The organism is Gardnerella coleohominis (assembly GCF_002896555.1).
GTDB lineage: Bacteria > Actinomycetota > Actinomycetes > Actinomycetales > Bifidobacteriaceae > Bifidobacterium > Bifidobacterium vaginale_F.
In genome coordinates this window covers 57,672-115,342 of record NZ_MNLH01000001.1, presented here as the reverse complement: position 1 = coordinate 115,342, position 57,671 = coordinate 57,672, and the positions used below count along the sequence as shown (strand labels likewise).

Below are 57,671 nucleotides of genomic sequence, written 5' to 3'. Positions count from 1 at the left end.
AAGTTGTTGTTGTGGAATCTTGAGTTATCTTACCAAAATCAGTCATCTGAGAATACGGGTAAGAAGCGGAAGTAGTATATCCATCAACAATCCACTTAACACGTCCATCAACAACAGCAGGATAAACTCTACCGTCCAAAGTTAAGTAAGGAGCAACTTTGGATACGCGTGTTTTAGGATCGCGATCGTACAAAATCTGCGAATCCGGCGTTACGCGGTCAGAGAAAAGAATCTGATCTGACTCAAATCTAACTGCATGTAAAAGCCTAGAGAAGAAGTTACCTACGCTTGGACCACCATTACCCTTGAAAGTAGTTAAAGCACCTTGAGATCCAGTTGGATAATCAAATTCCCATGGAGCAGTACCTTTTGGAGATCCAACAATAGAATATTCAGGAGCATTTGGCGAGAAGTAAATACGTGGCTCATAATTCTGTGACTTAGTAAGCTTTCCTTGAGTAGGAATACCATACTCCATAAATTGAGGCTGGCCATCTGACGTCACTTTATTTCCATAAGCTGCAACAATTCCATAGCCATGCGTATAAACAGTATGATCATTAACCCAGTTTCGATTATCATTGCCAGCTAAATCAAGCTCGCGAGCAGCAATAACCGTATCTTGACTTACACCGTCAATATCGTATTTATCAACTGAAAGCGTATCTGCAAAAGTATAGTATTGCTTAGATTGCTGCAATTGACGGAAAGTTGGAGAAGTAACTTGAGGATCTAGAAGACGAATTTGCGCAGTAGATTCAGCTTCTTTTGCTAAAGCTCCAGATTTTCCTTCAGAAGTAGCGTTATACGATTCTTTCTTTACATTATTTAAACCATAAGCAAATTTAGTGGCCTCAATATTCCTCTGAATATAAGTAGCTTCCAACTCTTGCGCATTAGGTGCAACCTTAAATCGCTGTAAAAGAGCTGGCCAAGCAAAAGATATAACAACCGAGCAAACAATAATAAAAGTTAAAGCAATAACTGGTGTTTTCCATGCCTTAATTGCGGTTTTAAAACGCACTGAAATTGGTGCTTCTACAGATAAAGCATGAGATTTCATAAACCAAAATGCAATAACAGACCCAACTAACACCGTGATCACTGCCATTGCTATGCTTCCAGGAACGCCAGCATTCATATCAGTGTATGAACCGCCTGTAATTCTAGGGCCATCAAGAGTTACTAAAGCGAACATGTCTAAAATCTGTTCAAGTGCCCACGTCAAAATCACAAGCATAAACCATACAGAAATTTGTCTACGTGCTCGTTTTGTAATGCTGAATATGCCTTTACCGTCGATAGGCATACTAAAACGAATTGCTCCCATAAGAACATGGGTAATAATAGAGAAAACAAGAGATATTACCAATAAAAGCACAAATGCGCTTATAAATAACCTTAATCCAGGAAGCACAAATACGTAGAACCCATTGTCAATTCCAAATTGCGGATCTTTAATACCAAAAGGTTGAGCGTTAAACATTAACAAAATTTGCGCCCAATGATTGTAGAATTTAAATCCAAATACTGCGCCTACAATCAATGAAAAAATTCCCGCAACATGCAAAGCAAGCTTTGAACTAATTCCCTGCTTTAAATCGATAACATTGCCTTTAATTCGAATATAAGTTCCATCCGCATTGCTTGGACGCGCTTTTATTGCCAAAGCTGCAGACAAGTATCCAAAAGCAGACATTAATATTGCATAAAGCACCCAAACGCCGATTTTTGCGCCTAACTGAATCCAAATTACGCTCTCGAATCCAAGCTGAGAATACCACATGCAGTCAGTTATAAAGTTTGCAAGACCAAATATTGCAGCTCCAGCAAAACATAGGATTACAACTAAAATTGCAAGAATCCAACGCCACTTTTTAGATATTTCAATAATTTTATTTACTTTAATGGAATCGGTTACCATAAACTTATTGCTCTCCATATTGCTCTCCTTGCTACTTTCGTAGCCTCCATCATTTTCGTAGCTTCCATTGCTTTCGTTATTTTCGTAGTTCATATCGTTATTTTCATAATTCATATCATTTTCTTTATTCTTTAGAAAACTTTTAAATAAATCTTTAACTTCACTGTCACCATTTACAAGATTATTAAAAATGTTCTTATAATTAAAGTTTTTATTTTTAACATTTTTATTATTCTGATTCTTTTTCTTCCCCTTAGATTTGCTCACCAATATAGAGCCAACACCTGTCCACATAATCAGAATAATTATGTCTAAAATAATCTTATCCATAGAACAAGTATACTTTTGATTCAAACATTTAATGCAAAAACACGCATTGAACTAAAAACATATATACTATAGTTCCAGCCGCAATTGAGAGCAGCATATTCTTACGCCAGCAATGAAGTACTCCAACTACGACTAACGCAATTAATTCAGGCAAGCCATGCGATCCCGTTAGAATCGGCGTAGTTTTAAGCGAATACACTAACAAAAGACCGCTCATAGCATATGGCAAAAGGCTTCCAAGGTATTGGACGATTTTAGGAGGCTTTTTGGATTCTGGAAATATCCAAAACGCTGCGAAACGAGTTGATGCAGTACCAATAATTGCAACAATAATAATAACTATGCTTTGATATAGGTTCATACTCATAAAATCACGCCTTCTTGGATTCTAAATCTTCGCTTGATTCAGATGAATTATTGTCATAATTTACATATAACTTTTCAAAGTATTTTCTAAACACTATAAAAATAATCAAAAATGTAACCAAAGAAGGAATCATAAACATTTTTGGACCAAGTATGCCAAGTGCCACAACAGCAACAACAATACCAATAATAAGCACAATATGATGTTTTTGCGCACGCCATTGTTCAATAAAAATCACTAAAAACAGGGCCGTTAAAACAAACTCAATACCCTTCATGTTTATTGGCAAAACACTGCCAACAAACCACCCTATTATTGCTCCAATTATCCAATACCAATGGTTGAGAATAGAAACAAAGAACATGAACCACTGGCGATTCACGCTTTCAGGAATTTTTGCAGACGAATTGATTGCGAAAGTTTCATCCGTCATGTCAAAAATCATAGAGAACTTCTTTATTCCAGCTCCCTTATATGGCTTTAACATTGTAATTCCGTAGAAAATATGTCTCACGTTTACAGCGAGCGCTAAAACAAGCGCGGAAAATGGGTCGAAAGCGCCAAAGAATAAGTCGAGTGTAATAAACTCCATTGTGCCAGAGTAGATTAATATGCTCATGCAAATTGGATACCATATTGAAAAACCTTTGGCATGCATTAACATTCCGTAAGAAATACCAAGGAACATGTATCCAGCGCAAATTGGTATAGTAAACGGTAAGGCAGTATCAAATGCCTTTAAAATCACAGATTTTCTATGTGAATGCTCTTTAGAAGAAGAATCCTGTTTTTTAAACACAGAATTTAACAACTTCATATATGGCACACTTCCTTATCTTTATCTTTATATTTATCTTTAATACAAATATTTAACAAAATACAACTCAAAGGTTTATAAGTATATAGCAAGGTAGGCACGTTATAACAAATTTAGCGCGCTCACAAATTAATGCAGGCGCGCTAGAGAAATCAGATTTTGTTAGAAAATCAAACTGTATTGTTAAGCAATATCTGGATCGTTTTTAGCAATCGTGCCAGTAAGCTTACCAATAACCTTCAGTAAGTGGTACACAACCAACACCACAACGGTTCCAATTGCAATGCCGTTGAACTGAATACCAGAAACTGCAAACTGGAAGTTAGCAATGCCAATAATCATAACGATTGCAGCAATCATAATATTCACTGGCTTGTCGAAGTTCACTTTGTTTTCAACCCAAATTCTTACGCCAATCATGCCAATCATGCCGTAAAGCAAAGTTGTTACGCCACCAAGAACACCAGCTGGAATTGAGTTCACAATTGCACCAAACTTCGGGCAAAGGCTTAAGATGAACGCAAACGCTGCAGCACACCAATAAGCGGCAGTGGAATAAACCTTTGTTGCAGCCATAACGCCAATATTTTCACCGTACGTAGTGGTACCGCAACCGCCAAACAAACCTGCAATAGCTGTACCAAAGCCATCTGCAAATAATGCGGTTCCAATCTTAGAGTCATAGTCGCGACCAGTCATTTGAGATACAGACTTTACGTGACCGACATTTTCTGCAATAAGAACAAGCACTACTGGCAAGAACATGAGCAGAACAGAGAAATCAATTTGTGGAGTGTGGAATTTAGGGAAACCAATCCAAGAAGCTTCCTCAATCTTTTTGAAATCAACTTGCCCATGGAAACACGCGTATGCGTAACCAACAAGAACACCTAAAAGAATATTCAAACGACCAAGAAGACCGCGGAAAACTACAGCAATAAGCATTACAGCAACTAATGTTACAAGCGCTGTATCTGGAGCTTTCTGGAAGTTAGCCCAAACTGCAGGTCCCAAATTAAAACCGATAATTGCAACGATTGCACCGTTTACAACAGGCGGCATAATAATGTCAATCCACTTAGCTCCTGCAAAATGCACAAGCACACCGATAAGAGCAAGAAGCAAACCTGTGCACATAATGCCGAAGCTTGCAACTGCAATACCTTTATGAGCTGTTGTTACAGCCATAACAGGTGCTATAAGACCAAAAGAGCTTCCTAAATAACTAGGAAGCTTATTTGCGTTAATAAGTAAGAACAGTGCCGTAGAAATAGCAGTGAACATTAATGTTGTTGATGGATCAAAGCCTGTAAGAATAGGCACCAAGAACGTAGCGCCAAACATTGCAATAACATGCTGAGCACCAATACCAGCAGTACGAGTCCAAGTTAGACGTTCGTCTGGCTCTACAACTTCACCAGGCCTTAACGTTTTGCCATTACCGTGAAGCTTCCAAGTAAATAAACTCATATTCTCTCCTAGCTCTAAATAGCATCCCTTTTTTGCTTTTAAAAGCCAATAGTCCGAGCGCAATTAAAACAGAACCAAAAATTCCTTTGCGCAACAGCTTTGTAGCCAAATCTTCATTCTAACGTATATAGCTTAAAAATCATAGTGTTGCTTGGACTAACTTGCTTTTCTATCAATTAGGCAGCGATTTGAGTTTTTCGCCCATGCATTTCCCCGATTTTGTTTACTTATGTACCCTCTAAGTAAACAAAACCAAGAATCCTACCCCGATTTTGTTTACCAACACGCACTCTAAGTAAACAAAACCAAGAACCCTACCCCGATTTTGTTTACTTATGTACCCTCTAAGTCCACAAAATTAAGCGCGACGACTTGATTTGCTATTCACAAGACAGAGATTTGAGATTCTGAGTTATTATGTTCGATTATGTGATTTTTACATTCAGCATGTCGCGCATAATTCCAGCAAAAATGCATAATCATTAGCTAAATATTTAATTTTTGTTCGCTTTTGTCCGATTATGAGAGAATAATGAGCTAAATGGTTAATTTCTTTGATACATGGAAAAAGAAAATCTGCACCATCGATATGGCTCTTATCGCTGTATTGACACTTCTAGCTTCCTTTATTGGCAGCTGGCTTAAACAATACCCAGGTTTCAAATTACTTGGTGCTCTTATTATTGCGTTGCTTGTTGGCATGGCTCTGCAGCTGCCATTGCACGCATACAAAAAGAATAATGATTTACGACGAGCAGGCGTTAAAAGCGCTGCTGGTTTGATTGCAAACAAGCTTCTTCGTCTTGGTATTATTCTTCTCGGCTTTAATCTGAATTTGCACGATTTGTTTACCGAGGGCATTAAGTGCTTGCCTATTGCAGCTGTGTTAGTTGCAGTAATGGTCTGCATAACTTATACCATTGCTAAACTTCTGAAAGTAAATCCTCAGCTTGCAATGCTAACTGCAGGCGGCACAAGTATTTGTGGAGCCGCAGCAGTTATGGGTCTTTCCGGATCAATGCCAGTTCTTCCAGAAGAGGAAGACGAGAAAGAGCAGAACGAAGTTATGGCCGTTGCAACAGTTGCAATTATGGGCACTATTTACGCTCTTGCTGAAATCTTCATTCTTCCTCACTTTGGTATGAGCACGCAGCAGCTTTGCATTACAGCTGGAGCATCTCTTCACGAAATCGCACATGCTGTTGCAGCTGGTGGAGCATTCAATAATATCCATGTTGCAACAATTATGAAGCTTGCTAGAGTTCTTATGCTTGTTCCCGCTTCCATCTTTATTGCAATTTGGTGGAATGCGCGTCATAGCAAAGTTGAAAATGGCGGAAAGCATAAGATTAGCTTCCCATGGTTTATGCTTGGCTTTATTGCAGCATCTGTTATTGGAACTTACGTGCCTTTCATAACAGCACACACAACAACTCTTGTAGCAGCAGGATACGTTTTCCTTGGCATGGCAATGGCCGCTCTTGGAATTAACGTTAACTTCAAGGTTATTTTCAAGAAGGGTCGCGCAGCTTTCGCAGCAAGTTTCTTAGCGTCTATTGTGTTGGTAATTCTTGCATGTGCAGCTGCAAAAATCTTCTTTGTATAAATAACTAAGTAAATAACTAAGTAAATACTGATTTATGAAAATAGGGAGCCTTTATAGACCCCCTATTTTTTATATTTCATAAAGGATTATCAAATAATAAATCTTTCTAAATTAACCTAATATTAAACGTTAAATAATTAAGTTAAATAATTAAGTTAAATAATTTTCACATGCGTACCTGGCTTAATGTTATCGAAGAACCACCTAGCATCGGGAACACTCAACCTTATGCAACCATGTGAAGCTTTATGCCCCAATTTACGGCCTTCTTCTTCAATATAATCTCCAAAGTTTTCTCTAGTAGGCACTGAATGGAATAAGTACACATCATCTTTGAAAGAAACTGCATAGTCGCCACCCATTCCACCACCATCATAAGCATTATAAAAATGTTCAGTTCGAGTACCAATCAAAAAATCACCTTTAGGAGTTTCTGATCCTTTAACACCTGTGCTAGCAATCATTTCATAAATCACTTTTTTACCGTGATAAATATATACACGTTGCTTTTTTGTATCAACTTTTACGTGAACATCCGCTACATTTAAATGAGTAATATCCGGATAACGACCACCAGTAGGGTGCTTCCAGACATAATCAGGATCTTTCCTAGCAAAAGCGTTATTATACTTATCTTTTGTCTTTACTTTACTTTTCCCTTTAGGATTATCTTTGACTTTGCCTTTAGGCTTATTTTTAGTTTCGTTCTTAGAATTTGCTTTGCCCTTAGACTTGTCATTTAGCTTAGACTTAGAATTGACTTTATCTTTAGACTTACCCTTAGAGTCAGCAGACTTACCCTTAGAATCCCCATTATTCTTATCTTTAGACTTATTGTTTACATTAGGAACTGGAGCTATACGACTCTTTTTAACTGCATGCTTTTCTTCGTTTTTCTCTTTAACAATCTTATTGCTAATATTAACTACATTGTTTATTGAGTAATCAACAAATCCTAAATAAACAAGCACCATAACCATGGCACCAACAAGACCGACAAATCTACGCCACATAGTCCCGTGAAGCCACAAATCAAAGCCTTTTTTAAGCACATGACCAAAATTCTTCATGTCACTTATCACGGTATGAAACATTTGCATCGTATCTCCATTAACAATAAAAATGCTATACAAACTACATTAGCATTAATAACTAATAAGTAAATCTTCAAACGAACGTAGATTACTTAATTATATAAAAAACGTTGCTAAATAGTAATCAAACTATGAAGCAACGCTTATTCTGTAGATTTCCAAAAAATATCTTCAATAAAAATATCTACAATAAAAATATCTACAAGAAGAAATCAAATAGAATCAAACATTAAACTTGAACTCTACGATATCTCCATCTTGCATAATGTAATCACGGCCTTCAAGACGAAGCTTTCCTTCTTCCTTAATTTTTGCCATAGAACCGTCAGCTGCAACAAAATCATCATAAGATACGATTTCTGCCTTAATAAATCCACGCTCAAAATCAGTGTGAATCACGCCAGCAGCTTGTGGAGCAGTCCAACCTTTATGAATCTGCCAAGCGTGTACTTCCTTAACACCAGCAGTCAAATAAGTTTGAAGACCCAAAATATCAAATCCTACGCGCGCAAGCTGATCCAAACCAGATTCCTTCAAGCCAGCATCTTCAAGCATTTCGCGCGCATCAGCTTCATCAAGTTCAGTAAGTTCTGACTCAAACTGAGCGTTCAAGAAGATTGCTTTTGCAGGAGCTACAGAAGCAGAAAGTTTAGACTTCAAATCTTCATCAGCTAACTCCGAATCATCCACATTGAATACGTAAATAAATGGCTTAGCAGTGAGCAAATGCAAATCGTAGACGTCGTTTTTATTGATCAGCTTTTCATTATGAGCTTGGTCAATAGTTTTTCCAGAAGCAAGAATTTCCTTAGCTTTGTTCACGGCATCAACATATTCTTGAGTGACTTTCTTGCCTCGCAAATCCTTTTCCAACTTTGGAAGAGCATTGTCAATAGTTTGCATATCGGCGAGAATTAGCTCAGTATTAATCGTGTCAATATCGTCAGCAGGATCTACTTTGCCGTTAACATGCACAATATCGTCGTCGTTAAACGCGCGCACAACTTCACAAATAGCATCAGCTTCGCGAATATTAGCAAGGAACTTATTACCTAAGCCTTCACCCTCAGAAGCGCCTTTAACAATGCCTGCAATATCAACAAAAGTAACTGTTGCAGGAACAATTTTTTCAGTATTAACTAATTTAGCTAAAACTGGTAAACGATGATCCGGAAGTGGAACAATACCAGTATTCGGTTCAATAGTTGCAAACGGATAATTTTCCGCCAAAACGTTGTTTCGAGTTAAAGCATTAAACATAGTGGACTTGCCAACATTTGGCAATCCAACAATTCCAATAGTTAAAGACATATTCACCTAGTTTAGACCAGTGTCGGGAAAGCCGACACAAATTGATTTTATTTACTATTTATTTTCAATAGCATCAACTGCAGAAATCACATCTCCCCTAAATCCACGAGATTCTAACTGCGCAACTCCTCGAATAGTTGTTCCTCCAGGAGAGCACACCGCATCCTTCATAATCCCTGGATGAGTGCGAGAATCCATGTATAACGCGCCTACTCCTTCAATCATTTTTGCAGCCAAACGATAAGCACAATCACGTTGCAAACCGTATTTCACACCAGCATCCCCCAACGCTTCCATATACATTGCTGTAAAAGCAGGAGCACAGCTAGAAATGCACATTGCAATATTCATATGCTCAGCGTCCACTCGTTCTACTAAAGAGATTGGCTCAAACAAAGCATTAAACATCGAAAGTTGGCTATCTGTAAGCGAATGATTAGTTTCAGCTAAAGTCACGCCTTGACCTACTGCAATAGGAGTATTAGGAATAATGCACTGCACATGAGCATCCTCGCCAAGTAACTTTTGATAGCGTTCAAGCGTCCAACCTGCAGCCACAGAAATAACAGCAAGACGACGTTCTTTAATAAAGTCAGCAATAGGTTCTAATACTTCAACAACTTGATACGGCTTTACAGCAACAATAATCGCATCGCTTGCTTCACATACTTCTTTAGCAGCATGCATAGCGCGAGCGCCAATTAGCGAAGTATTACGCTCTAGTTTTTCAAAATTATGCGCGCACGCAACAATATTTTCACCTTGCAATACTCCTGCATTCATAGCGCCTTTAGCAATTGCTTGCGCCATATTGCCATAACCTATGAATCCTACAGTACCGAATGTTTTAACGCTCATACATAATCCCCTTTAGCGCATATAAATAAAACACTATCTAAACAACACTATCTAAACAACACTATTTAAAAACAAATAGATGTATAGCATACCAAATAGTGCTCTATTAAACACTAAAACGCAAAACTTATAAGAATCGCATTTGCTTTAGCGCTTATAAATTCCCTCTAAATCACCGCGATTCAAAGATTCATTGAAAAGATGAGCAAATACCACGTCTCCATGCAAACCGTCGTGTTCGAACTCGTTTGTAGTCCAATAATGCGAATTAGCTATGCGAGATAATGTATCTAATTGCAAACCAGAATCAACATACATGTCGTCGAAGTAAACAGCTGATTGCAAAGGAACTTCATTATCAGCTAATTGTTCCTCATCGTAAATCTTGCCAAATTCTGTGTCATTCATCATAGCTTCAACAGCAGGCTTAAACGGCTTTAACGCATTTTCTTGATCAAACATCCAAGGAAATACTGCTTCTCCTGTGAAAAGAAGTGGACGAGCGGAACAAGAAAACTCAGGCATTGACTCGCGCACTTGTTGAGCAGCCCAACAAATAGGATTTTCTAACTCACCATCAGCATAAATAAACTCTTGCAAAGGCCAATAAAGTGGGCTTGAAGAAGTGCTATCCATAACTGAATACAAGAACTCATCGCTTAAAGACCCAGCTAATGCTCCGCCGCTGTGCTTAAACGCTTTAAGAGAACCATCGCCATCAGAAAAAGCTGAATCCAGTAGCCAATGAACACGCTCAAAGCTTGGTTTCATGCCAAAAGAGGATCCCAATGTTTGGAATCTTTCAACAGTAAGTTTTTCGCCATTAGGCAAAACAACATCTCCCTGCGCAATACGATCTGCAATAGCAGCAGCACGAGATACATCTTGTGGGTATCTCTCATAGAATTGCTCAGTTTTACGAGCCATTCGAGGAAAAGTATGCTCATAAACTTCACGAGCATTAGCTGGAACATGAGGAATACCGCCAGTTGTGAAGCTAGCGATTAAACCTTGAGGGAAAAGCGACAAATAAGTAAGAGTCAAGAATCCACCATAGCTTTGACCTAATGAAACCCATGGCTTGGCATCGAATTCAGTAAGTCGCAGATGTTCAAAATCTCTAATAATAGAATCAGCTAAGAAACGCTTCAAATACCAAGCTTGATGCTCTACATTCACGCCATCAGCTTCCATTCGCTTAATAGTTGAAGCATCAACTCTAGAAGAACGACCTACACCTCGTTGATCCGGTAAAACTACGCGAAAATGTTTAATAGCCTCAGCAATCCAACCATCACTAGAAGGTGAAAGTGGACGCGGGCACTGCCCTCCAGGACCACCTTGCAAAAATACTAATAATGGCAAATCATCATGAGCATGTTCAGGAGAAGTAACAACTCTACAGAATAAACGTATAGTCTCCCCTTTAACGCAATCTCCCGGCGTATTCCCATTCCAATCAAGAGGCACATCAATAGCACGTTCTTCTACATACAACCCTGGTACATAATAGTGTGTTAATAATGTCATGACTATTTGCCTTTCTAAGCTACTTTGCATGAAAAATTTTTAGCAAAACCATCAATAACAAAAGTATAGTAGAGAATCGACTATATAGCTTTTATACTAAATTATGTTTCACAAATCATGTTTCTAAATAAATTAAATTATGTTTCTAAATAAGTTAAAATAAGTTTCACAAATCATACTAGAGTTTGATTGTACGATAAAGCACTATGCGCTAGCCTTGTAATTATGAAAGTACCTAATATGTTTCAATGTGTTATACAGCGCTTACGAAAAGAGCTCACATTAAACGACATATTATTGGGTATTATTACACTTATTCTTTTTATACTTTCAACCAATCGATATATTATAAGCAATGTTGACGGATTCTTGACGCAAAGTTCGCTAATTACAGCCTATCTTATAAATATTGTTGTTGCATTACTACTTTCAGTACGAAAACTATGGCCTGAACAAGCGGCTACTATTTTTATTGTTATTTGCATTGTACAAATAATATTTGGCCCTATTCAACTTTTTGCTGATTTCTTTGGTTTCGTACTACTTGTTAATTCTATTGCGCGCGGAAATCCAGAGCATTCAAAAGCTTTTGTTATTGCAGCTTACGTAACAACAGTATTATCTTGCGTAGTAATATCGTGGAATATTGTAATGGGACCAATATATGGCATCAATCATTCAAAAGCTAGTTATGCTTGTAGCTTACGAAATATAAATAGTAGTAACATAAAAAATTGCGTTTCAAATATACTTGATTTTGCAATTCCTTCAATAATTTTTGCGATTATTATTACTACTATTACGGTTATTATCGGCTACTGGCAGCGCACTCACGTGCATACTATTCAACTTTTACAAGATCACAATAATGCTATTCGCGCGTACCGAAAGAAAGCTCAAAATATTGCTATTACTGCAGAGCGCGCAAGAATTGCTAGAGATATGCACGATATTGTTGCCCACACGCTTTCTATTATTATTGTGCAAGCAGATGGTGGTCGTTATGCAGCAACCAAAGATATTTCGCTCGCTAAAAAGACAATGCATATTATTAAAAACGAAGCCGAACGCGCCGTTCACGACATGCGTCGGCTGCTAGAAGCTTTAACTGATGCACCTTCTAACGACACAAATTTGAATCACGTGCCATCACTTATTGAGCAAGCGCGAATTGCTTCACCAAATAATATTTTTTGGCATACTGTTGATGGCATAAATTCTTCTAATAAACTCAACAAAGATGCGCAAACTGTAGCATACCGCGTTGTTCAGGAATCACTTACTAATATTCGAAAGCACGCAGGCGAATGCGTTAAAGTAAACATTCATGAAGAATGGAACACCCAAGGTTTAAAACTAAAAATTACAAATGAAATACACAAAATCGAAGCTAACCAAACGCAAAATAGCAATGCGCAGCATAAAAACGGTTATGGCTTAATTGGCATGAAAGAGCGCATTGAAAATCTTCATGGAACACTTGATTATGGAATACAAAACGATGGAACATTTAGTATTGCTGCTTTTATTCCATATTCTTACAGCACAGACCAATCAAACACTACTGCTTTTGCATTAAATAATATTACTAACGCTACTTATAAGAACATAAAAGTTAATAATCCATTATCAGTGCAAGAAAAGGCAGAAAATACAAGCGATAAAACCTCATCAAAAGTTTTGCCAGAAGCAAATAATTCACAAAATAGGATTGAAAAAGTATCACAATGGTTTGAACAACATTGGCTTATTGGAGACACTATTTATGCATCACCTTGGGTTGTTATGATGCTTTTTACACCAACTTACGATTTTACTGTTGGAACTGGAATTACTTCGCAATATTCAAGCTCGCTTTCATTTCAAATACTTTATAGAATACTTACGCTTACTACTATGATTCCATTTATGTTTCGTAGAAAAGCTCCGACTACGTGTGCAATTGTTGCAGCAGTATTTTCTGCAATACAGCTAATATTCTTGCCTAATATTTTATTCGCTAATTTTTTCATACCAAACATTATTTACGCTGCTGTACTCTACGGCAAAAAGCACACATGGCAATGGGTTAGCGCAGTAGTGCTTGCAGAATCTGCTATTTTTGCATTAAAAATTGGTATTGCTACAAGAGATATTCCACAAAATGCAACTCCAATACAATTCTTTACATCAAATATTGTTACAACCAATTTTTATGACATTATGCAAATGGCGTCCGTAGGATTAGTTTTTGGTTTCATAGTTGCAATAATTTGCTTTACAGTTATTGCGTTTGCTTATTACCGCAGAAATGATGACAATAATTTGCTGATTCTAAAAGCGCGCAGAGAAGAATTAGAGCAAGAGCAAAAACAACTAGAAGTACTTGCAGCAAATGCCGAGCGACAACGACTCAGCTCTAATATTCAGCAAGAAGTTTCTGCTACTTTGCGAAGAGTTATAAATGCTGCAGACACTGGAATTAGCATGTTAAACGGATACCAATCTGAAAACGCTAATAAAGTTGACCCAGCAAAAGTTGATTACTCAAACAGCAGCGATAAAAATACGATCTCAGATAACTCATCTCTTACTATTGAGCAAACAGAATCTATTGCTGAAGCATTCAAGCACATTGGCGAAGAAGGAAGATCAGCCTTAAGATACATGCGTCACTTACTTGGAATTTTGCGAGAAACTGAATCAGTCTCTAATAAGTCTGCAAAAAACAAAAATGCAAATCTTGCTTTAAGACCAGCAGAGTCATTAGATAATCAAATTCGACAGAATAATTCAACACAACAATTCACGTAAAACTTCACACACTGATAGTATTGAATTATGAACGATGGCAGTGTTATTCGAGTAGCTATTGCAGATGACCAAGAGCTTGTTAGAGCAGGCTTCGCAATGGTTATAAATTCACAAAGAGACATGCATGTTGTATCCCAAGCTTCTGATGGATACGAAATAGTCGATATAGCTTCCAAAGAAAATCCTGACATCATTCTAATGGATGTGCGTATGCCAAGAATGGATGGATTAGCGGCAACTAAACAGATAATTCACAATAACTCACGCGCAAACACACGTATCATAATTTTGACAACATTTGATCTTGACGAATACGTTATGGCTGCTATCCACGCTGGAGCTTCAGGATTCCTACTAAAAGATACAGAGCCAGAAACTTTGCTTAATTCCATACGAACTGTGTATCAAGGAAACGCGATTATCGCTCCTACGGCAACAAAGCGTTTGATTGAGAATATGATTCAGCAAAATCACAACTCTTTAAATTCAGATTTTCAATCCAATAACAACAAACAAGACTATCGAAGTGTAAATATTTCAAACACGCATATTAGCGAGCTTACTGATCGTGAACGCGAAGTACTAATTGAAATTGCTCACGGACTTTCAAATCAAGAAATCGCTAACAAACTATTTATTAGCTTGCCTACAGTGAAAACACATGTTGCACATATTTTATCTAAAATTGACGCTCGCGACCGTGTGCAAGCTGTAGTCTTTGCTTACGAAAATGGCTTACTTCAGCCGTAAGCATATACGCTATTTACCAGACATGCATTGCTACCAAGTAGGCAGAGATTTGAGATTTTTCGCACAGAGCGAAAGAGATCTTTAGTACCACTTTCCATCGCGCACGCAGTAACAGCTCAACACTTCGCTGGCGAGGAAGTCCACTGGACTTCCTCTCTGTGCCAGCTCACTCATCGAAGGAGCTTAAAGCGCACTATGCTGCTTTAAGCTCGGTCGATTCGCAGCCCTTCGATGGTGATTCATTGAGCGAAGAAGAAAAATTGAAAAATCTCGGTGATTAACCGAAGATTAAAAGACTAAACATGCCAAGAGCTGTCGGAGTTTCTCTTAGAGCAATGTAAAAATCTTGCGATGAGAGAAACTCCGACAGCTCAGCCCCAATAGAATGGATCTTAAAGCGCAGTCACTATCCAGCTTTAAGCTCGGTCGATTCGCCAGATAGCTTTTAAGCCTTAGGAAGGCGACGATGACGCATAACAGTAACGCCTACTGCAGCAGTTCCTACAACTGCTAGCGTTCCGACGACGCCAATAACCACCTTCCCAAGTACATTTCCTGAAGATTTGTTTTCACTTGTAGCACTAGCTTGAGCTTGTGGCTTCTTGCTTTCAACAGGAGTTTTTTCTTCAACTTCCTCAGTTTCACTGTTATTATCTTCAGGCTTCTTCGAGTTTTCTTCTGAAACCTGTGATTCAGTTGACTTATCTGCTTGCGAAGTATTGTTCGACTGAGCCGCAGCAGCTGTAGTCTGAGCAGCAGCATTAGCAACGGCCGGAGCCTGAGATGCGGCTGCAGAAGAAACCTTTTTAGCTGCTTCAGCAACTGGAGTTACTGCCTTCTGAGTATTTGCAACAGTAGGATTTGCTGCAGGTACTGAAGACACTGAAGGAGCCGAAGGTGCTACAGGAACAGCAGGAGCTGAATTATCTTCAACTTGAACTGCTGGCACTACTGGGTCTGCAGGAGCAACAGATACTGATGGAACAACAGAAGCAGGTGGCATAGCTGGAGCTTTAACAGACGGAGCTGGGATCTTAGCTTCAGGTACTGCAGGAACTGGAGCAGCTACTTTCGGAGCGGATGCTACTGGAGGTGCAGGAATTTGATTAGCATGATCTTGAGATTCGTTAGCTTTTTTAGACTCAGAAGGTGCTGGAACACTAGGAGCAGCTTGCTTTTGGGATTCTTTTGCACCATCATTATTGCCAGCAGAACTGCTGCTATTTTGCTGATTCTTTTGAGCTTTTTCCTGTTCCAATTGAGCTTTGAGAGTAGTAACTTTAATTCTAGCTGCCTCAAGATTCTTTTCTGCTTCCTTTAAAGAATCTTCAGCTTTCATCTTTAAATCACTTTTCTCAGTTCTCTCATGAATCTGATTTTTCTTAGCTGCTTTAGCACCCTCAACACCATTTTTTAAGGAGTTAATTTTTTGGCTTAGCTCATTATCTTTGCCAACTAACTTATAGTTCTCAATAATATTATTAAGAAGCTTTATTTCAGACTCTGCTTTCTTTACTTCAGAATCTTTACTATTAGAAGCTTCAAGCTTATTGGCTACATCTTTCTTAGACTCATCAATTTGATCTTTAATCTTTTTAAGTTCTTCATCTGCTTTTTCAAATTCTTGCTTTGCTGTTTTGAAAAGAGTATCTAATTGTTTCAGAGTTTCTTCTTTAGCAGCAACAGATTTCTTATTTCCTTCAACTTTTTTGCTAAGTGAAGTTTGATCATTAGAGACTTTTCTAAACTGCTCCGCTAGAGAATAAATATTACCGGCATCGTCTGGATCAGCTTTTTCTAACGCAGATTCTAATTCACCGATTTTTGTATCATACTCTTTAACTTGAGCAGAATCACTTGCAATAGATTCCTTAAGAGAATCTACTTCTTTGTGAAGATTTGAAATCTGCGATTCATATTGTTTTATGTTAGCTGCAGCTCTTTCTTTTGTTTCACTTTTTTCTTCTTCGTCATTTTGCAAACCATCAAGAGCTAATTTTGCATTATCATATTGCTTTTTTAAAAGTTCGTATGCTTCTTTTAATCCGGTAAGATCGCTCTCTTTTTCTTTTTTGGATTTTTCAAATTCTGCAACCTTTGCTTTTGCAGCTTCGGAATCCATTTTTAATGCATTCTCAGCTTCTGAAAGTTCTTTCGCTTTATCATTTTCAACGTTTTCAAATGTTTTTTCAGCATCAGAGATTTTATTTAAAAGATCGTCAAATTCTGTAACTTTTTTCTTATACGCTTCAATTTGATCTTCTAATTGCTGAACTTGCTCTTCAGCTTTTTCAATTGCTTCCTCAGTAGACGCTTTAACAGTCGCCTCTGCTGGAGCTTGTGGATCTTGTACATTCTCAACAGCATCTTGCGCCCACGCTGGCATTGGGCTTTGCATTAACAATAAGATTCCTGCAATTGCTGCGGCAGATTTTTTATTGACCGTTACCATATTTTCTACTCCTTGCTCGTAGCGGCCTTCATGTCTAACTTATGTCAGCAGTCATTCTTGAGCATAACAAAGGAATAAATACAAATACAAGATAAAAGATACGGAATATTTCCGATTAATTAACTTATTATGCATATTAAACATAACATATTTGTAAATATGCTATAAATACTTATAAAAAAGAGAATATTTATGCATAATATAGAATGTTATTCGTAAATAAGATTTACTTTTTGTTAACTTATACTTTTTAAAACCCTGCGTGTCGCAAACCCAACAGAAAAAAATAATGCTGACATAAAATTAATCATGCCAGCATTATTTATATACTTTCGACTACTAAAAATCTTTATAAATTATCGAAAATAACTTAATCTTTTTATAGTCGATATACTATATATTTTATTTAATTATTGTATACATTATTCACCTTGTTCATGCATATATACAATTTATCTTAAATTCATATATGTAAGATATGCAATCATAAAGCGAATACTATTCTTCCGCGAGCGCAGCCACTGGAGAAGACTTCACTGCTCTACGAGCTGGAAGCACACTAGAAAGAAGCGCTGCAAGCAAAGCGATTAGAGCAAGAACCGCGTAAATAGTCCAATCAACTACAAACGGAACTTTGCCAATTGTGCTAAATACCATGTAGGATCCAATCCAACCAAACATTGTTCCAACAATCAAGCCAGAAACAGTGCTCGTCAAAGAAATCAACGTTGCTTCCAACGCAAGAGATCTTCTAACCTGTCCTCTTGTCATGCCTATTGCGCGCAAAGTTGCAGATTCTTTGGTTCGCTCAATAACAGACAAGCTTAATGTGTTTGCAACACCTATTAAAGCAATCACAACAGCTACAGCTATTAATCCAACGAACACCATCATAATCGTATTGATAGCACTATCCCACTGCGCTCGCTGGAATATACTTCCAGTAGCCATAACCTCAGCATAATTAGATGTAGTTTTTTGAATGTTTTTAACAATATCTATAAGATTAGCTTTGCTAGAATCTACCGAAATAAGCAGCATATGCGTTGTAGGCTTAAGATAGTTATTGAAGTAGGATTTGCTTACAAAAGCGGTATTATTTGAATACACACCAACATTTCGATACTTCTTAAACTGAACTTGCTTTACGGTAATGCTCTTATCGTTATTACTCGAGTCAGTATTCATACCAGTGAATGGCGTAATATTATCACTGTCTGTTTCACCAGAACTGTACTTTTCTACGTAAGCTTGTAGATTAAGGTTTCCTTTTTTAAGTTCAAAAGGCTCTCCACCCTCACTATTAAACTTAGGCAAAAGCACAGAATCTTTCTTTATTTCAACGCCATCAAGATCAGTATGCATTACATTTCGAAGTTGATCTACATTATCAACTCCAGCTACCATAGCGTACTCAGTTTTGCCCTTAGCATTCTTAAAAGTCATAGGAACTGCAGGAAGCAACTCAGTATGCTTTATTCCACTAATCTTTGAAATATCGGCAGCTAGAGACTCATCAACATTCTTGCCTTGAACAATAATGTCAACACTGTATCTATCATCAACAAAACCTTTAAGAGTTGCTTTACCACAAGTTGCGCCCGTTACCACTGTTGAAACAAGCGTTACGCCAATAAGCAAAGCAGTTCCAGTTGCTGCAACTCTTCTAGGATTTCGCTGAACATTTGCGTTAGCAACTTTAGATGCTGGCCCACAAAGTGCCATAATTGCTCCAGTTGCCTTCATAGCTAGCGGCATCCAGAATATGGCTGTCATAACAATACCAATGAATATAAGTGCACAGCCAAACATTGCTCCAAGCAAAGTCATCCAAGAGTCAGAACCAGCATTAGGCGACTGCCGAGCAAGCATGCTTGCCAAAGAAGTGGCACTTAAAGCCGTAGCTAAAATACCTACAACAATAAACAGAACGCCAAAAACTGCTCGAACAATACTAGCTCGCTTATCTTTAATCAAATCCATTGGTCGTAACGCTTCCATAGGCGTTACTTTTGTAGCAGATCGAGCAGCACCCATAGATGAAAGAACTGTTACTATCATGCCGATTACTATTGGCCACACAACCGCTGGAAGCGAAACAATCAGAGGAATCTTAGATAATACGCCAGAATTAAGATTCACGTTACTAATTGCGCCCATAAATCCGATTGCGCAAAGCACACCAATACCTGCAGAAATAACTCCAAGTATTGCAGCTTCAAGCAAAACTGCAGCATAAAGCTGGTGCGACTGTGCGCCAATTACGCGCAAAAGTGCAAGAGTTCGTCTACGTTGTGCAACTAATACTTGGAATGTATTTGCTATAACAAGCGAAGAAACCAGCAACGCTAGAATACCAAATGACAACAGGAACATAACCACGAAATTAGTGCCGTTGGATGCATTTCGAACAGCTTTTACACCAACTTCGTGCCTAGACATAAGAGAGAATTGATCTGGAAGCAAAGCGTTAATCTTAGGAGATAAATCGTTTATTTTAGATTCATCAATACTCATATATACTTTGCTTTGCACAACTTGATCGTCAAAATTCTTAAGATTGTTGAGTTTTGCACAAAAACCATTCGTTACGCCACCAAGATACGTGCCGCGATTTGAAATTGGTATTTGAGAATGTTCTCCATCGCCTACAAGACCAACCACACGAACATCGTATGATTTTTCTTTATCTCCGCCAGTGTCATCTACTTTAACCAAAGTTATAGTATCGCCAATATTTGCATGTATGGATTTAGCAATACTTTTAATAAGCGTAATTTCGCCTATTTTTTGCGGATCCCTACCTTCTGTTGATTTATACACAGGAAGATTTCCATACAAGCCAGTAGACCAAGCAATACTCGTAACTGATTTATCGCCTTTTTCTACTCTTACAAGCGCGGTAGCATCGTTACTACGAATGCCATTAACACCAGGCATCTTCGATATTTTATCTAAATGAAGGTTTTTATAATGGATTTCACTACTCGGAGAACTGTTAGGATTTTTAAATGAGATTGCATAATTTGCGCTAGTGAATTCTTCCGTTGCGCTGCGAACCATCAAGTCGTCAACACTATTTACAAAAAGCAAAGTACTGCTCATAAACATGCTGCCTATAAGAATTGCAATTCCAGAAGCTATTAGCATGCGTACGCTTTTACGCATAAGTTTTAGTGCGATTTTCCACATTCTAATTTCACCACCTTTTATTGCAATTGAGCAGGCTGAACAAACTGAGAATTACCATTATTAATAGGTAATGCTTCACTTCGATCCATAAGCATCTTGCTCATGCCTTCTGCAGTAGGATTCTGAACATCTTCAACGATTTGACCATCTGCAAACACGATTGCTCGATCCGCATAAGATGCTGCAACAGCGTCGTGAGTAACCATAATCACAGTTTGGCCAAGCTCAGTTACAGACTTTTTCAAGAAGTGCAAAACTTCTGAGCTGGAAGCAGAATCGAGATTACCGGTAGGCTCGTCTGCAAAAACTACTGAAGGCTTAGAAATCAAAGCGCGAGCAATTGCAACCCTTTGACGCTGACCACCGGAAAGCTCAGCTGGCCTATGCTTTAAACGATTTTGCAATCCAAGAGTATTAACCAGGGTGTCAAACCATTGCTTATCTGGCTTTTTGCCTGCCAAAGTAAGAGGCATAAGAATATTTTGCTCAGCGCTAAACATTGGAAGAAGATTAAAACTTTGGAAAATAAAACCAACCATCTCGCGGCGCATAAGAGTAAGCTGCTTGTCATTCATGGTTGTAATATCTAAGCCATCAACCAAAACTTTTCCAGAATTAACGCTGTCAAGACCAGCTAAAACATGCATTAAAGTTGATTTACCTGAACCAGATGGACCCATAATAGCAGTGAACTTACCGCGCTCAAAGCTAACGCTAACGTCTCGCAAAGCGTGAACAATACCAGTTCCTTTTCCAAAATTTTTAACAACATGCAAAGCTGCAACCGCTGTCTCGCCAATCAAATTGGAATTACCATAATTATTCAAATTAAGATTCTGTGAATTAAAGCGAGTGTCATTTTTATCAATTGCATAACCATACGGATCATTTTCGTATAGATTTTGTTCATATTTGTCGTTCACGTTAACTCCTTTAATAAAGTGTTCAAAATGCATAGTTAACCTATTGCTAATATCAAATTTACGATAAAAATCATTGCTGAACATCGTACTAAAGGCGGAAATTCTCACAAAAAAATTAATAGCTCATTCTTAAGGATGACTTATAAATTCACAGAATATATACAAAAAATCGGAGCGCATACAAATACAATATGTGCTCCGAATTAAATGGTAATGGATCTTCAGGAATATTTTTTAATTAATAACTTTTGATTTCACCTTCGCTTTGTTTTCTCTTTTCTTTTAAGCAAGACCTGCTTTACGAACCGCGTCAAATCCTCGCTGCAAATCAGCAAGAATATCGTCAATATGTTCAGTTCCAATAGACAAACGAATAGTGCCTTCATGAATACCCTGATCCTCCAACTCTTCATGAGTTTCCTGAGAATGAGTGGTAGATGCAGGATGAATAACCAACGACTTCACGTCAGCAACATTTGCAAGCAGTGAGAAAAGCTTCAAATTATCAATAAATACGCGAGCAGCATCCCTTCCACCTTTAATATCAAACGTGAAAATAGAGCCTCCACCATTCGGGAAGTAACGCTTATAAAGCTCGTGGTCAGAACGCCCTTCAATAGAAGGATGACTTACAGATTCAACTTCTGGCACAGTTTGCAAATATTGAACAACTTTCAACGCATTCTCAACGTGACGCTCAACACGCAAGCTCAAGGTTTCCGTGCCTTGCAAAAGCAAGAATGCTGCAAATGGGCTAATGCAAGCGCCGGTATCGCGCAAAATAATCGCACGAATACGCGTCACAAAAGCTACAGAGCCAAGAGCTTCATAGAAGTTTAAACCGTGATAGCTAGGGTCAGCTTCAGTAAGAGTTGGGAATTTTCCAGGAACTTTAGCCCAATCAAAATTGCCGCCTTCAACAATAATGCCACCAAGAGTTGTACCATGACCGCCAATAAACTTCGTAGCAGATTCGACTACAATATCTGCACCATGCTCAAGCGGACGGAAAAGATATGGAGTTGCGAAAGTATTATCAACAAAAACAGGAATGTTGTGGCGGTGTGCAATCTCTGAGATAGCCTCAAAATCAGGCAAATCTGCGTTAGGATTACCAAAAGTTTCAAAGTATACAAGCTTTGTATTTGGCTGAATTGCATCCTCGAAGTTTTGAGGATTCTTAGGATCGACAAAAGTAGTTGTTACACCATCTCGAGGAAGAGTGTGACGAAGAAGGTTATAAGTTCCACCATACACATTCTTTGAAGACACGATGTGATCGCCCTGCTGAGTGATGTTACGAATAGCATAATCTACGGCAGCTGCACCAGAAGCAACAGCCAAAGCAGCAGTACCACCTTCAAGAGCCGCAATTCTACGCTCAAAAACATCTTGAGTAGAATTCGTTAAACGACCATAAATGTTTCCAGCATCACGCAAATCAAAACGAGCTGCAGCATGATCAAAATCATGGAATACGTAGCTTGTTGTTTGATAAATAGGAACTGCACGAGAATCAGTTGCAGGATCCGCCTGCTCTTGACCAACATGCAATTGCAATGTTTCAAAATGATATGCACCATCAATATTTTCAGCGTTAATAGCCATAATTTTCCCCTTCATAAAATCTGAAATACAAAAGCTGAAATATGAAATCTGAAATAATAATTCAAAATTCATAATCAAAATTCATACTTCAATTCGTTAAGCCATTACTTAACTTTCACGAAATATCAACAATATTGAGATTAAAACAATAAACGTTATAAAAACAAATTATCAGTTATCACGATTAGCTATAACGCATTATTTACAGATGCAATACTCGCAAAAATTGCATAAAAATTTTTAAAAATAATCTTGATTTTAAGCCCGACACTCCCATAAAGAACTTCTGACCACATAGCTTAAAAAAACTAGCTTTCACCAACTTTCATTGATGAAATAGCATCATGAAAGAAACACATTACACTTATGAACCATATTCAGATTACGCGTTAGAAAACACGAAATATGAATACAGCGAGGAACTTATTAGAAGCAAGATATCTAATCTCGCTGAAGCGCTATGCGAAGAAAAAGATAGTAAGGCAATCGGAGCCTTAGGCGAAACATACGCGTCATTCAAACTTATACAAAAAGGATGGATTTTATTAAATCGAAATTGGCATTCTCGTTTTGGCGAATTAGACATTGTTATGTTAACTCCTGACAAAATACTAGTTTTCATTGAAGTAAAAACCAGAAGAAGCACACGTTGCGGAATACCTTTAGAAGCAATCACTTATAAAAAGCGCTTAAAAACGCGAAAAACTGCAATGAAATGGCTGCAAGAAAACGGATCGCAAGTTAGACATTGTTCAACGAGATTTGACGCAATATCTATAACTATTCCTTCTAAAGCCATTCCTTCTAAAAACACGAATAGCGATACACAGTTTAGCAACGAAGAAAACATACAATTTAAACACATCCAAGGAGCATTCTAATGACTATTGGAAACGCATTATCTGTAGGTCTGATAGGACTAAAAGCATTTACCATACAAATACAATCCTTTATATCTCAAGGGCTTCCAGCTTTTTCTATTATTGGATTGCCAGATACATCTTTAAGCGAAGCTAGAGAACGCGTAAAATCCGCTTACCAATCTTTACATTGCGAATGGCCAGAATCGCGAATAACTGTGAATCTTTCACCTGCATCTATGCCTAAAAGTGGATCTTCATATGATTTAGCAATTGCAGCAAGCATTTTAAGCGCAAGAGGAATAATTCCATTGCAATCTTTAGATAACACGATTATTCTAGGAGAGCTCAACTTAGATGGAACAATTCTTCCAATTAACGGCTTACTTCCTATATCACTATTTGCAAAAGAACTTGGAATAAAAAGGATGATTATTCCTGAAGGAAACCTTAATGAAGCTCATCTAATAAGCGAAATTAATGCAATTGGAATAAAACACATACTTGATTTAGTTGACGAACTTCATGGAGAACTCGATTCTAAAGATAGAAAATATGCAGAATACAACAGAGAACGAGCATTACAAGCCAATAGCAATACGTCATATGAACATATACACGTTAACGAGCGCAATGCTGAAAACTCTAATAATTCAGAAAGCAACAATAGCAATTACGAAAGCGGCGTAGAAAACAGAGAAAACAGAGAAGATAAAGAAAATAGTCATGAGAATAGTAGCGAAAATAATCAAAGCAATATAGAAAAATCTTTAGCGCAAAAATCTGTTTTAGAAGCAGATACGCAACATTCTATTGGAGATATGTCTGAAGTTCTTGGACAAGAACACACAAAATGGGCTTTACAAGTGGCAGCAGCAGGAGGGCACCATGTTATGATGATTGGCCCACCAGGGTCTGGAAAAACTATGCTAGCTTCACGTATGCCTGGAATTATGTGTCCTCTTAATGAGCAAGAACAATTAGAAGTTGCTTCTATACGCTCTTTATGTGGCACGCTACCCTATTACGGAATTAGCGATATACCACCTTTTGAAGCACCTCATCATACTGCTTCATCTGCGTCACTTATAGGCGGAGGAACAGGAATTGCAAAACCTGGTATTATCACTCGCGCTCACTGTGGAGTTCTTTTTATGGATGAAGCACCAGAATTTTCGCCTCGTGTTCTACAAACATTGAGAGAACCTTTGGAATCTGGGTTTATAGCAGTATCTAGATCTAAAGGAACTACTTTTTATCCTGCAAAATTCCAACTTATAATTGCAGCAAACCCGTGTCCTTGTGGATACGCATATGGCAACGGCGAGCGCTGTACATGTAAAGAAAAAGATAGAATACGCTATTTTTCAAGACTTTCAGGACCAATCCTGGATCGTATTGATATTCAAATGGATGTGCCACCAGTTGAACGAATACTAATTCCTCAAAGTGAATCTAATTTGAATAAATCAACTAATGCACAAAACCGAGTAGTAAAAGAATCAAAATCAATTAATAATAGTCAAAATAATAATGAAAGTAATGCAGAAAAATGGCCGAACTACAATAATACGAATCAAAGTAGTAACAGTTCTAACTACCATGGTGAGCATGTATTGACAAGCGCTATTATGCGCAGGAACGTTACAATAGCTAGACATATAGCTCAAAAAAGATTTGCAGCTCAAGGTTGGAATTGCAATGCTCAAGCTTCTGGTACGTGGTTACGCAAATACACTTCTAAACAAGCTCTAATACTTGTGAACAATGCGCTTGAAAGGCATCAGTTAAGTTTACGAGGTGCAGATAGAGCTTTAAGACTCGCATGGACTCTTGCGGATATTGCAGGACACACTTCACCAGACATAACAGATATGGCTCAAGCAATTAGTTTAAGAACAAGAATATGAGAAATGTGTAAATTTGGGAAATTCGATAAATGCAGAAAACATTAGAAATGTGGAAAATGTGGAAGATATGGAAAATATAAATATTAAAGTAAAAAATCAAACTAACAATCAAAACGATAATAGCCTTTTTATTCTTGATGCAGAGACACTATCAAGAGCAATATTGACATTCTGCTTAGATGGTGCCGACGCAATCATGTACACGCTTATTCTTGGAGCGCCAAACGCTTCTTCAATAGTGCAAAAATTACGTATGCTTACAGTGATTTTATGCGAAAAGTACAATGCCATTGGCAAAAACGAAAACATGCAATTGGAATTACTATTAGACGAGAAAAATACAGACGTTGAAAATACAAGCGTTGAAACGGATGTTGAAAATACGTACGTTGAAAATACGAATCACTATGAAAATGAATTGAGCACAAAAGAAAACGAATCTGAAATTATTAAAGACGATGATTATTACAAAAAGCAAACAGCAGAATATCGTCTTATTAAATCGATAGAAGGCAATCCTCATCTAAAGATTTTAGAACAATACTTCCATCAAGGGCTTATATCCTGGGGGTACGCTAATGCGAATAATTCTAAATCGCTAATTACATTACACCGTTCAGTTATACGCTGGTGCATGAGATTAAGTCATTTGCCTTCATGGGATGTACAGAAATTAATTTCATGGTTTACTGTTGGAGGCTCCCAATGGATTATTGCACCGAACAGCAAATACTGGCCAAATCAGCTTCAAGATTTAGCATTACACGGACAATGGGCACCACCTTTATGCTTATGGGGACTCGGAAATCCTGAAGCATTAATTCAATGCAAAAAACCTATAGCTATTGTTGGATCAAGAGGATGCGACGACTACGGTCGCGAAATAGCCGGAAGAATAGCTTATGACAGCTCCTTAAAAGGACATACAGTGATTTCTGGTGGAGCTATGGGAATTGATGCTGCAGCACATTGGGGTTCATTAGACGCTCGAAGTGTTACCGAATCAAACAACACTACTTCAGGTTGCACTGTTGCAGTATTCGCAGGAGGTCTTAACAATAAAGGACCTCACTCAAACGAAACCCTGTTTAAGCAAATAATTAATAATGGTGGCGCTTGCATTAGCGAATTATGCCCAAATACAACTCCTATAGCAAGACGATTTTTGATAAGAAATCGTATTATTGCAGCTTTATCTTCAAAAGTAATAGTCGCTCAAGCTCGAATCAGATCTGGAGCGCTTAACACTGCATTATGGGCATCTAATTTAAATCGTGAATTGTATGCAGTACCTGGAGATATCACAAGTCCTCATAACACTGGATGCAACGAGCTAATTCATGATGGAAAAGCTATTATGATTTGCTCATTTTCAGACATTGAATCTATATATCCAACCAAGCACGCGATGCCAAAACAAACTGATGTCCAAGACAAGAAAGCAGACGAGGAATTAAATAGAAACACATTAGATTCAAACAAGTTATCAGAAAATTCAGAATCAAATTATGAAAATAGCGCAGACTCATCCTCTTATAATTTATTGCAAAAATACATATTAAAAGGTATTGCAATATGTAGAAAACAGCGCATAACAACTACTATGGATGCAGTTTACAACGCAACCGTTGAAATAATAAAAAAGGATTCAAGATTATGCAAAACAAAGAATATTTCAGATAACACATCTAACACAACTAACACATCCAGCACAAATAACACGGCTAACACGAATAACACAGCTAACACAAATAACACGGCTAACACAAATAACACAGCCGGCACAGCATCCGTGTCTTCTATAAATATCCCATCTATAGCTGAATTTTCAGGAATAATCACATTATTAGAAATAAACGGAGTTATTAAAAGGAATAATGAAAGTCTTTTAATAGTAAAGAAATAATATCAACTCACGAAAAGACAAAAATATGCCTAAGCAAATAATATTTTGCTGTATCTAATGAAAGATTGTGAGAAAATAAAAGTATGCATTTACATCCCGATGAACAGAGTACAAGTAACAAACAATCGCAAGCCAATAGCAATAATAATAATATAAAAATAGTTTCATCAAACTATGATGCGGTTATTATCGGAGCAGGCGGAGCGGGTCTTTCAGCAGCTCTAGGACTTGTAAGATCAAATGCATACGAAAAATTGTCACAATCTGGTAAAAAACCATCCATACTTGTTATATCTAAATTACAAGCATTAAGATCGCACACTGGCTCAGCAGAAGGCGGAATAGCAGCAAGCTTAAGCAATAACGAACAAGATCATTGGCAATGGCATTATTACGACACTGTTCACGGAGGAGACTGGCTTAGCGACCAAGACGCGGCAAAGATACTAGCAAAAGAAGCGTCAAAAACCGTAATACAGCTTGAACACGATGGCGTTGCTTTTTCGAGAACCAATGACGGGCATATAGCACAAAGACGTTTTGGAGGACATACAGCTGAATTCGGCCAACAACCGATTCGTAGAGCGGCATACGCTGCGGATAGAATCGGGCATCAAATTTTATATAGTTTATGGCAACAATGCGTATCAAAAGGTATTACTTTTTATGAAGACTGCTATGTAACAGATATCGCAATCAACCATGAACTCAATAAAATTGAAGGACTTGTAGCATACGACGAATCAAACGGGAAGATTCTTGCTATATCGACTAAAAACTTACTTATCGCAACCGGCGGAGCTGGAAGACTTTTTAAAACAACATCAAATTCGTGGGATTTAACAGGCGACGGAATGGCTTTAGCCTTAAAAGCAGGATTACAACTAGAAGATTGCGAATTTATACAATTCCACCCAACGGGATTATCTCACACTGGAATATTACTGTCTGAAGCTGCAAGAGCCGAAGGAGGAATATTACGAAATTCTTCAGGCGAAGCATTTATGAAAAAATATGATCCCATTCATTCAGACTTAGCCCCACGAGACGTAGTGAGTAGAGCTATTATTGCGGAAATTGATGCTGGCAGAGGCGTAGAAGATTTATATAGCGAAAACAAGTCAAAGGACTGCGTATGGCTTGATATGACCAATATAGATAAAAATCGCATGAAAAGCGCATTGCCGCAAGTTCTTGAAACGATTGAAAAATATGGACATTGCGATCCTTCTAACGATTTCGTGCCAATACGACCTACTGCTCACTACACTATGGGCGGAATACCTATTACATTAAACGGAGAAGTTTATAAATGGGACGGGAATAATAAAAATATAATAAATGGTTTATACGCTGCAGGAGAATGCTCATGCGTTGGAGTACATGGAGCAAATAGGCTTGGAGGCAATTCCCTACTAGACGCATGTCTTTTTGGTACAAGAGCTGGAATAGCTATAGCAGATTCGATTGCAAAAATTGCAAAAGAAAATACATCAGAGACAAATGCCTTAGAATTTGATGCACACGAAGCTGATAAATACGAATCTGATACTTTAGAATCTAATACATACGAAACTAATACTTTAGAATCAGAATCTGATACATCTAAAGCTGATGAATCCAAACAATTCGACAGTTCGATTCTTAAAAATGCTGCTCAAAATCGTGCAAACGTAATTAATATGCTAATAAGCAACGCACAAACGAACCCAATAGCACAGACTAACCAAACAGCACAAACCATCAATGAAGATAACGCTTATACATTGTTTGGAGAATTAGGCGAGATAATGGAAAGCGCTATTGCAGTTAGATGTGATAAATCCTCGATTCTAAAAGCCTTGGAAAAAATCGAAAAGATTAGCAAAAAAGCTTCATTATTGAAATCTCATAATAATTCTCTTGTATTCAACCAAGAAATAACAGCAATATGCGAATTAAATAATATGCTTACTCTTTCTAAAGCAATACTTTTCGCTTCTATGAACAGACACGAATCAAGAGGATCATTTACTCGCCTCGACTACCCTAATCACGACGATTCTAATCTTCCTCAGCATTCGTTTATTGACAATCAAAACAATCTATATAACAAGCCAGTTAATATAATTGATTTTCAACCAAATAAAGCTGTAGATAAATTTATTTCATTAAATATTAAATAAATTTGCAACACGCCGAAGCAAAGATTTGGAAAAGGTGTTATAGTTCTATCTGTTGCCTAAAAACAACGTCCGGGTGGCGGAATGGTAGACGCGCTAGCTTGAGGTGCTAGTGCCTATTTGTACAGGCGTGCGGGTTCAAGTCCCGCTCCGGACACCATGTAAATCTCAGCGAATATGGATTATATCCGCTGAGATTTTTTTATTTTCCATCACATGTCTCAGCGCATATGTCACCATATCCGCTGAAACTTTTTATTTTTGCAAGCACTGTTTTTTATGCGCTATATGCTCTCCAAGACTTGCCAACAAAATAGCACCAAAGATTAAAGTGAATCCAATAAGAGCCATATATGTTACGCGCTCACTATAAAGAACACTGGAGAATAGAAGAGTAAACAAGCTTTCAGTGCACATAATTACAGAAGCATTGGCTGTAGAAAGGTAAATCAAACTATAATTTTGCATGATTTGCGCAACTACAGTTACAACCACAATAAGATAGAACATATTTGCAAAAGTGGACCAATTATTATCTGAACTGAAATTAGGCAATGGTTCACTTATTGCAGCTCCAGATAAGAACAGTACGCCAGAAACTACAAACTGACCAAAAGTTAATGTAATTGGATTATACTTGCGAGAATAATATGCCAAGAATGTCAAATTAAAAGCAAACACTGCAGCACAAATCAGAGTCAAAGTATCTCCATGAGAAAGCGTAAGAACAAGCATTCCAGGCTTCAAAGCAACAAATCCAACACCTGCCACGCAAGTAACTGCAGCTAATAATCCCAACAAAGTAGGCTTTCTCTTAATAATAAGCCATGCTGAAAATGGCGCAATCACGCAATACGCAGCTGTAAGAAAAGCGCTTCTACCTGGATCAATCCAACGCAAACCCTCAGTTTGCAATACAAGAGTAGCGTAATATGTAATACCCGTCAGAATCGAAGGTACAATAAGTTTTTTAGTAAAATTCTTACGAATCGTCTTAAAGAAAATAATACCCATAATTACGCACGCTCCAACCATGCGCAATCCCATAAGCCACTGAGGCGGGAACACCCTAAGCGCATATTTCGATGAAACATAGCTGCCGCCCCAAATTGCAGCACAAGTTAGTAACATGATTTGAGCCGAATGAACGCCAAGGCGTTTTGACTTTACAGATAATGACTTCGTTAAGTTGTTTTGCAAAAACATGTCACTCCCCTCCCTACTTACAGCAGTAACACAAACGTGCATTAAAATTTTCTTTTATAAGACGGTAAAGCCTTATAAATTTAAAAGGATAGATACAAAAACAAGAAAAGTACAGTGCAATACTATTATTTAGTAAAATTTCCGAGATTTATATATTGTTAACAGTATATTTGCGCCTTCAAAGTTTATATATTTCAGAATCAGTGATTAATATCACATCGATTAATAAATTTCTCTCTAAATTCATTAACCAAATCTTGTAATAATTATTTAAAAACAACGATAAAAAGCCAAAAAATGATGTTAAATCGCTTATATAATGCAATTAATTTAATTCAACTCGAGCAATAAAACTACTAACTATGTCAAAAAAAACTTATAGAATTAATTAAAGGAGTTATAAAATCTCAACAAAATAAAGATTATAAAGAAAGGAAATATTATGGCATCACTTACAGCTGATATGAAAGAATTTATTGCTAATAATTTGGCTTGGATTGCAACAGTAAGCAAGGATGGCGAGCTTGATCTTGGACCAAAAATGTCTATGTTCGTGCTCGACGACAATCACCTTGCCTATCACGAGCGCACTGCAGGCCAGCATTATAAGAACTTGCAAGACGGCAGCCAGCTGGTTGTAGCAGTTGCTAATTTGGCAGAAAAGAAGGGCTATCGCTTCCGCGGAACCGTAACTCTTCACACTGATGACGCAATTTACGAAGAGCAGGTTCGCATAGCTGAAGAAAAAGGCACGAAGAAGCCAGCTGCAGTTCCAGTTATGGAAATCACTGAGATTCAGGATTTGACTTCCGGAGCTACTGCCGGCAAAACTATTGCAAAAGATTAATCGCAAAGGATTAATTCAGATTAATCCATAGTTTGAAGCAAAACGCCGAATTAGTACGTTTATAGTAGGCGTCATAAAATATCGAGTGGCGTTCGTCCTCAACGGCGAAGATGAACACCACTCAATTTTTATTTAATTATTTATTTAATTATTTAGTTGTCACTAATTTACTTGCTTTCTTTACGCAATTCGCGCAATCTAGAGTTCATTTCTTCCGCTTTCTTCTTCTCGAAGTAATAGATTATTCCAGCAATTGCAATCGGGAAAATAACAGTGAATGCAATCCATCCGCAAATAACCGCTGGCTCATCTTTGAATGAAATCCATCCAACAATCACAGACACAATAAATTGAATAGCAATTGGTGGAACTAGCGCAAAAACAAACTTTGCAAGATTTGACATACGTTCATTCGACCAAAAAATAGCGAACACTCCATAGCCTATGCCTATAACAAACGCTGCTACAGCATAAGATGCGATTCTGTTTCCAACCGCGCTATGCGCTAACAGGCTTGAAATAAAAGACATTACTGTAAAAATAGTGCATCCTATGCCAATGCCATTAACAATGTTTTTTACCATTGTTTTACCTAAAGTTGCAACTTGCTTTTCCATAATAATCGCTTCCTTTTTAAGTATTAAAATCTAGTAATAAATAATTAGTATTAAAATTTTGATAGTTTTATATTTAACTACGCTTAAAATTACATTCCTAAGCGCTTTTTGAACCCAGCTAAGCATCTACGACTAATCCACTCAACGCTTCCGTCGTCCATTTTTACGCTCATACTTCCGCCGAATCCTGGATCGACTCGAACAATGCGATTCAAGTTCACGATTGCGGATTTAGATATGCGCACAAACGACGCGAATTGCGGATTGTCGAAATCCATTAAGCGCTTGTAAGACACGCACTCGCCTTTATCACTGTGAATGATTACGCGCGAATTTTCCACGCAAATCATAATCACATCTGGCTCGTGCATAACAATAATCGAATCGTTAATATAACCATATATGAATGAATTATTGTTGCTATTTGCCGCATTCACAGTATTATTTTCAGCAATCTCAGCATTATTTTCAGCATTGCTTGCTTCTGCATTTTTAGAATCAACGCTTTGCAACTGAGATATAAGACGCTTAATATCATCGTCAATATTGTGAATTGACAACTGCGCGGACTGCTCCTCTTCTGGCGGAACAATAGCAATCGTTACTTTCATAAAGCCTCCTTTCCGTAATGCTACCGTTAGCGTTTGCTAGCTATTACTAGCGTTTGCTAGCTTTTTGTTTTGTAATTTTGACTATACGGCACTGTAAATAGTCTGTCTTCACAAAATCGCTAAACGGTAGCTTTCGAGGATTAAGCGGAAAAAATAAGATTCACGCAGTACCCCAAATGCGAATAAGACGCTGGCTTGTAGGGTCGGCTGCAGGACCTTGATCGTAAGCATCCAAACGCCAATGGATTGAACCATCCACGTTAAGACTTGGAATTAAGCGCGCCCAACGTCCGTTTCCCATTCCGCCAATCGTCTTATAAGAAGGATCTACTTTATCTAATCCAAGTAGCTTATGAACAGTTTGTGAAAGACAAGATCCATGAGAGAATACCAGCAAATCACGGTCCGATCCAGTTTTACGCGTCCAATCCTCAATAGCGGCAGCTGCACGCTCACCTACTTCTTGCTTAGTCTCTGCACCGTGATTGAGCTCCCCACCTTTGCCATCAACCCATGACTTAAAATCTTCAGGCCACTTTTCACTAATCTGCTGGCGATTAAGACCTTCCCACTCGCCAAAGAAACGTTCGCGCACGCCATTTTCAACATGAACGTTAAGACCAATCTTATCTGCAAAAGCATGCGCAGTTTGCTGAGCACGAATAAGCGGAGAAACAATCGCAACAAAACTATTATCTGCTTCTTCTGGCGTAATACGCACATGTTCTTCACTGTTAGGATTCTTTGGATCTTCTAAATCGGAAGCTCCAAAAAGAACGCGCAAAGCTTTACCAGATCGAGTAACTTGATCTATTCCTGAATCATCCAAAGCAATATCAATCATGCCTTGAAGACGAAATTGCGCATTATAAGGCGTTTGACCATGGCGAATAAGCATAACAGATCGAGCAATTCCTTCATGCGCACTATTAATGGAATTATTTACGTTACTCGAAACATTTTCTACGAAATCAACCATGGTTTGTACCGTACTTTCTTCTTATTATTCAGCTTTACTAGAATCTTCAGCTTTACTAGAATCTTCAGTCTCACTAGAATCTTCAGTCTCACTAGAATCTTCAGTCTCGCTAGCATGCTCTGGAAGTTGCAAATCTATAGACGGGCAATCATTCCACAAGCGTTCCAAACGATAAAATGCGCGCGCTTCTTCGTGCATAACATGCACAACAAAATCACCAAAATCAAGCAAAATCCACTGCGCTAATTCCAAACCTTCGCGAGACAAAGCCTTGCGCTTGTTGTCTTTTAAGTACAAATCCTTTTCTATTTCTTCAGCAACAGCTAATACTTGACGTTCATTCGACGCAGAAACCACAAGCATGGCATCAGTAATACCAAGCAAATTACTAACATCAAAAGCTTGTTGATTGGTAGCTTTTAACCTATCTGCTGCAGCAGCAGCAATCCTAATCGCGTTAACAGAGCTTTCTAAAGCTGCCATATGTTTCTCCTTAACTATCGCTCCCAAGCTGGCTTCCAGCCCTCAACAACATGCTGAGTATTTTCCGAATACACCATCGAATCCGCTGGAACATCGTGACGCACAACAGAGCCTGCACCAGTTGTAACTCCATCTCCAACAGTAACCGGTGCTACAAACAGATTTCCTGCACCAACGTGAGCATTAGAGCCAATAGTCGTATGATTCTTATGTACGCCATCATAGTTTGCAGTAATAGTACCACCGCCAATATTCGTATGCTCACCTAAATCAGCATCGCCCATATAGCTTAAATGCGGAACCTTAGTGCCATTCCCAATATGAGCTTTCTTCATCTCCACAAACGCTCCAGCCTTACTTTCCTCGCCAAGAACATTTCCTGGTCGCAAATAAGTCCACGGACCAATATTGGCAGCTCTGCAAATATGCGATTCCTGCACGCGAGAACGCTCAACAACTGCATCTTCATCTACCTGAGCATCAATAAGAGTTGTATAAGGACCAACTACAGCACCGCTTGCAACCTTAGTGCATCCCTGAAGGAAGCAACCTGGAAGAACTGTAACATCTTGAGAAAGAACAACACCATCTTCAATCCACGTTGTTTCAGGGTCAAGAATAGTCACGCCTTCAAGCATCCACTTTTCACAAACGCGTTTATTATGAGCTTTTGCCAACTCTGCTAATTGCACACGCGTATTTACGCCTTCAACACTCAAAGGATCCGGCGCAGCCATAGCACCAACACGACCAAGAGTATGTGCATGCTCAAGCGCATCAGTCAAATAAAACTCTTGTTGAGCATTCTTAGAATTCAAGTTAGCTATTGCATCTGAAAGAACTTCAGCATCAAACACATAAACAGAAGTATTAACTTCATGTATAGCTAATTCATTTGCGTTAGCGTCCTTGTGCTCTACGATTCGAAGCACATCACCATTTGCTTCTCGCACAATACGGCCATAGCCAGTAGCATCTTTTAAAACCGCTGTTAAAACAGTTGCAACATTCCCATGATTTTTATGGAAGTCAATTAAAGATTGCAAAGTTTCAGTATCTAGAAGAGGCATATCGCTTGCTGCTATTAAAACAGCACCAGTAAGATTAGTGCCATTTTTTTCTTGACAAGACGCGTTCAAATCTCTCATTGCACACTGAACTGCTCGCCCTGTTCCAGGTTTATCGTCTTGATTTACAATTCGTACTTCTTTGTTATAACTAAGCGCAGCAGAAGATACGCGATCAGCTTGAGCATGCACTACTACAGCAAGCTCTTCTGGTTTTACACCTGCAACAGCGTCTATTACTCTATTTAGGAAAGTTTTACCAGCAAAAGGATGCAACACTTTTGGAGTAGTTGAACGCATACGTGTCCCATCACCTGCTGCCAAAATAATTGCCGCGGCTACTTCATGCTCTTCCACGTGTATGCTCCTTACATTTAATTACAGAATAAATATCGCGTATTTAATTCTATTACTTCTCATAGTCGTGTAAAACAAAAAACGCCACCCGACTAAACGAGTAGCGCTTCAAGCAAGCTCCCTCACCTGGATTCGAACCAAGACAAAGGGTTCCAAAGACCCGTGTGCTGCCATTACACCATGAGGGAACAGCGGAAAAACCGCCGAGTATCTATTATGCCATAATATCGAAAAACGTCAAATTGGCGTGCCGCAAAGCAAACCAAACGAAATCAATACTTAAGCAAATAAGAATCCTTGTCCGTGATGTTCAGGATAAGTGTCGAACAGCTTAGCAACTGATCCATCTTCAAACACTGCTTTAATAGCACTTGCAAGAAGTGGAGCAATTGAAAGAACAGTCAAACCATCCCAACGCTTTTCTTCTGGAATTGGCACAGTATCAGTCAAAACCACTTCGCGAGCGCCGCAAGACTTCAAGCGTTCAACAGCAGGACCAGAAAGCACGCCGTGAGTTGCAACTACTGTAACAGACTTAGCTCCAGCTTCTTTCAATACATTGCAAGCACCGGAAATAGTTCCTGCAGTATCGATTAAGTCGTCGACCATTACGCAATCGCGTCCATAAACGTCTCCAACTACACGATTAGCAACAGCTTTATTCGGGCAAGTAATATCGCGAGTTTTGTGGACGAAAGCCAAAGGACCACCGCCCAAACGCTGAGCCCACTGCTCAGCAACGCGAATACGACCTGCATCTGGAGAAACTACAGTAACATTATCTAGTTCATCACGGAAACGATCACGTACGTAATCAACCAAAACTGGCATTGCAATCAAATGATCAACAGGTCCATCAAAGAAACCTTGAGATTGAGCAGCATGCAAATCAACACTCATAATTCGATCTGCGCCAGCTGTTTTCAATAAATCAAACATCAAACGGCAAGAAATAGGCTCTCTACCGCGATGTTTTTTATCTTGACGAGAATACCCGAGCAATGGGCATACAGCTGTGATAGAACGAGCAGAAGCTCGCTTCAAAGCGTCAATCATAATCAACTGTTCCATAATGGATTTATTAACAGGATCACAATGGCTTTGTAAAACAAATACATCAGTACCACGCACAGATTGCGTATAACGAACATACATTTCACCATTAGCGAAATCGTATGCCGTAGTTTCCAACACTTCGATACCAAGCTGAGATGCCACATCACGAGCAAGTTTCGGATGGGCACGGCCGGTAACAAGAACAAGGTTTTTATCTGGCTTTCCTTCAAGGATGATGCTCACCATATCTCCAAACGCTAGTTCGCTGAGTTGAACTTACTCAATACTAACCATTCACAAAGACTAAGACGACAGGCCAATATTCTTCTACTCTTTTACGTATAAACCGTGCTTTACGATATATTGCACTACTCCATCTGGTACCAAGTACCAAACTGGCTCAGAATTTTCAGCACGCCTTCGAACATCTGTTGAAGATATAGCCAATGCAGGTATTTCTAAAATATCTACTGGAAGATGATTTAAATCTCTATCGCTTATATCGTTAGAATCATTAATATTCATTAACTTGCCAGAATCATCCATTCGAGCTGCACGAGGAACTAAAGGATAATTAGATGAGGCTAATTTTTCTGGCCTAGAATACCCTGGACGAGTAACAGCCACGAATCTAGCTAAATTCCACATTTCGCGAGCGTCTTTCCATTGCATAATTTCAGCAATAGCGTCAGCTCCAGTAATAAAGAAAAGTTCTGCATCAGGATGCTGAGCGCTTATATCTCGCAAAGTATCAATAGTATAAGTAACTCCAGGTCTATCGATATCAACTCTTGAAACAGTGAACTTTGGATTAGAAGCTGTAGCAATAACAGTCATCAGATAACGATCTTCAGCATTCGTAACTTTTTTATCTAGCTTAAAAACAGGCCTACCAGTAGGAACGAAAATAACTTCATCCAAATCATAAACCCAAGCAACTTCCGAAGCTGCAACCAAGTGGCCATTGTGTATAGGATCAAACGTGCCACCCATAATCCCAATACGCTGATGCTCGTGCAAATTTCCTCTTGTAGAACGACGCTTAGAATGAGCCGTAGCAACTGTAGGTGGAGCAGCTATTGTTTTATTTAAATCACCCTGAAATAAATCTGACATGCGTCGAGAATCTTCGCGATTGGCAATATTAATGCTATTGGCGCAACTGTTTGTACTATTGGAATTACTTTTTAAAGCACTCGAAGAATTCAAATCCGCAGCGCAATCATGATTCATGCGACTTGTCTTCCTTTTCTTCTAATCTGCTCTCATCAATAAATTCTGAAGCGGCATTAGCACTATTAGGATCAATATTGCCCATTTCTTCATTCCACTCGTCTGTTACGACTCGTTCTATTTCACTAAAAGTAGGAAGTGGGAAACTAGGCTGAAATACACCTCGAATTTTTGCAACGCTATTCGTCACATTAACCAAAGTGTCTGTCATTCTATCAACATCGCCTGCACGCTCGAAATCACTGAACGAAGCAATATCATCTTCCATGGAACGCATTGCAGTGTAAACTTCTTGCATTTGAGAATCGTCTGGAGGCATAACAACATCATCATCGCTTCCTTCAGGCCATCCCATAAGAACAGCATCGGCATATTCTAGCGAAGATCTCTGCGATGCAGTCGGTATGCCGTCTTCTATTTGCACAAGGAAGACATATCTAACAATAGATAAGCGCTCGGCCGCAACGTCAAGAGCTTCTAAAGGAGTTAAACAAGAACTTTTCTCATCCATATTTACCATATTCTTACAATACCTCACTTTATGCCCTTTATGCTCTTATTTGGCCATCGCCATAGCCAATCCACTTGGTTGTTGTCATTTCAAGCAAACCCATAGGGCCTCTTGCATGTAATTTTTGCGTAGAAATACCAAGTTCTGCACCAAAACCAAACTCGCCGCCATCCGTAAAACGCGTTGAAGCATTTACCATAACTACAGCTGAATCAACACTTGCAATAAAACTTTGAATAGTTGAATAATCTTCAGCAATAATGGTTTCAGTATGACCCGTAGAATATTTCGCTATATGAGAAGCTGCATCAGCATAATCGTCTACAACTTTCACACCCATATTTAGCGACAAATATTCTCGCTTCCAATCTTCCTCAGTGGCATGCTCAAGCTGCAATTCTTGAATATTAGCGGATTGCAAAATATTGTAAGATTCCTCATCTGCGTGCAGAATTACATTATGTTCAGCTAAAGCAGCAGCAATTTGTGGCAAAAATTCTTGGGCAACATCTCTATGTACTAATAATTTTTCAGCAGCATTACACACGCCTACTCGCTGCGTTTTTGCATTAATAATAATCGGTATAGCTTTTTTAATATCAGCACTTTTGTCTACGTAAATATGTACGTTTCCAGCTCCAGTTTCAATAACGGGAACCGTAGATTCTTGAACAACTGCTGCAATAAGATTTGCACTACCTCTAGGCACAAGCACATCAATGTGACCGTGAGCATGCATCATTGACGTAGCTCCGTCTCGTCCTAAATCGTCAACAGACTGAATCAAATCAGCACTAAAGTTAGAATTTTTAAGAACTGACTGTATAACTTCGATACTCGCCTGATTCGTATGAAGAGCCGCGCTTCCGCCACGCAAAATCGCAGCATTTCCAGATTTAATACACAAAGCAGCTACGTCAATAGTTACGTTTGGACGAGCTTCGTAAATCATTCCCATAACGCCCATTGGAACTCGAATTTGCGAAAGTTTAATTCCGTTAGGAAGAGTGTACCCGCGAACTACTTGACCTACAGGATCCTGCAATTGCGCGATTTTTCGCACGCTTTTAGCAGAAGCTTTGATTCGCTCTTCATCAAATTTAAGCCTATCAAGCTTTCCAGCATCCATTCCCTTAGCTTCAGCTTCTTCAAGATCTTTTTTATTAGCTGCAGCAATATTTGAAGCTGAAGATTCTAACGCGTCTGCCATTTTTTCGAGAAGAGCATTTTTTGCGCGAGTATCTGCATTAGAAAAATTACGCCACGCTTTTCGTGCACAATCCGCACGATTATTCACTAAATCATCAACAGACAACGTTTCCCCCTGTAGATTATTTGCCTAATCATCAATTAATTAATAGTAAAACAAAAGTATTTATACATATGAGATTAGCACACGCCCATTCGCCCAGCGCTTCAGGTACCATAATTTGATATAAGTTGTGTAAATAATTTACATAAATAATCTATGTAAATAAAAAATATTCTCTATAAATAGACGGTTACGGAGTCATTATGGCATCAGATACAGCTATTTTCCATAGCACTCGTTCGCTTAAGCCAACATACACATCAAAAGAAGCAATACGTAAGGGAATCGCTGAAGATGGCGGATTATTTGTAGCTGATAGCCTTGGTAGCGAGCGTTACGATATTTCTAAATTGCAAGGAAAATCGTATCAAGAAATTGCGCAAGATATTTTGCAACTGTTACTGCCAGATTATACTTCAGAAGAGCTTTCTTCTTGCATTAAACTTGCATACGGTAATCAGTGGGCTGATGATGATAGCGCTATTACCCCACTTCAGCAGCTTGGAAACACTCGCGATTTTGTGATGGAACTTTTCCATGGCCCTACTTGCGCGTTTAAGGACGTTGCTTTGCAAATGTTGCCACAATTAATGTCTCGCACTAAAACTCAAAATGAGAACGAATCTGATATTGAAAAAAACGTTATGATTCTAACTGCAACTTCTGGAGATACTGGTAAAGCTGCTTTGGCTGGTTTTGCTGATGTTCCAGGCACTTCTATGATTACTTTTTATCCAGAAGGAAAAGTTAGCCGCGTTCAAGAATTGCAAATGACTACACAGGCGGGCAAAAATGTGAAAGTTTGCGCAGTTCGCGGCAATTTTGACGATGCTCAAACAGGCGTTAAACAGATTTTCACGAATGCTGAGCTCAACAAAAATATTGAAGAAGATGCGAATATAGTATTGTCTTCAGCTAATTCAATTAACGTTGGCCGTCTTGTGCCTCAAGTTGTTTACTATTTTGCAGCATACAAGCAGCTTGTTGAACGCGAAGTTATAAAACTTGGAGACGAAATAGAATTTTGCGTCCCTACAGGCAATTTTGGCGATATTCTTGCAGGATATTATGCGAAAATGCTTGGTCTTCCAGTGAAGCATCTTATTGTTGCTAGCAATAGTAACAATGTGCTTTTTGATTTTTTGGTAAGCGGAACTTACAACCGTCAACGCGCATTCCATCACACTGTTGCTCCTTCTATGGATATTTTGGTCTCTTCTAATTTGGAACGAATGCTTTATTACATGTGCGATAAAGACACGCGTTTAATACAAATGCTTATGAATGACTTACAACAGTGGGGAGCTTTTGAGATCCCAGAAAATGTGCTTGCAAAGATTCGCTCACTGTTTGGTTGCGGTTGGGCAAATGAAGATCAAATTCGCGAAGCTATTTATGACTGCTGGAATAAGTACAAGTATGTGATTGATCCACATACTGCTTGCGGATTCTTCGTTATGCAAAATATTCCACATGACGAAAGCACACCTAGAGTATTGCTAAGCACTGCAAGTCCGTATAAATTCCCTCGCGTTGTTGCTGAAGCTTTGAATATTGAGCATGTGCAAGATATGGATGATTTCAAATGCATGGATGCGCTTAGTGAAGCTACAGGAACTAAAGCTCCGAGAATGCTTAGAGATCTTGAAAATCAAACTCCAAGGTTTAACGATGTTATTGATATAGCTGAAATGCCTAGCTATGTTCAAAAACAAGCACACAATTTTGCTAAATAACAAGTTAAGCTTCAAATGAAATAAACATTTTAAGATAAGAGAGGCTGATTCTATAAAAATTAGCCTCTCTACGATTAAACTATCTACAATTAAACTATCTACAATTAGCCTATCTGTTATTCTTCATCGTTTGCAAAAAGCTCTTCGTATATTTCTTTGATTACGCTTAAATCATGTCCTTTTCTAGCTCCAGCTGAAAAGAATCGTCTTTTTCGCACGCACTCGTCAAGATTCCTTGTTCTTGAAGCAACCTTCCTGCCTAATTCCCAAGCAGCTTCTTCAAAAACTCCATTTTCTCTAGCTTCTTGTAATAATTGCGACGAAGCACTTATAGGAATACCTTTTCTTTGTAACTCAACTCTGGTAGCGCGCTCACCTAACATTCTAGATGCGCATGACTGTATGAAACTTTGTATATATCGCTCGTCATCAACTAAATGTAATTCTTCTAAGCGATTTACTACTGTATCAACAGTATTTTCTTCATAGCCTTTTGCTAGCAGTCTATTTTTTAAATCATAAGAGGATCTTGCAGCATAATCTAATATGCGCAAAGCAGCTTCCTTACAATTATCAAAATCATCAGCTTTACTAGCATCAACCTGTTTTATAGACTTCTTATTATCTTCAGAAGAATTAACAGGTTTATGACTGCGAAGAAAATTTTCAACACTAATCATTTTTACGCTACCAATATCGCCTTATACAATCGCCTATTCATACATACACTGTTAAAGGATAGATTATTCTTCAAAACTATCTTCTTCACCTGCTTCTAAAAACGAATCTGATTCTTCTGAAGATTCAGAATTCGAAGTCTTAGAAGACTTAGAAGACTTAGAAGAAGCTTTAGAAGACTTTTCAGCCTCAGAAGCAAGTGATTCAGACTTATCAGTATTATCAACTGAATCATTGTCTTCATTTTCTGCAAATTGATCTTCTGGACGCATAAGGCCAAATGCAGCCTTAACTTTATCACTTATTTCTTCAGTAATAGCAGGATTGTCTTTCAAGAATTTACGTACGTTCTCTCTACCCTGACCTAACTGATCTCCTTCATAAGTGAACCATGATCCAGATTTCTTAATAACACCGCATTGCACAGCCATATCAATAACAGATCCTTCTGTCGAAATGCCTTCACCGTAAAGCACATCGAATTCAGCAGATTTGAAAGGAGGAGCCATCTTATTCTTTACAATCTTAACCTTAGTACGATTTCCAACAGCTTCTTCGCCATTCTTAATAGTCGTAACTCTGCGAATATCCATACGCACAGAAGCGTAGAACTTCAAAGCTTTACCACCAGTAGTAGTTTCTGGATTGCCAAAGAAAACACCAATTTTTTCACGAAGCTGATTGATAAAAATCGCAGTAGTTCCCGCTTGAGCTAAAGCTCCAGTCATCTTGCGCAAAGCTTGGCTCATTAAACGAGCTTGCAAACCAACATGACTATCCCCCATGTCTCCTTCAATTTCAGCTTTAGGAACCAATGCTGCAACAGAATCAATTACAATAACATCTAAAGCTCCAGAGCGAATAAGCATATCGGCGATTTCCAAAGCTTGTTCACCATTATCTGGCTGAGAAACAATAAGCGAATCTGTATCAACGCCCAACTTACGCGCATATACAGGATCCAAAGCGTGTTCAGCATCAATAAAAGCTGCTACGCCACCATTTTTTTGAGCATTAGCCACAATATGCAATGCCAAAGTAGTTTTACCTGAAGATTCAGGTCCATAAACCTCAACAACACGACCGCGCGGCACACCACCAATGCCTAATGCCATGTCTAGCGCCAGAGATCCTGTAGGAATAACTTCCACATCTTGCATTGGCCTATCGCCCAATCGCATAGCAGAACCTTTACCATACTGCTTTTCTACATTTGCTAAAGCAGTTTCCAATGCCGCCTGACGACGAGGATCAGTGCGATCAGCATCGATCAATCTACCGGCAGAACTTTTAGTTTTTGCTTGTTGCACCATGTTTGCTACTCCTTTCACACGTGCAGTCCGTATCGACGAGATTAACCTGCACATTGCGTCTGTGCAAGCGTTTAAGAGCAATGTGGTCAGAAGTTCAGTACACTACATTTGCATAGCGAAATGCAATTCACATAAACGCTAAGCTAACGTAGTACGACATTTACATAGCCTTCCACGCTGCAACCAGCCCGACATAGATTATTATATATCATTTTACGAACATTTGTTCGATTTAGCGTGTTGTGTTGAAAATTAAGAGATGCAAGACCAATAGATACAAGACTAAGAACTACAAAACCAAGAGATACAAGCATATAAATCAAAATTGTTTAGCCGGCATAGGCGGAGCATTATGATCCTTACCCCACCTTTTATCATCCGGAATACTCATATGATCACATAAAACATTCCAAACAATTCTAGGTTCAATACCAGCATCCAAAGCCTGAATCACATTCATGCCATCAAGCTTTTGCAAACCTTGATCTCTAGCAATACTTCGTCCGAATTCTCTTCCAAAAACCTCTTCGAGAAGTTGCCAAAATTCACGCTCTTTCAATGTTCCCACAACCTTCACATAGCAATAAATGCAATAATTTCAGCAACTTTGCAACTACACTGTTACGAACTTCTTCGCGATTTCCGCTATTATGCAATTCGCTTGATATAAGAGTTCCATAAACTGATTTATCTACAGTTATATCAAAATAATCTTCTAAACAATCTCGATTAAATATTGGTTTTTCTGAAGAGCAAGAGTCAGAATCAGCACATGAATTTATATTTTCGTCAACATTCAAACAAAGCAAATCATAAATAGAAGAATTAAGCGAACTTTCAATATATTCCTCTACTACTTGCGGCAAGAAAATACCTACATACGCCAATCCTGCAGGCTTATCGCCATCAGGCCCAGGGCCAGCAACTCCTGTAGTAGATAATCCAATTACAGGAAAATCGGGATTTCTTAAATCTTTAACATATCCCTTATAAACATAATCCCACTCTGAGCCGCTATATAATCGCGCAGCACCAAGAGCCATCAAACGAGCAACGCGAGCATCTACAGCACCACGCGACTTTAATAATTCAACGTCAACACCAAGAACTTTAGCTTTAGCGTGAATATCATATGTCACAGCAGAACCAAGGAATACTCGCGAAGCTCCAGGCACGCTAACAAAAGAATCTGCAAGCAAGCCGCCAGTTAGTGATTCAGCAGAAGCAATATGCCAATGATTTTCTAGACAACAATCAAGAACACTAGAAGCATCATCTAAAATTGTCTTCATTTTCACATTCGCCTTTAATCATAAAACTAAAGAATATACTGCTATACTGCTTATCACTAACGCTAATTTCTAACGATTATTAACACCTTCATTAAAAGCATTATTATTAACAGCACCATTATTCACCGTATCAGTAGAACCCTCAGAATCAGGAACACCACCAGCAGAAGTTGGAGTATCAGCAACTTCGGAATTACTTACTGTTCCATAACCTTTTCTAATAGTGCGCAACGTAGCGAAAGCTGCCTTGCAATATCCGTAACCAGAATACAAAGCAAGAACTAAGGCAGCCCAAAGTAAGCTATACGCAATGAAATAGTAAACTAGCACCCAAGACGGTAAAGTATAATCCGTAGTTACAGCAAGAGGAGAAACAGGGAAAACAACCATAGAAATTCCGATTGATTGCGCAACAGTTTTGTACTTGCCAAGAGAAGAAGCGGCAATAACTTTACCGCCTTTAGCGATAACAATAAAGCGCAATAAAGTTATTCCAATTTCTCGTATTACAAATAAGACTGTAACAATCCACAAAATTTCAGAAAACATTGCAGCAATAATTAACGCACCAAGCATTAGAAGCTTATCAGCAATAGGATCAAGCAACTTACCTAATTCAGTAACCTGATTGTATTTGCGAGCCATCCAACCATCTAATTTATCACTTGAAGCAGCAACAACGAAAAGAATAAAAGCACCCCAACGCGAAGCTAAAGAATTGAAACCATAAGATCCAGATATCACATATAAGAATATAAAAACAATAGCAAGAAGAATACGAGCATACGTAACTATATTCGGTGCATAATTCCAGCCATGCAGCAAAGACATTTTATTGCTTTTTCTCATTTACCTACCTCCATGAATGCTACGGAATATGCCATAGCAAAAGCAAAAACTTGTTAACACTCTGTATTGAACCTAAAACTTAATTCTAGCAATGACCGCATAAATATCTATAGCAAATAAATATCTATAGCAAATAAATATCTGCAGCAAATAAACTTAAACTAAACTTAAACAGTAAATAACTACAGATACTAAATCGCTACAAATAGATACAGGTAGCTACAGGTAGCTGCAAATAGCGCTAACTTATAGATTCAGATTCTCCGCGTATAAATGCCAAAACTTTTGGCAAATCTTCCGGCTGAACCAAAACTTCGCGAGCTTTAGAACCTTCAGAAGGACCAACGACGCCTCGAGATTCAAGCAAATCCATCAATCGACCTGCTTTTGCGAATCCAACACGCAACTTTCGCTGAAGCATTGAAGTGGAACCGAACTGCGAACCAACAACAAGCTCAGCAGCCTGGAGCAATTCGTCCATATCGTCGCCAATATCGCTAGTTTTAAGCTTGTTTTGAGCTTGAGCATCCGCTTTTTGAGCCATTTGCTCAATATCTTCACGATACTTTGGCTTGCGCTGCGTGCGAACATATTCCACAGCTTTACGAATTTCAGATTCACTCACCCACGAACCTTGCACACGCTGAGGCTTAGCAGCACCCATTGGAAGGAACAAAGCGTCTCCTTGACCAATCAAGGTTTCTGCGCCAACAGTATCGAGAATAACCCTTGAATCAGTAGCAGATGAAGTAGCAAAAGCCAAACGAGAAGGAATATTTGCCTTAATTAAGCCTGTTACAACGTCAACAGACGGACGCTGAGTAGCAAGAACCAAATGCACGCCTGCAGCTCGAGCAAGCTGAGTAATACGCTGAATAGAACTTTCAACATCGTTCTTAGCAACCATCATCAAATCAGCCATCTCGTCTACAACCACAAGCAAATACGGATATGGAGCAACTTTTCGATTAGAACCAGCCGGAGCATGAACTTTTCCTTCACGAACAGCCTTATTGAAATCTTTAACATGGCGGAAACCGAAGAATTGCAAGTCGTCGTAACGAGCGTCCATTTCTTTAACAACCCACTCAAGAGCCTGAGCAGCCTTCTTAGGATCCGTAATAATCGGCGTAAGCAGATGCGGAATGCCAGCGTAGGCAGAAAGCTCAACGCGCTTAGGATCGACCATAATCATGCGAACTTGCTCAGGAGTTGCCCTCATAATAATCGAAGTAAGCATTGAGTTAATAAAACTCGACTTACCAGATCCAGTAGCACCAGCAACAAGCAAATGCGGCATTTTATCGAGAGCTGCCGTTACGAAATGACCCTCAACATCTTTTCCAACGCCTGTAAGCATAGGATTAGGATCATTCATAGCTTTTTGCGAGCGCAGAACATCTCCCAAATGCACAATTTCGCGGTCGACGTTTGGAATTTCAATACCAATAGCAGACTTTCCTGGAATTGGAGACAAAATACGCACATCCGTACTAGCTACAGCGTATGCAATATTTTTTTGCAAATTCGTGACTTTTTCAACCTTAACTCCAGGACCAAGCTCAACCTCGTACTGTGTAACAGATGGGCCTCTAAGGAATCCAATAACGTGAGCATCTACGTCAAATTGCTCAAAAGTGGAAGTTAGCGCGCGAATAACATTGTCATTAGCTTGAGTTCTTGCAACATGAGGCTTACCGTGAGCTAGCAAATTCATATCCGGAAGACGATAAGGCTTATTTTCAGGATCTGTTGAAGAGGCAGAATCACCAACGCTTGAATCTTTTAAGATTTTCGAATCGCTATTTTCTAAATCGCCTTCTTGAGATTTTCTATAACCTTCCATTTTTTCTTCTGGAATAGCACCCCAAGGATCTTCTGATGCTGAAAGCGGCATAGAAGTTGTTCCGCCAATATTTCCCATATTTCCAGCATTTCCCATAGAACTCATAGGAGCTTTAGGAAACTCATCAATACTCATTGTATTGAAATGATTTGCGCTAGAAGGACTAGATAAGTCAGATGAATCAGTAGAATCATGAGAATCGGAATGCCCTGAAGAAACAGAGCGACCTGAAGAATTACTACTTGCTACTCTTCTAATCGGAGCAGCAGATTCTTCATTAACGTTTCCATGAACAGAAGACGCAGAATCAAAAGCATCGTCTCCAGCATATTTATCTAACAGCTCTTTACCATTATCTTTGCGCTTATTTTTAAACAGTGAATTAATCCACTTCAATAATGGAGATTGATTTTCAACATTTTTCTCATCATTTCCATCATGCTTTGGCACGCCTTCAGCAAATTCCAAAGAATCATCGTTTTCTTCAGAATTCAGCTCATTTGAATCTTCATCAAGTTCACTATTAGACGAACTAGAAATCACTCTGGAAGTATTGGAATTATTAGACTTATTAGACTTATTCGATAACTTATTTTCAGAGCTTTTTTCAGATTTATTCTCAGATTTATTTTCAGAATTTTTTGCAAGCTTAAATGAATGATTCTTGACGATAGAGGCAAAGAATCCAAAAACATCCGTTACATGCAATCTTGAAATTAGCAATAACGAGAAAACAAATATAAGTATAAAAATCACTAATGCGAATGTTTTAGATAATCCCAACGAAAGAGGCGAACCTAATGCAAATCCAACTAATCCGCCAGCTTTTTGCAAATCAACTATGTTAAAAGCATCTTTATTTGGAACTAAAAGAATATCGATAATAGAGCAAATGGATAACAGCACAAGTAAGAATCCGCCTATAACTCTCGGATTACCAGATCCAGAACCACTGTTTCTCATTAACCTAACAGCTATTACAGCTAACCAAACAGGCAATACGATGCTCATCATACCTAAAACGCTTGAGGCTATAATATGCAGCCAAACTCCAATACAGCCTTTTACTCTAAACCATTCAGAAGCACAAAATAGCACTGAGAATACAAGCATTATGAAGCACAAACCATCTCTTCTATATGCTTCATCGTACTCACCTACACCAAAAATAGAGCGCACAACTTTACCGATAAATCGCGGTATAAAAAGCAGCATTTTCTTCCACCATATTTCATTTGATGACTCTTTACCCGCCATATGCTGCTCCTTAAAACAGATAATTAGAAAATTACCAACCTTTTATATTTTACTCAGATAAGTGTTAATTCCCAAAAACAAATAAAACAAAACTAAAAACAAAACTAAAAACAAAAAACGGCCGATATTTATCAGCCGTTTAAGTGGGGTGGCTAACGCGGCTTGAACGCGCGACCTTCTGAACCACAATCAGATGCTCTACCGACTGAGCTATAGCCACCATGTGCATGAAACATAATGAAACACAACGAATCACACAACAAAGGGATACTATACACTATTTTTTATTTCCACGCTAGTCCACTACTTTTCGGCGCGTCGCTATTAGAACACATAAATTCAATACTCAATGACACAATAGGCTTATGAGTTCTTACGATTACGCGCAACAAAGCAATTCAAACACCCGCATTTTTGGCTCAATCACGCAAAAAAACAACACTACTGCCTTACTTCTTGGCTCCGGTGAACTAGGTAAGGAAATTGCGATTGAACTTATGCGATTAGGCGTACGCGTGTGCGCTGCAGATAGCTACGAAAACGCTCCAGCAATGCAAATAGCTCACGAATATTACGTGCTAGATATGTCGAACCCGCAAGAATTGCAAGAACTTATTTCAAATGTAAAGCCTGACATTATCATTCCAGAAGTTGAAGCTATTGCTACTAAAGTTTTGAAAGATGCTGCTAAAAAGAATATTCAAGTCGTTCCTAGCTCAGATATTGCCGCGATTGCAATGGATCGCGAGCGCTTGCGTAGGATTGCGCACGAAGATTTAGGACTACCTACTACACCGTATCGTTTTGCTTCATCATATGAAGAATTAGAGGATGGAGCTAAAAAAGTTGGATATCCTTGTGTAGTTAAGCCTATTATGAGCTCTTCTGGGCACGGTCAGTCAATAGTTCGCAGTTCTGAAAATTTGCTTGCAGCTTGGAATGAAGCTCAGCATGGCAGGCGTGCTGCAGCTGGTCATGAAAATGAGTGTTCACGCGTTATTGTTGAAGCTTTAGCTCCGCTTGATTATGAGCTTACAGTACTCACAATAAGCTCTTGCGCAGGAATTACTACTTGCGAGCCGATTGCTCAGCGTCAGCAAGACGGGGATTATAGAGAATCTTGGCAACCTGCGAATATTACTGAATCAATTCGCACTAATGCGAAAGATATTGCAAAGCGCGCTGTAGAAGGTTTAACTGATATTGCGCAAAAAGCTAGCGAAACAGGTTTTGGCATTTATGGAGTTGAGCTATTCGTATTAAAAGATGGCTCACTATTATTTAACGAACTTTCACCTAGACCACACGATACCGGCATGGTAACTATGATTTCGCAATATTACAGCGAGTTTGCATTGCACGCATTGGCTATTTTGGGAGTCCCAATTACATCTAACTATACTGAGCTTTCTTTGAAAAATAATGAAGTTGCGGCCAGCCATGCAATTGTTATAAATGGGAATGGGCCAATCGGATTTACTAATATCCCTAAAGCTCTTGATACAACACAAGTGGATCAAGATAGCGCAGAAAATCAAAAGACTTCAGAAAATCATGATGGCGAAGAAAAAAATAGTGAAAACATGCGTTTAGGTTTGCGAATCTTTGCCAAGCCTGAAGTTCATGGTCGAAGAAGAATGGCTGTAGCATTAGCTACTGGAAAAAACGAAAATAGCGCACGCTTAAATGCGACACGCATCGCATCTTTGCTACAGACAAAATAAACATATGTTAAAGACGTTGGAAATAAAGGAATATTTAAATTTGCAAATCGCTGATTTTCAATAATTTTCAATGTTTACGTAATAAAAATGTAGGTAACAATTGTTAGTCTAAACGTGCTGGCTACGGTCAGGTAAACCTACAAATATTGTTGGTTTGCGCCTACAACTATGTATGCACAAAGAGAGGCGAGTCAATGGAAAAACTTGACAAGTTGTATGAAGGCAAAGCCAAAAAACTGTATGCTACCGATGACACCAATGTGCTCTGGGTTGAATATATGAACCAGGCTACTGCTGGTAACGGTCTGAAAAAGGCTCAAATCGCCGGTAAAGGCAGTTTGAATAACAGGATTACTTCCCTACTATTCCATCTGCTCGAGGCTCGTGGAGTAAAAAGTCACTTCCTCGGACGTATTTCAGATACAGAACAACTCGTGAAGCGTATGCGCATGTTCCCACTAGAAATCATAATGCGCAATACTGCAGCTGGATCCTTCGCAAAGCGTTATAACGTTAAAGAAGGAACTCCTTTGAAGAAGCCATTATTGGAATTCTGCGTGAAATCCGACGAACTTGGCGATCCATTTATTAATCCTGAAGGCGTTGTAGCTCTTGGATTAGCAACAGATGAAGAGATGGCAGAAATTACTCGCCAGGCTCATGCTGTTAATGATGCATTGCTTGATGTTTTCTCTAAGATTGACGTTCAACTTGTTGACTTCAAGATTGAAGAGGGCGTAGACGCGCAAGGAAATATTCTTCTTGCCGATGAAATTACTCCAGATACTTGCAGACTTTGGGATAAGCGCAACTCTGACTCAGATTCTTCTCATGTAAGCCACTTAGATAAAGACTTATTCAGACGAGATTTAGGCGATATAATCCCAGCCTACGAAGAAATCTATAGCAGACTGAAATCTCTTGCTCAAAGCGAAGGTTTGGATTGTTCTGAAATCAATCCAAACGAGTATGAAAAACACTAGATAATTTTGTGGCTCGCATCCTCAACTGGGTGCGAGCCATGTGCGTTCTTAAGAAGAACAAAAACTAAAAAACAAACAAAAAACTTAAAAATAAAAACTTAAAACAACAAAACAACAAAACAATAAAACTTAAAATATAAATAGAAGCAACAGGAATACAGCAAACAAATACAAGGCAGGTTCACCGTGGTATTTCGCGTGTATGTAGAAAAGCGATCCGGTTTTGCAGTAGAAGCGCAACAACTTCTCCACGAGCTTAAAGAAATTCTTGGTATGAGCGCGTTAACTTCAGTGCGCGTAATTAACAGGTATGACGTTGAAGGTATTTCGCAAGAATTATTCCAAACAGCAGTTCAAACAGTATTAAGCGAACCTCCTGTTGACAATACTTATGACTATCTTCCTATTAATACGTCTGAACACGTATTTGCAATAGAATTTTTGCCTGGCCAATTTGACCAACGCGCACAATCTGCTAGCGAATGCATTCAGCTTATTAGTCAAGGCGAACGCCCTCAAGTTCGCAGCGCAAAAGTAATCGCTCTTTCTGGAAATCTTAGTGAAAAAGATATTGAAACAATCAAACACTATGTAATTAATCCTGTAGAAGCACGAGAAGCGTCTCTTGATACGCTTACTACTCTTAAAACTGAAAGCATAATTCCTTCAGATGTTGAAGTGCTTAATGGCTTTAACAATTTAGATGATTCAGGCTTAGAAGAATTCATTAATTCTCGCGGTTTAGCAATGGATTTAGCAGATGCAAAATTCTGCCAGCAGTATTTCCAAGAAGAACAGCGAAATCCTACTATTACTGAGATTCGAGTTATTGACACGTATTGGTCTGATCATTGCCGTCACACGACTTTTGGCACTGAGCTTACCGATATTTCTATTGACGATAGCACTGTTCAAGAAGCATTTAACCGTTATCTTGATTTGCGAAAAGAATTAAATCGCGAAAATAAGCCTATTTGCCTTATGGACATGGCAACTATTGGCGCAAAATACTTGAAGCATACTGGCGAGTTGAAAAATTTGGATGAATCTGAAGAAATTAACGCTTGCACAGTAAAAGTCAAAGTAGACGTAAATGGTCACGACGAGGATTGGCTGTTCCTATTTAAAAACGAAACACATAATCATCCTACAGAAATTGAGCCTTTCGGTGGAGCTGCAACTTGCATTGGCGGCTGCATTCGAGATCCTCTTTCCGGTAGATCTTACGTTTATCAAGCAATGCGAGTCACGGGCGCTGCAGATCCGCGCACTCCTATTAGCGAAACCTTAAACGGTAAGCTTCCACAACGCAAAATCGTAACTTCCGCTGCTGCAGGTTATTCTTCATACGGAAACCAAATTGGTTTGGCAACTGGCGAAGTTCATGAACTTTATCACCCTGGATACGTTGCTAAGCGCATGGAAGTTGGAGCAGTTGTAGCTGCTACCCCAGCGGATCACGTGCGCAGAGAAACGCCTAGCGAAGGAGATGTAATTATTCTTCTTGGCGGACGTACCGGACGTGATGGAATTGGCGGCGCAACCGGCGCTTCTAAAGCCCAAGATACGGATAGTATTGAAGAGTGCGGAGCTGAAGTACAAAAAGGTAACGCTCCTATTGAACGCAAACTACAACGACTTTTCCGTAGAAAAGACGCTTGCAGACTTATTAAGCGTTGCAATGATTTTGGCGCAGGCGGCGTTTCTGTTGCAACAGGAGAAATTGCGGACGGCTTGGTTATTAACTTAGATAAAGTTTCTAAGAAATATGAAGGACTTGACGGAACTGAACTTGCTATTTCTGAATCCCAGGAGCGCATGGCAGTAGATGTTGCTTCAAATGACGCTAACGAATTCTTGGAATACGCGCGCGAAGAAAATCTTGAAGCAGAAATTATTGCTACTGTTACTAAAGAAGCTCGAATGCGTATGACTTGGCGAGGAAAAACTATAGTCGACTTAAGCCGAGCATTCTTAGCATCAAACGGAGCTCCAAAACAGCAGATTTTGCATGTAGAAAGTGGAGAAAACTACGAAACTCCATGGCAGAATCAATCAGATTTGCCATTAGAAAAGCGCATGAACGCCTTAGTTTCAGATATTAATATTGCTTCAAATAAAGGCTTGTCTGAAAGATTTGATTCAACTATAGGTGCCGCAACTGTTTTAATGCCTTTCGGTGGCGTAAATCAGCTTACTCCAGCTCAAGCTATGGTTGCTAAATTCCCGGTATTTGGTAAAACAAACACTGCTTCTGCAATGGCTTGGGGCTTTAATCCATACTTAATGGAAAAGAATCAATTTACTGGAGCTTATATTTCTGTTGTGGAATCTTTAGCTAAGCTTATTGCTACTGGTTTTACTCGCGAGCGCGCTTATTTGAGTTTGCAGGAATATTTTGGAAAGCCTCAAGATGTTCCTGAGCGTTGGGGTAAACCAGCTGCAGCAGTTCTTGGTGCATTAAGCGCACAAATTGATTTTGGTGTTGGAGCTATTGGCGGCAAGGATTCTATGAGCGGCAGCTTTGAGAATCTTGATGTTCCTCCAACTTTGATTTCATTCGCTGTTTCTACAGGAGATGCTCGTTTAACAGTTTCTCCAGAATTTAAGGGTGTAAATCATCGTGTTATTCGCATTTGCCCTAAATATAAATCTGATGGAATTACTCCAGAACGCGAAAGTTTCTTAGAAGCATTACGCGTTATGCAGAATCTTACGCAATCTAAAAAAGCTTTAGCTGCTTCTACTCCAGGTTATGGAGCGAGCGCAGAAAGCTTGTTTAAGATGACTTTAGGAAATCGCATAGGCGTTGTCTTGCAAAATATTAGCGACGACGATTTGTTCTCTAACGCATACGGATCATTCTTTGTTGAACTTGCAAACGAAGCCGATATTCCAGAAAGTTCCGAAAACGTTACTATTAGCGTTATTGGAACGACTTGCAAAGATTATTCCTTAACTTCTGCTTCTGGCGAATGCGTTGATTTAAACGATTTGCAGCAAGTTTGGGAATCTCAGATGGAAAACATCTTCCCTTACAAGCATGCTGGAAATGGAAAAGAAGCTAATCAGCAAGTTGCAACAATTAGCGCTAAGACAAGAGTTTCTAAGCATAATCACATGCGTTCTCACCGTTTGAAGCCGCTTTCTCATCCGCGCGTTATTATCCCAGTTTTCCCGGGTAATAATTGCGAGTACGATACTCAAGCTGCTTTTGAAAAAGCCGGAGCAGACGCTCATACGCTTATTATTAATAATTTGAGCGCAAAAGATATTGCACAGTCAGCTAAACAGTTGGTTGAAGAAATTAAGAAGAGTCAGATTGTAATGATTCCAGGCGGATTCTCTGGAGGCGACGAGCCGGATGGTTCTGCAAAATTCATTACAGCATTCTTTAGAAATCCTGCTGTTAGCGATGCGGTTCGCGATTTGCTTAATAATCGCGATGGCTTAATGCTTGGTATTTGTAATGGTTTCCAAGCTCTTATAAAACTTGGATTAGTACCATTTGGAGATATTGTGCCAATTGATACTGAATGCCCAACTCTTACTTTTAATACTATTGGACGCCATCAAAGCCGTATTGTTCATACTCGTGTAGCTTCAAATATTTCTCCATGGCTTGCAAATACGCAAGTTGGCGATGTTCATTCTGTAGCTATTTCTCACGGAGAAGGCAGATTTATTGCAACTCCTGAAGTTATGAGCGCTTTGATTGCAAATGGTCAAGTCGCAACTCAGTATGTTGACATCAATGGTCAGCCTTATATGGATCTTGATGTGAATCCGAATGGTTCTGTTATGTGCGTAGAAGGCATTACAAGCCCAGACGGTCGAGTTTTCGGCAAAATGGGTCATTGTGAGAGAAGCGGTGATGGCTTATATGTAAATATTCCTGATTTTAAAGCTCAAGATTTGTTCTCAGCTGGCGTGGAGTACTTTACTGCATAGTTAAAAATTAAAAGCTGTTAGCTGGTAGATAATTACTGCCAGCTAACAGCTAAAGAAAGTTGAATAAATATACAAGATTATTTTAAATAAAAGTGTCTTAATCATTGAAATATACTTGATTACGGGTGCTTATACAGTTGCTTATACTGTTACTTATGAAGTTGCTTAAAAAGTGACTGAAAATAGGGGGTGTAGATGTCTGCAGAGCTTGAAGATATCCATGAAGAATGCGGCGTTTTTGGCGTTTGGGGTCATCCAGATGCTGCAAGACTTACTTATTTTGGATTACATGCGCTTCAACATCGTGGTCAAGAGGGTGCTGGGATTGTATCTAACGATGATGGGCACTTGCACGGACACAGAGGACTCGGATTATTAACCCAAGTTTTCAGCAATGAAAAAGTTATGGATCGTCTTACCGGTAACCGGGCTATTGGTCATGTGCGATATGCTACTGCTGGTTCTGGAAGCGTTGATAATATTCAACCTTTCTTATTCCGTTTCCACGATGGAGACGTAGCTCTTGCACATAATGGAAATTTGACGAATTGCACTAGCCTGCGTAATTCTTTGGAAGATGAAGGCGCAATATTCCATTCAAATTCTGATACTGAAATATTAATGCATTTAATTCGTCACTCTAGTAAAGCAACTTTTATGGATCGCTTAAAAGAAGCTTTACAAACTGTTCATGGCGGTTTCGCTTACTTATTGCTTACTCAAGACGCATTAATTGGAGCAACTGATCCAAATGGCTTCCGCCCTCTTTCGCTTGGTCGTATGAAAAACGGCGCGTACGTGCTTGCTTCTGAAACTTGTGCGCTTGATATTGTGCGAGCAGAGTTTATTCGCGATATTGAGCCTGGCGAAATTATTGTTATTAATGACGATGGCTACACTATTGAGCAATATACAAAGCACGTTCAGCATGCAGTATGCTCAATGGAATTTATTTATTTTGCTCGCCCAGATTCTAATATTTACGGTATTAATGTTCATTCTGTGCGAAAGCGCATGGGTGCACGTTTGGCTAAAGAATCTCCTGTTGAAGCAGACATGGTTATTGGAGTGCCTAATTCTTCACTTTCTGCTGCCGCGGGATATGCTGAAACAAGCGGAATTCCAAACGAAATGGGATTGATTAAAAATCAGTATGTTGCACGCACTTTTATTCAACCGACGCAAGAATTACGCGAGCAAGGTGTTCGTATGAAACTTTCTGCTGTTCGCGGCGTGGTTGCAGGAAAACGCGTTATCGTTATTGACGATTCAATTGTTCGCGGAACTACTTCTAAGCGCATTGTGCAATTGCTTCGAGAAGCTGGAGCTAAAGAGGTACATATGCGTATTTCTTCTCCTCCGCTTAAATATCCTTGCTTCTACGGTATTGATATTCAAACCACAAAGGAACTTATTGCAGCAAAGCATTCAGTCGAAGAAATTCGCGAGTATATTGATGCTGATTCCTTAGCATTTTTGTCTTTAGATGGATTAGTCGAGTCGATTGGATTAAAAAAGCCTGCTCCTTATGGCGGTTTGTGTGTTGCTTACTTTAATGGCGACTACCCTACTGCACTAGACGATTACGGCGAAGAATTCTTGGCTTCACTTACTCCTGAAGAACGCGAACATTTGCAAGAAGTAAGAAAACATAGTAAATATTCGCACGAAAATCTTATATAATTTAATATTTTAATCGTTTATTAATTTAATTGTTTATTGCAATTTATAAATAAAACTTAAGAAAATACTTATAACATAGTTATGAACATAGTTATGAAAGGAACCGATATGCCACACGCATATGAAGAAGCTGGCGTAAGCGTAGAAGCAGGATACGAAGTAGTACGTCGTATTAAATCTCATGTGAATCGCACGAAGCGCCCAGGCGTTGTAGGTG

At 38.8% G+C, this 57,671-nt stretch carries 40 protein-coding genes, 3 tRNA genes and 3 pseudogenes (2 of these 46 cut by a window edge); 16 read left to right on the top strand and 30 right to left on the bottom strand.

What is annotated here, in order from left to right:
• The 4 genes from BFS05_RS00410 to BFS05_RS00395 all read right to left on the bottom strand — a co-directional run.
• A protein-coding gene (locus BFS05_RS00410) for a UPF0182 family membrane protein (RefSeq protein WP_374703750.1) crosses the window boundary here: on the bottom strand, nucleotides 1-1,942 show its 5' portion. 1,166 nt of this gene lie to the left of the window's left edge; only the first 1,942 of its 3,108 coding nucleotides appear in the window; its start codon is at nucleotides 1,940-1,942; its stop codon lies off the left edge, out of view.
• A gap of 340 nt (nucleotides 1,943-2,282) precedes the next feature.
• On the bottom strand, nucleotides 2,283-2,621 hold the full coding sequence (locus tag BFS05_RS00405) for a branched-chain amino acid transporter permease (RefSeq protein ID WP_103084110.1): 339 nt from the start codon (nucleotides 2,619-2,621) through the stop codon (nucleotides 2,283-2,285).
• A gap of 4 nt (nucleotides 2,622-2,625) precedes the next feature.
• Entirely contained in the window at nucleotides 2,626-3,438 is an 813-nt protein-coding gene (locus BFS05_RS00400) for an AzlC family ABC transporter permease (RefSeq protein WP_103084109.1), read from the bottom strand.
• A gap of 183 nt (nucleotides 3,439-3,621) precedes the next feature.
• The gene (locus BFS05_RS00395) at nucleotides 3,622-4,908 is read right to left on the bottom strand and encodes a uracil-xanthine permease family protein (RefSeq protein WP_103084108.1); all 1,287 of its coding nucleotides are present in this window, start codon (nucleotides 4,906-4,908) and stop codon (nucleotides 3,622-3,624) included.
• Nucleotides 4,909-5,449: 541 nt separating this feature from the next.
• Here BFS05_RS00395 and BFS05_RS00390 point away from each other — a divergent pair.
• Nucleotides 5,450-6,514, top strand: coding sequence for a YeiH family protein (locus BFS05_RS00390; RefSeq protein WP_103084107.1), 1,065 nt, complete (start codon nucleotides 5,450-5,452; stop codon nucleotides 6,512-6,514).
• A 155-nt stretch (nucleotides 6,515-6,669) separates the two neighbouring features.
• Here the strand turns inward: BFS05_RS00390 and BFS05_RS00385 are convergent, their stop codons facing one another.
• The 4 genes from BFS05_RS00385 to BFS05_RS00370 form a co-directional block, all read right to left on the bottom strand.
• The gene (locus tag BFS05_RS00385) at nucleotides 6,670-7,614 is read right to left on the bottom strand and encodes a L,D-transpeptidase (protein ID WP_258004157.1); all 945 of its coding nucleotides are present in this window, start codon (nucleotides 7,612-7,614) and stop codon (nucleotides 6,670-6,672) included.
• Nucleotides 7,615-7,830: 216 nt separating this feature from the next.
• Nucleotides 7,831-8,919, bottom strand: coding sequence for a redox-regulated ATPase YchF (gene ychF, locus BFS05_RS00380; RefSeq protein ID WP_103084106.1), 1,089 nt, complete (start codon nucleotides 8,917-8,919; stop codon nucleotides 7,831-7,833).
• Between the two features lie 54 nt (nucleotides 8,920-8,973).
• Nucleotides 8,974-9,777, bottom strand: coding sequence for a pyrroline-5-carboxylate reductase (gene proC / locus BFS05_RS00375; RefSeq protein WP_103084105.1), 804 nt, complete (start codon nucleotides 9,775-9,777; stop codon nucleotides 8,974-8,976).
• Between the two features lie 147 nt (nucleotides 9,778-9,924).
• Entirely contained in the window at nucleotides 9,925-11,307 is a 1,383-nt protein-coding gene (locus BFS05_RS00370; protein WP_103084104.1) for an alpha/beta fold hydrolase, read from the bottom strand.
• 225 nt (nucleotides 11,308-11,532) lie between these two features.
• Between BFS05_RS00370 and BFS05_RS00365 the strand changes: the two genes are divergently transcribed.
• On the top strand, nucleotides 11,533-14,100 hold the full coding sequence (locus BFS05_RS00365; protein WP_103084103.1) for a sensor histidine kinase: 2,568 nt from the start codon (nucleotides 11,533-11,535) through the stop codon (nucleotides 14,098-14,100).
• Nucleotides 14,101-14,127: 27 nt separating this feature from the next.
• Nucleotides 14,128-14,850: a response regulator gene (locus BFS05_RS00360; protein ID WP_103084102.1), complete on the top strand. Its 723-nt coding sequence runs from the start codon at nucleotides 14,128-14,130 to the stop codon at nucleotides 14,848-14,850.
• Nucleotides 14,851-15,295: 445 nt separating this feature from the next.
• On the opposite strand, the gene BFS05_RS00355 is transcribed toward BFS05_RS00360, so the two are convergent.
• The 4 genes from BFS05_RS00355 to BFS05_RS00340 all read right to left on the bottom strand — a co-directional run bounded on the left by BFS05_RS00355 (nucleotide 15,296) and on the right by BFS05_RS00340 (nucleotide 23,025).
• Entirely contained in the window at nucleotides 15,296-17,302 is a 2,007-nt protein-coding gene (locus BFS05_RS00355) for a chromosome partitioning protein ParA (protein WP_103084101.1), read from the bottom strand.
• 498 nt (nucleotides 17,303-17,800) lie between these two features.
• Nucleotides 17,801-20,494, bottom strand: coding sequence for an ABC transporter permease (locus BFS05_RS00350; RefSeq protein ID WP_103084100.1), 2,694 nt, complete (start codon nucleotides 20,492-20,494; stop codon nucleotides 17,801-17,803).
• Between the two features lie 17 nt (nucleotides 20,495-20,511).
• Nucleotides 20,512-21,417 (bottom strand): ABC transporter ATP-binding protein, encoded by a 906-nt coding sequence (locus BFS05_RS00345; protein WP_374703746.1) that lies wholly within the window; start codon nucleotides 21,415-21,417, stop codon nucleotides 20,512-20,514.
• A gap of 282 nt (nucleotides 21,418-21,699) precedes the next feature.
• Nucleotides 21,700-23,025 carry an O-acetylhomoserine aminocarboxypropyltransferase/cysteine synthase family protein gene (locus BFS05_RS00340; RefSeq protein ID WP_103084099.1) on the bottom strand — a complete coding sequence of 442 codons (1,326 nt, stop codon included), beginning with the start codon at nucleotides 23,023-23,025 and terminating at the stop codon, nucleotides 21,700-21,702.
• Nucleotides 23,026-23,369: 344 nt separating this feature from the next.
• Between BFS05_RS00340 and BFS05_RS00335 the strand changes: the two genes are divergently transcribed.
• The 6 genes and pseudogenes from BFS05_RS00335 (at nucleotide 23,370) to BFS05_RS00315 (ending at nucleotide 30,023) form a co-directional block, all read left to right on the top strand.
• The gene (locus BFS05_RS00335; protein WP_103084098.1) at nucleotides 23,370-23,906 is read left to right on the top strand and encodes a YraN family protein; all 537 of its coding nucleotides are present in this window, start codon (nucleotides 23,370-23,372) and stop codon (nucleotides 23,904-23,906) included.
• Nucleotides 23,906-24,476, top strand: a pseudogene (locus BFS05_RS07105) (magnesium chelatase domain-containing protein); the annotation flags it as partial. The gene BFS05_RS00335 and the pseudogene BFS05_RS07105, both read left to right, overlap by 1 nt.
• A 218-nt stretch (nucleotides 24,477-24,694) precedes the next feature.
• Nucleotides 24,695-25,795: pseudogene (locus tag BFS05_RS07100) on the top strand (YifB family Mg chelatase-like AAA ATPase); the annotation flags it as partial.
• A gap of 67 nt (nucleotides 25,796-25,862) precedes the next feature.
• Complete coding sequence (locus tag BFS05_RS00325; protein ID WP_258004181.1) at nucleotides 25,863-27,701, top strand: DNA-processing protein DprA; 1,839 nt, start codon at nucleotides 25,863-25,865, stop codon at nucleotides 27,699-27,701.
• Between the two features lie 83 nt (nucleotides 27,702-27,784).
• On the top strand, nucleotides 27,785-29,866 hold the full coding sequence (locus BFS05_RS00320; RefSeq protein WP_103084095.1) for an FAD-dependent oxidoreductase: 2,082 nt from the start codon (nucleotides 27,785-27,787) through the stop codon (nucleotides 29,864-29,866).
• A 67-nt stretch (nucleotides 29,867-29,933) separates the two neighbouring features.
• Nucleotides 29,934-30,023 (top strand) — tRNA-Leu (locus BFS05_RS00315).
• A 95-nt stretch (nucleotides 30,024-30,118) separates the two neighbouring features.
• Here BFS05_RS00315 and BFS05_RS00310 read toward each other — a convergent pair.
• Entirely contained in the window at nucleotides 30,119-31,069 is a 951-nt protein-coding gene (locus BFS05_RS00310) for a DMT family transporter (protein ID WP_103084094.1), read from the bottom strand.
• A 442-nt stretch (nucleotides 31,070-31,511) separates the two neighbouring features.
• On the opposite strand from BFS05_RS00310, the gene BFS05_RS00305 reads away from it, so the two are divergent.
• The gene (locus tag BFS05_RS00305; protein ID WP_103084093.1) at nucleotides 31,512-31,916 is read left to right on the top strand and encodes a pyridoxamine 5'-phosphate oxidase family protein; all 405 of its coding nucleotides are present in this window, start codon (nucleotides 31,512-31,514) and stop codon (nucleotides 31,914-31,916) included.
• A gap of 167 nt (nucleotides 31,917-32,083) precedes the next feature.
• Here the strand turns inward: BFS05_RS00305 and BFS05_RS00300 are convergent, their stop codons facing one another.
• From BFS05_RS00300 to BFS05_RS00255, 10 genes are all read right to left on the bottom strand, one after another.
• Nucleotides 32,084-32,533 (bottom strand): DUF3021 family protein, encoded by a 450-nt coding sequence (locus tag BFS05_RS00300; protein WP_103084092.1) that lies wholly within the window; start codon nucleotides 32,531-32,533, stop codon nucleotides 32,084-32,086.
• 89 nt (nucleotides 32,534-32,622) lie between these two features.
• Nucleotides 32,623-33,144: a LytTR family DNA-binding domain-containing protein gene (locus tag BFS05_RS00295; protein ID WP_103084091.1), complete on the bottom strand. Its 522-nt coding sequence runs from the start codon at nucleotides 33,142-33,144 to the stop codon at nucleotides 32,623-32,625.
• Nucleotides 33,145-33,304: 160 nt separating this feature from the next.
• Nucleotides 33,305-34,123: a histidine phosphatase family protein gene (locus BFS05_RS00290; RefSeq protein ID WP_103084090.1), complete on the bottom strand. Its 819-nt coding sequence runs from the start codon at nucleotides 34,121-34,123 to the stop codon at nucleotides 33,305-33,307.
• A gap of 24 nt (nucleotides 34,124-34,147) precedes the next feature.
• Nucleotides 34,148-34,606: a ribosome silencing factor gene (gene rsfS, locus BFS05_RS00285; RefSeq protein WP_103084089.1), complete on the bottom strand. Its 459-nt coding sequence runs from the start codon at nucleotides 34,604-34,606 to the stop codon at nucleotides 34,148-34,150.
• A gap of 14 nt (nucleotides 34,607-34,620) precedes the next feature.
• Complete coding sequence (glmU, locus tag BFS05_RS00280) at nucleotides 34,621-36,030, bottom strand: bifunctional UDP-N-acetylglucosamine diphosphorylase/glucosamine-1-phosphate N-acetyltransferase GlmU (protein ID WP_103084088.1); 1,410 nt, start codon at nucleotides 36,028-36,030, stop codon at nucleotides 34,621-34,623.
• Between the two features lie 117 nt (nucleotides 36,031-36,147).
• Nucleotides 36,148-36,218, bottom strand: a tRNA-Gln gene (locus tag BFS05_RS00275).
• Between the two features lie 91 nt (nucleotides 36,219-36,309).
• Nucleotides 36,310-37,332, bottom strand: coding sequence for a ribose-phosphate diphosphokinase (locus BFS05_RS00270; RefSeq protein ID WP_103084087.1), 1,023 nt, complete (start codon nucleotides 37,330-37,332; stop codon nucleotides 36,310-36,312).
• An 81-nt stretch (nucleotides 37,333-37,413) separates the two neighbouring features.
• Nucleotides 37,414-38,202 carry a nicotinate-nucleotide adenylyltransferase gene (gene nadD / locus BFS05_RS00265; protein ID WP_103084328.1) on the bottom strand — a complete coding sequence of 263 codons (789 nt, stop codon included), beginning with the start codon at nucleotides 38,200-38,202 and terminating at the stop codon, nucleotides 37,414-37,416.
• 106 nt (nucleotides 38,203-38,308) lie between these two features.
• Entirely contained in the window at nucleotides 38,309-38,839 is a 531-nt protein-coding gene (locus BFS05_RS00260; RefSeq protein ID WP_103084086.1) for a phosphoribosylglycinamide synthetase, read from the bottom strand.
• 28 nt (nucleotides 38,840-38,867) lie between these two features.
• A complete protein-coding gene (locus BFS05_RS00255) occupies nucleotides 38,868-40,145 on the bottom strand; it encodes a glutamate-5-semialdehyde dehydrogenase (RefSeq protein ID WP_103084085.1) in 1,278 nt (425 codons plus the stop codon).
• A 200-nt stretch (nucleotides 40,146-40,345) separates the two neighbouring features.
• Here BFS05_RS00255 and thrC point away from each other — a divergent pair, with 200 nt between their 5' ends.
• Nucleotides 40,346-41,878, top strand: coding sequence for a threonine synthase (thrC, locus tag BFS05_RS00250; protein WP_103084084.1), 1,533 nt, complete (start codon nucleotides 40,346-40,348; stop codon nucleotides 41,876-41,878).
• A gap of 116 nt (nucleotides 41,879-41,994) precedes the next feature.
• Here the strand turns inward: thrC and BFS05_RS00245 are convergent, their stop codons facing one another.
• The 7 genes and pseudogenes from BFS05_RS00245 to BFS05_RS00215 form a co-directional block, all read right to left on the bottom strand.
• Entirely contained in the window at nucleotides 41,995-42,558 is a 564-nt protein-coding gene (locus BFS05_RS00245; RefSeq protein ID WP_103084083.1) for a regulatory protein RecX, read from the bottom strand.
• Nucleotides 42,559-42,621: 63 nt separating this feature from the next.
• Nucleotides 42,622-43,869 (bottom strand): recombinase RecA, encoded by a 1,248-nt coding sequence (gene recA / locus BFS05_RS00240; protein ID WP_103084082.1) that lies wholly within the window; start codon nucleotides 43,867-43,869, stop codon nucleotides 42,622-42,624.
• Nucleotides 43,870-44,188: 319 nt separating this feature from the next.
• On the bottom strand, nucleotides 44,189-44,428 hold the full coding sequence (locus BFS05_RS00235; protein ID WP_103084081.1) for a DUF3046 domain-containing protein: 240 nt from the start codon (nucleotides 44,426-44,428) through the stop codon (nucleotides 44,189-44,191).
• Nucleotides 44,415-45,161 carry a CinA family protein gene (locus tag BFS05_RS00230; RefSeq protein ID WP_103084080.1) on the bottom strand — a complete coding sequence of 249 codons (747 nt, stop codon included), beginning with the start codon at nucleotides 45,159-45,161 and terminating at the stop codon, nucleotides 44,415-44,417. Before BFS05_RS00230 ends, BFS05_RS00235 begins: the two co-directional genes overlap by 14 nt.
• A gap of 237 nt (nucleotides 45,162-45,398) precedes the next feature.
• A pseudogene (gene pgsA / locus BFS05_RS00225) lies at nucleotides 45,399-46,010 on the bottom strand (CDP-diacylglycerol--glycerol-3-phosphate 3-phosphatidyltransferase); the annotation flags it as partial.
• Nucleotides 46,011-46,251: 241 nt separating this feature from the next.
• Nucleotides 46,252-49,113, bottom strand: a complete 2,862-nt coding sequence (locus tag BFS05_RS00220) for an FtsK/SpoIIIE family DNA translocase (RefSeq protein WP_103084078.1) — start codon at nucleotides 49,111-49,113, stop codon at nucleotides 46,252-46,254.
• Nucleotides 49,114-49,257: 144 nt separating this feature from the next.
• Nucleotides 49,258-49,333, bottom strand: a tRNA-His gene (locus tag BFS05_RS00215).
• Between the two features lie 145 nt (nucleotides 49,334-49,478).
• Between BFS05_RS00215 and purT the strand changes: the two genes are divergently transcribed.
• From purT to purM, 5 genes are all read left to right on the top strand, one after another.
• Entirely contained in the window at nucleotides 49,479-50,837 is a 1,359-nt protein-coding gene (purT, locus tag BFS05_RS00210; protein WP_103084077.1) for a formate-dependent phosphoribosylglycinamide formyltransferase, read from the top strand.
• Between the two features lie 194 nt (nucleotides 50,838-51,031).
• Nucleotides 51,032-51,820 (top strand): phosphoribosylaminoimidazolesuccinocarboxamide synthase, encoded by a 789-nt coding sequence (gene purC, locus BFS05_RS00205; RefSeq protein WP_103084076.1) that lies wholly within the window; start codon nucleotides 51,032-51,034, stop codon nucleotides 51,818-51,820.
• 186 nt (nucleotides 51,821-52,006) lie between these two features.
• Nucleotides 52,007-55,771 (top strand): phosphoribosylformylglycinamidine synthase, encoded by a 3,765-nt coding sequence (locus BFS05_RS00200; RefSeq protein ID WP_103084075.1) that lies wholly within the window; start codon nucleotides 52,007-52,009, stop codon nucleotides 55,769-55,771.
• A 195-nt stretch (nucleotides 55,772-55,966) separates the two neighbouring features.
• Nucleotides 55,967-57,454 carry an amidophosphoribosyltransferase gene (purF, locus tag BFS05_RS00195; RefSeq protein WP_103084074.1) on the top strand — a complete coding sequence of 496 codons (1,488 nt, stop codon included), beginning with the start codon at nucleotides 55,967-55,969 and terminating at the stop codon, nucleotides 57,452-57,454.
• A 108-nt stretch (nucleotides 57,455-57,562) separates the two neighbouring features.
• Nucleotides 57,563-57,671: the beginning of a phosphoribosylformylglycinamidine cyclo-ligase gene (gene purM, locus BFS05_RS00190; RefSeq protein WP_180978545.1), read on the top strand. 926 nt of this gene lie beyond the right edge of the window; 109 of the gene's 1,035 nt are visible here — the first part of the coding sequence; the start codon lies at nucleotides 57,563-57,565; the stop codon falls past the right edge of the window.

Excerpts from the sequence above, each read along its gene's own strand:
- BFS05_RS00405 (WP_103084110.1), bottom strand. The coding sequence starts at position 2,621 with ATGAGTATGAACCTATATCAAAGCATAGTTATTATTATTGTTGCAATT.
- BFS05_RS00400 (WP_103084109.1), bottom strand. The coding sequence starts at position 3,438 with ATGAAGTTGTTAAATTCTGTGTTTAAAAAACAGGATTCTTCTTCTAAA.
- BFS05_RS00395 (WP_103084108.1), bottom strand. The coding sequence starts at position 4,908 with ATGAGTTTATTTACTTGGAAGCTTCACGGTAATGGCAAAACGTTAAGG.
- BFS05_RS00390 (WP_103084107.1), top strand. The coding sequence starts at position 5,450 with ATGGTTAATTTCTTTGATACATGGAAAAAGAAAATCTGCACCATCGAT.
- BFS05_RS00385 (WP_258004157.1), bottom strand. The coding sequence starts at position 7,614 with ATGCAAATGTTTCATACCGTGATAAGTGACATGAAGAATTTTGGTCAT.
- ychF (WP_103084106.1), bottom strand. The coding sequence starts at position 8,919 with ATGTCTTTAACTATTGGAATTGTTGGATTGCCAAATGTTGGCAAGTCC.
- proC (WP_103084105.1), bottom strand. The coding sequence starts at position 9,777 with ATGAGCGTTAAAACATTCGGTACTGTAGGATTCATAGGTTATGGCAAT.
- BFS05_RS00370 (WP_103084104.1), bottom strand. The coding sequence starts at position 11,307 with ATGACATTATTAACACACTATTATGTACCAGGGTTGTATGTAGAAGAA.
- BFS05_RS00365 (WP_103084103.1), top strand. The coding sequence starts at position 11,533 with ATGAAAGTACCTAATATGTTTCAATGTGTTATACAGCGCTTACGAAAA.
- BFS05_RS00360 (WP_103084102.1), top strand. The coding sequence starts at position 14,128 with ATGAACGATGGCAGTGTTATTCGAGTAGCTATTGCAGATGACCAAGAG.
- BFS05_RS00355 (WP_103084101.1), bottom strand. The coding sequence starts at position 17,302 with ATGGTAACGGTCAATAAAAAATCTGCCGCAGCAATTGCAGGAATCTTA.
- BFS05_RS00350 (WP_103084100.1), bottom strand. The coding sequence starts at position 20,494 with ATGTGGAAAATCGCACTAAAACTTATGCGTAAAAGCGTACGCATGCTA.
- BFS05_RS00340 (WP_103084099.1), bottom strand. The coding sequence starts at position 23,025 with ATGGCTATTAACGCTGAAAATATTGATGGTGCATATCATTTTGAAACA.
- BFS05_RS00335 (WP_103084098.1), top strand. The coding sequence starts at position 23,370 with ATGAAAGAAACACATTACACTTATGAACCATATTCAGATTACGCGTTA.
- BFS05_RS00325 (WP_258004181.1), top strand. The coding sequence starts at position 25,863 with ATGGAAAATATAAATATTAAAGTAAAAAATCAAACTAACAATCAAAAC.
- BFS05_RS00320 (WP_103084095.1), top strand. The coding sequence starts at position 27,785 with ATGCATTTACATCCCGATGAACAGAGTACAAGTAACAAACAATCGCAA.
- BFS05_RS00310 (WP_103084094.1), bottom strand. The coding sequence starts at position 31,069 with ATGTTTTTGCAAAACAACTTAACGAAGTCATTATCTGTAAAGTCAAAA.
- BFS05_RS00305 (WP_103084093.1), top strand. The coding sequence starts at position 31,512 with ATGGCATCACTTACAGCTGATATGAAAGAATTTATTGCTAATAATTTG.
- BFS05_RS00300 (WP_103084092.1), bottom strand. The coding sequence starts at position 32,533 with ATGGAAAAGCAAGTTGCAACTTTAGGTAAAACAATGGTAAAAAACATT.
- BFS05_RS00295 (WP_103084091.1), bottom strand. The coding sequence starts at position 33,144 with ATGAAAGTAACGATTGCTATTGTTCCGCCAGAAGAGGAGCAGTCCGCG.
- BFS05_RS00290 (WP_103084090.1), bottom strand. The coding sequence starts at position 34,123 with ATGGTTGATTTCGTAGAAAATGTTTCGAGTAACGTAAATAATTCCATT.
- rsfS (WP_103084089.1), bottom strand. The coding sequence starts at position 34,606 with ATGGCAGCTTTAGAAAGCTCTGTTAACGCGATTAGGATTGCTGCTGCT.
- BFS05_RS00270 (WP_103084087.1), bottom strand. The coding sequence starts at position 37,332 with ATGGTGAGCATCATCCTTGAAGGAAAGCCAGATAAAAACCTTGTTCTT.
- nadD (WP_103084328.1), bottom strand. The coding sequence starts at position 38,202 with ATGTCAGATTTATTTCAGGGTGATTTAAATAAAACAATAGCTGCTCCA.
- BFS05_RS00260 (WP_103084086.1), bottom strand. The coding sequence starts at position 38,839 with ATGGTAAATATGGATGAGAAAAGTTCTTGTTTAACTCCTTTAGAAGCT.
- thrC (WP_103084084.1), top strand. The coding sequence starts at position 40,346 with ATGGCATCAGATACAGCTATTTTCCATAGCACTCGTTCGCTTAAGCCA.
- BFS05_RS00245 (WP_103084083.1), bottom strand. The coding sequence starts at position 42,558 with ATGATTAGTGTTGAAAATTTTCTTCGCAGTCATAAACCTGTTAATTCT.
- recA (WP_103084082.1), bottom strand. The coding sequence starts at position 43,869 with ATGGTGCAACAAGCAAAAACTAAAAGTTCTGCCGGTAGATTGATCGAT.
- BFS05_RS00230 (WP_103084080.1), bottom strand. The coding sequence starts at position 45,161 with ATGAAGACAATTTTAGATGATGCTTCTAGTGTTCTTGATTGTTGTCTA.
- BFS05_RS00220 (WP_103084078.1), bottom strand. The coding sequence starts at position 49,113 with ATGGCGGGTAAAGAGTCATCAAATGAAATATGGTGGAAGAAAATGCTG.
- purT (WP_103084077.1), top strand. The coding sequence starts at position 49,479 with ATGAGTTCTTACGATTACGCGCAACAAAGCAATTCAAACACCCGCATT.
- purC (WP_103084076.1), top strand. The coding sequence starts at position 51,032 with ATGGAAAAACTTGACAAGTTGTATGAAGGCAAAGCCAAAAAACTGTAT.
- purF (WP_103084074.1), top strand. The coding sequence starts at position 55,967 with ATGTCTGCAGAGCTTGAAGATATCCATGAAGAATGCGGCGTTTTTGGC.